This is a genomic window from Vibrio sp. 1249-1 (assembly GCF_033340495.1).
The window spans coordinates 1-57,671 of the sequence record NZ_JAWOWJ010000008.1 but is presented as its reverse complement, the minus strand read 5'-3'; the positions used below and the strand labels follow the sequence as shown (position 1 = coordinate 57,671).

The window sequence follows — 57,671 nt, the reverse complement described above, 5'->3', positions numbered from 1 at the left end:
TATCCACCAATTGGCTAGCCACCTCTGTTACTGTGCCATCGCCACCAGCTACGATGATTTGCTTAGCTCCACTTTCTTTTGCCTGTTGTGTTAGCTGCTCGGCGCTGAGGTTTGTGGTGGTTTGATGAATACTCAAGCGATATTTTTTGGTTAGCTCACGAATCAAGTGCTGTTCGTTTTCCTCCCATTTGCCGCCACCTGAAACAGGGTTAACCACCATCCAAGTGGATTGATCCAGCCCCAGTACGCCTTTTTCACTGATCGCTCGTAACGTCCTAATCTGTAATTTATTTAATCTCGCGGTACTACGTACGTCATTGATTTTTTTCATCACAGATTCAACCGTCAGTGACGGGTCTTTGCTCAGTAAATACGCCGCCACAACAAACACTGAACGACCACGCCCTAACGCACAATGCACAACCACAGCCCGCGAGCACGAGATTTGAGTATCAATCCAGTTAATCGCATGGCGAAGGCGCTCTAGCGTTGGGGCTTTGTGGTCGAGTACCGGAATCGAAAGGTAATGAAACTGCTTGTCGGTCATCGCACTTTCAAGGCCTGCAAATTCTGCGGTGACATCGACAATACAAGAGATCTCATTGGATTCGAGAAAATCTAAGTCACTCTGAAACAAACGGCGAGATAGGTATAAATTGTCGCTGACTTTTTGGATTGGAGGCACAGTATCACGCCGTCTTTCCCAGGCGTTATACGCTCTAGCCCCCAATAAAAATGGAATGAATGCCCAGCGAATCCACCTGACAATCTTGCCATCTTGGTTTTTTCTAAAAATAGAGGGAATGTCGAATACGTAGGCTACGCTGACCAACGCTAAAGAAAGAGATATCCACAAGAACAGCAGACTAACGATAATTTGAGGCGTATAGATAGCGGCCAATAAACTGATCAGAGCGCCAAGAATATAATATTTGATGATAAACATTCGCTCTCCTTGCCTTCAGCGAGTGCACTTTTTAGTGGAAGTTAGAATACGCGGGGGATTGAGCTTGGATACATGAACTTGAGTAAACGCCTTGATTGAGTGCCTTCCCGTGCCGAAATGGCACGAAAAGGTCCAACACTCTACCTAGCTTGCCATCTCTTCAACATAACCATCCGCTAGTTTCATTTTCTGCTTATCGGTCATTACCTTACCGGCTAACTGGAAGAAACGCTGCTCTTCTTCCTCAAGATGGTGCAACACTTTGTGACGCAAGGTTTTCATTAGGTTGAGCCACGCTGGCGAGCTCATATCGGTTGCATCAAGCTGTGCAATCACTTTATCAATTTCATGATGCTCTGCGATGCCATGGCGAGTGAGATCAATGGTCTTATCGCTATCTATTAAAGGCGCGTAGAAAAATCGCTCTTCTGCCGCTGCGTGCTGTTCGAGTTCCTCTTTAAGGTTGTGGTAAAACTCTTCACGAGCGGGGGAATCTCCAGACGTTTCCATCAGAGCATCGAGTAAAAGGCGCTGCTTTTCATGACTCTCTTTCAGTACATCAAATATGTTTTTCATCTTTGACTCCTTATCTGATTGTAAACAATTGGGACAAAAGGAAGGGCGGTGATTGACCGCCCCTCTCTTACATAGCTATGCGTAAAAAACCTAACCTAATTCGGCTAACAGTCTTGGTCTTCAGCGTTTAGGTTTTCTTTAATGTTTTCACATTCATCTTCAATCGCATTTTGGGTTTCTTCGGCGGCTTCATCTATCTTTTTGCCGGCCTGTTCCATTGGCCCTTCTTCACTACAAGCTGCCAACGCAAACACCAAACCGAATACTGCGGCGATACGGTAAATAAATGACGTAAGTCGCATGGAATCTCCTATCTATTTACGTTTTTTCTTCCCAGTAGAACAATCACTATTGATACAATTAATGACAGTAGGAATAGGTAAAATATCACTTGCGCGATAGAGGCAGCAGCTCCTGCAATACCGGTAAAGCCTAATAGTGCAGAAATTAGTGCCAGTGCCAGAAAAATAAACATCCAACGAACCATAGTGTTACCTCCTAATAAAAGTGGGTTAAATCACTCGGCTCGCTATTATTGAACCACTTCTAGCTTATCAATCACCTTATTTACGTCATTGGTGTTATTTGCAATTGAAATTGCAAGATCATGCTCCGCATCTGAATTAACTTTACCTGCCAACGTTACCGTTTTGCGTTCTGTCGTTACATCAATATCCGTACCACTCACATTGGTATCCATTAGTAGGCGCGTTTTAACTATAGTCGTGATTTTAGAATCGGTCAGTGTAGCTAAAGCTTCTGAATCAGTTTCTTTCTTGCCTTCATTCACTACTGACAATTCGTTGTTTACTTTTTTCACACCATCAAGACCAGTAACAAGCTCTTCGGCAAGTGATTTTTCAAGATCATTGTTTACCGAACCAGAAAGGGTAACGACCTGATTCTCTACATCGGTATTGATATCAAAAGAGTTGAGATTGCTGTTTAGCAGTAGTGTGGTTTCAGCTTTACCATCTAGCCAAGCGTCCATGGATTCTTTTTCCCATTTATCACTCGCTAAGACTGCTGTAGATGAAGTAGCAAGAACTGACGTAAGTACAATTTTAGCTGCGATGTTATTCATGGTAATTCTCCTTTATTGACGTTGCACTTCCCTAGGAGCAAACCATGTGCCAACTTTATAACTCATTGTTTTTAAGTGACTAATAAAGGAAAGAGGTAAAAATGAGATGAGCAATAAAGTATAAGCATGAATTATTTACACGTAAAAAATGTAATTTTTAATCGGTGATAAAGCCTCCGCCACTTGTGCAGAAATAACCTGATAAAACAGAAAGGCTATTTCTCCAGAATCAATTAATAGCAAAATTATTATTTTAAAAATAAAAATCTGAACAAAAGGAAATATCTACTGATGGCTCTCACCGATATATATCAAAAAGGGGCTAACAACATAAAAATACCGAACAAATCCTTAAATCTATGCTGACAATATTTTGTCTTGTGAAGTGAGAATAATCCACGTACATTGTTTCTGTCATAGTAAAGAGGACATTTCTATGTCGATGCCAAGCCTGTTTCTAAGAATACAAGATCCATCACTTAAAAATGCCATCGCTTCTTGCCAGGAACTGAACAAATTTCGTCTGCATGACATCGATGCCGCAGACCAATGGATTGAAGATTTCCTACAACTCAAACCGGAAGTTGCGATTGTTGAAGTCGCCCACTTTACTAGTGCAGATTATCAACGTCTTTCTAATATCGAAGACATCTACGATATGGACTTGATCATCATTAGCTCAGGCGCTCCAAACGAGAACTTGGATAAGCTGATGAACTTGGGTGCTATTTTTCACTACAGAAAGCCCGTTGATATTGCCATTCTGACGGACACCCTGAGCGAAGTCAGCCAGTACTATCAACACAAACAAGATCAAGGGCGTAAAGTGTCCACCAGCGATCTTGACCAATTTGGTCTTTTGGTCGGCTCTTCCTCTCCGATGCATCAGCTCTATCGTATGATCAGGCGCGTTGCTAAAACAGAAGCCAACGTCCTTATTGTCGGTGAAAGTGGATCAGGCAAAGAACTGGTGGCGCAGACCATCCACTTAGCGAGTGAGCGTAAACAACAGCCCTTTATAGCGATTAACTGTGGTGCCATTAGCCCTGAATTGGTTGATAGTGAACTGTTTGGCCATGAGAAAGGCGCTTTTACCGGAGCAAATAAAACTCACCAAGGTGTATTTAAGCAGGCAGAGGGCGGCACCCTATTTTTAGATGAAATCACCGAGATGCCTATCGAGCATCAAGTGAAGCTATTGCGGGTGCTAGAAACCGGAGAGTATCGCCCAGTTGGCAGTAATACGGTTCATATCGCTAATACTCGCATCATTGCTGCTACAAACCGTGATCCTAAAATCGCCATTGAGGAGCAGTTCCTGCGTGAAGATCTGTTTTTCCGCTTATCGCATTTCCCATTAACGATACCGCCACTGCGAGAACGAGGCGGTGATATCGTAGGTCTGGCCAAGCACTTTATTGCGCACCGCAACGCCAATGAGGCAAAAACCAAAACGATTCTTGACTCTGCGATCCAAAAAATCGCTGCACACGACTGGCCAGGTAATGTCCGTGAGCTCAAACACACGATCGAGCGTGCATTCATTTTGGCTGATGACACCATCCGAGATGAACACCTTATCTTCGACACACCACCATTGGAAACAGGCACCAGCATCGAAGACCTTGTTCCGGCGGGCGTTTCGCTAGAAGAGCTAGAAAAAGCCGCCATTCTCAATACCCTTGAAGAGAATCAAGGAAATAAAACGGAATCAGCGCAGGAGTTAGGCATTAGCGTGAAAACGCTCTATAACAAACTCGAAAAGTATCAAGACGAGTAACTCGCTATGGGAATACAAAAAGAGCACTGACTTTTATTCAGTGCTCTTTTTGTATCTTATCTTTTATGCAGTTAGGCTGCGTTTGGTGTTTGATTAAACCCACTGCCCCGCAACAAAGCCGCTCGACCAGCACCACTGAAAATTGTAGCCCCCTAGCCAACCAGTCACATCCATCACTTCACCAATAAAATAAAGCCCTTTAATGTCTTTGCATTCCATGGTTTTCGAGGATAAGTGATCAGTATCGACACCGCCGAGTGTCACTTCCGCGGTTCGGTAGCCTTCAGTGCCATTCGGGGCGATATCCCAATGCTCTAGACGCTCCACAATCGCCGCAAGCTCCTTTTGATTGAACTGTTTTAGCGGTTTATCGACTAGCTCTTTACGTTCAATTAAGACTTCAACCAGACGCTTAGGCAGCACTTTGGCAAGCGTATTCTTGAGTGACTGATTTGGATGCTTCTCACGACTGCGTTCTAATAACTCAGCAACATCATCGTTTGGCACAAGATTGATCAACACCTTTTGTCCGGCCCGCCAGAATGAAGAAATCTGTAACACTGCTGGACCAGATAACCCACGATGTGTGAACAACAGGGCTTCTTTGAACATGGTGCCATCTTCAGCCGTAATTTCCGCAGGTACCGCGATACCAGATAACTCAGCAAAGTCTTCTTTGTCTTCTTTATGCAGAGTAAATGGTACAAGACCTGCCGTGGTTGGGATAACTCGAAGACCAAATTGTTCCGCGACTTTATAACCAAATGGTGTCGCTCCCAGTTTTGGCATCGACAAGCCACCTGTTGCTATAACTAAAGACTCACATTCGACAATCTCAGTACCAGCATGCAAACGAAAGCCTCCATCAATTTTTTCAATCGAATGAACATCGCATTGGTAACGCTGCTCGATGTTCGGCATGTCACACTCAGCTAACAACATCTTCACGATATCTTTGGCCGTAAATGCATCGACACAAAACAACTGGCCGTGATCACGCTCTTCGAACTCAATGCCATGTTTACACACCATCGAGATGAAATCCCAGTTAGTGTATTGGGAGAGCGCCGACTTAACAAAGTGCGGGTTTTGACACAAATAGTGATTAGCTGAAACGTCGTAGTTAGTGAAGTTACAACGACCACCGCCCGAGATAAGGATTTTACGTCCTGGCTTTTTAGCATGATCGAGCACCAAAACACGGCGGCCTCGCTTGCCTGCTTCTGCAGCACACATTAAACCTGCTGCGCCTGCGCCAATTACAACAACATCAAATTTCTTACTCATCGGTAGCTCTTAGACTGATTGGTATCGAATCAAAATAAAAAAGGATGTGCACATTGCACATCCTTGCTTTCTAGGCGCGACATTCTACCGACAAATACCGAAAGGGAAAAGCGCTTAAACTCTAAGCGCTCTGTATGTCCGCAAAATCTCAGACAGAACAACTTCTGGATTATTGACTCTTAAAGAATGAAGGCCGCAAGTAGCGTCACGCCGAGCAACGCAGTCGATAGAACAAACAGTTCACGCACTCTTTCACACTTACCAGTAAAAATTTCATCGTGGTGATGATGATATTCTTTACTTTTAATGTAGTGATACAACCTCACCTGCTTGGTGACGTTTCCATGAGTGGTAAAAAAACCATTACCATCAACTTGCTGATATAACAGCGGATGAGCTTCACGCATGATATAAATTAGAGAACGAAGAGCGGTGAGATACCGGACCATATTAACTCCAGTTACCACCATTAGCGCAAATAAGATTGTGTCTCCACTGATCATCTTTTCCTCCCTACATCTTCAACAATGCTCAAGAGAAAAAGACGACCAACACTTCGTCTTTACCCGCTACTTACAACGTCCCAAAACGCGTTTACGCAGCTGGAGCATCCATGATTGAAGATGAACCTTCTTTCGCCATTTGTGCTAGATCTTTGTCGATGAAGAACAACGCTTTACCGTCTTCACCTACCAGTTCGATCTTATCTAAAATCCCTTTAAACAACTTCTCTTCTTCGTGCTGTTCTGACACGTACCACTGTAGGAAGTTAAACGTTGAGTAGTCTTGGCTAGTAAATGCAACGTGCGCCAGTTTGTTGATTTTTTCCGTTATCATTTGCTCATGTTCAAATGTCTCGCGGAAAACGTCACCTAGGCTCGCAAAGTCATGCTTTGGCGCATCAATAGCGCCTAAGATTGGCATTGAGCCAGTTTCACTCACGTAAGTGAATAGGCGTTGCATGTGCTCCATTTCTTCTACGGCGTGAGCGCGTAAAAATTCAGCCGCACCTTCAAAACCTTTGTCTTCACACCAAGCACTCATTTGTAAGTATAGATTGGATGAGAAAAATTCTAGGTTAATTTGCTCATTCAATTGTTCGACCATAGTTTGAGACAGCATGTTAACTCCTATTATTGTGCATGCAATATACCCAAGTAACCTCGAAATAAGTGACGCTGCGAGAATAGCTTGGTCCGGCAGACACGGCGAAGTTTCACTTCAACTCTAGTCAGTAACACTACGCTTATTTCAGCATATCAAAGTCACTTGGGTATAACGCCACTATAACATGATTACTGAGACAAGACTTTGTACCTACGGCACCGATATGAGATCACTTCAGCAAATTTTTTTTGGGGTTGGTGCTAATCTAAAACTATGACCTTACAAGGAGATAGCAATATGAGTTACAAACACATACTTGTGGCAGTCGACCTTTCAGACGACAGTAAAGTGTTGATTAAGAAAGCCGTATCACTGGCTAAACCTCTGGATGCGAAAGTCTCTTTTATTCACATCGACGTGAACTACGCAGAACTCTACACCGGGCTTATCGATATCAATATGGCAGAAGCGCAACATCAAGCAATGGAAGCATCGCGCACACAATTGGCAAACTTCGCAGAATATGCGCAATACCCAATTGCCCATACTTTAGTCGGTAGTGGCGATTTGAGTAATGAGCTGTGCGATACTATTCAAGACTACAGTATCGATTTGGTGGTTTGTGGTCATCACCAAGATTTCTGGAGCAAGATTCTATCTTCGACTCGACAGCTGATTAACTGCTCACCAGTCGATATGCTGGTCGTACCGCTAAAAGACTGATTGGCGCAGCGATAAAACTTGGTTAGACTGCGGGCACATTTGTTGTTGATAAAGATTCTCATCCATGGCTTATCTATCCGCAGTTACCCTACTTTGGGCATTCTCATTTAGCCTGATCGGCGTTTACCTCGCCGGTCAGGTTGATTCTTGGTTCTCGGTGTTCATGCGCGTGGCACTGGCGAGCCTGGTTTTCATTCCCTTTTTGAAATTCCGTGGCGTTAGCAAACCCCTGATCGCGAAACTGATGACCGTCGGTGGCTTCCAGCTCGGCTTGATGTATTGCTTCTACTACCAATCTTTTTTGCTCCTTTCCGTGCCAGAAGTATTGCTGTTCACCGTATTCACACCCATTTACGTCACGCTCATCTATGACTTCTTGAAAGGTCGCTTTTCACCTTGGTACTTAGTTACCGCAGCAATAGCCGTATTTGGTGCCGCCTGGATTAAATTTGCAGGCATTAATGAAGATTTCCTACTGGGCTTTTTGGTCGTACAAGGAGCAAACCTCTGCTTTGCCATCGGTCAGGTGGGCTACAAATATATCATGGAGAGTGAACCCGTCGATTTGCCACAACACACCGTGTTTGGCTACTTCTACTTAGGTGCACTTTGTGTAGCAACCGTGGCTTTCGCGCTCATGGGTAACCTAGACAAATTACCAACCACTACAACGCAATGGGGCATTCTGACATACCTTGGTTTGATTGCTTCTGGTTTTGGTTACTTTGCTTGGAACAAAGGCGCGACCATGGTGAACGCAGGGGCACTGGCAGTAATGAACAATGCATTGGTTCCGGCGGGCTTGATTGTAAACATTGTGATTTGGAACCGCGATGTTGATGTCATGCGACTCGCCATTGGCGGTGCGATCATCATGCTATCCCTATGGATTAACGAAACCTGGGTGAAAAAGCGCGTCGAAATGAGCTACGCCAAGAAGTAAAGCGACCGCTCCCAACACACATACCGACAATAAAAAACGCTCTCCAACTGGAGAGCGTTTTTTTGGATTAGATTAATGCACTTTGACTTGCGAGCTTGCGCTCATCAACGCCTTGGGCGACGTTGGCAGCAACACTTCTAGTTTCGCATTGCGCGCTTCAAGCTTGCGCTGACGCTTAAGTAACTTTTGTTGTTTTTTCGCCACTTTTAGTAACTTCTTTTGCTGCTTATAGTGCTTTTTCAGTGCTTTTTTCGCTTTCTTGAGCGATTTTTTATCCGCTAAATCAAACCATACTGGTGCGTCGGCTCTTACTGGCTCCAGAGATTTTTCGGCTTGTTTTTTCTCTTTCACACGCTCAACAACACGCTTCACAATCGCGGCTTTTTCGTTGCTTTGTTTAGTGGTCACTGGAATCGCTTGTGATGGCAGAGCTTCAACCAATAAGCCACATGCTTGTTGCTCACTCAATGGCTTGTCTTGGCATTTTTGTGGAGGAATTGCGGCTGGCTTACAAAGGGTATCTTTGGCCGATGAAGAGCGTGCGCAAGAACGACAAACGAATTTTGGTGCGACAACTAAACGATGGATATCACCAAGTTCTGCCGCGATCTGTTTGCGACTCATTTTACATAAACGTTTAGCCATTCTACTACTCCAGCTTCCCAGTTATCGACCGCATCACAACAAGTGAAATAATAATAATTCTTAGTTAGATATACAGTCAGGGAAGGGAATTAGCAAGAGAAAACTATCAATAGAGACGAGGAAAGAGAAGCTGAGTCACAGCACGATACACCATACTGTGACAAGAAAAGTTGAGCCGTCAGGAAGTTATGCCATCGATGCTTTAACGTAGACATCGAAGCGATTTTTTTTCGTTTCAATCGCCATGGTCGGTTTTTTCTCGTTCAGCCAGTTAGCATAGTCTGGGCGTTTAACTACTACACGCTTTGTGGCTAACGCCATGGCTGGTTCTAGTAGGCCATCGGCGTCCAAATCGGCGCCAACCAACGATTGGAAAACGCGCATTTCTTTTTTTACGAGCGCCGACTTCTTTTTATTTTCTGGGTGCGGATACATCGGGTCAAGATACACCACATCTGGCTGGACAAAGTCTTTATCTTGCGCCAATTGTTCCAGCGCATCATGGCTAGAAGCATGGATTAGCGACATGCGCTCAGATACCCAGGTGCCGATTTCTGGGTCTTGTTTCGCTCGATCCAAGCCATCATCTAACAAAGCCGCTACGACTGGATGACGCTCGACCATCTGCACTTTACAACCTAGCGAGGCGAGCACAAACGCATCACGACCAAGACCTGCCGTGCCATCTAACACGGTTGGCGTTGCCCCTTTGTTCAAACCCGCCGCTTTCGCAATTGCCTGGCCTTTACCACCACCGAACTTGCGACGATGACCGACCGCACCACCAATCAAATCCACAAAGATTGCACCCAGCTTTGGCTCATCCACTTTACGTAGCTCCAAACGCTCGGTGGTTAGCACCAAAGCAAAATCGCTATCGTCAGTGTGTGAAAGCTGCCAACGCGCAGCGAGTTCATCAAGATGAGATTGTTGAGACGGGTTTTCACAGATCAATTGCAGTTGCAAAAGGAGGCTCCAATAAAAATCGAGGTAACTGGCGCTGAGTGTATACCTAAGTTACCTATTAATGCTAGGTTGAGCTTGCTACGAAGAGGTTATACAACCGTCAGTTGCTCCACTAGCTCAGAAAGCGGCTTAGGATGACCAATACCGTAGCCTTGACCGTAGTCCACACCGAGGTCTATCAAATGCTGCATAACCTGGTCATTTTCGACAAACTCCGCCACCGTCACTTTACCTAGTTGCTTCGCCAAGTCATTGATTGAACGAACCATCACGCGGTCCATTTCATTTACGTTGATATCTTGCACGAAAAGACCATCAATTTTCACGATATCGACAGGAAGTTTCTTTAAGTAGCCAAATGAAGACAATCCAGATCCGAAATCATCCAATGCAATCATACAACCCAAAGCCTTTAGCTTGGTAAACAGCTCAATGGCTTGATCCAGATTGCTCATCGCCGCTATCTCGGTGATTTCTAAGCAGATTTTTTCACACGGCAGAGTCGAACTTTCCAATCGCTCCAATAAGAAGTCAATAAACTCTTGATTCCCCATAGATTGACCTGAAAGGTTTATCGAACAGCGACCAAGCTGTTCAACCACCTCAGGACGCTGTTCAAACCACTCTAGTGTTTGAGTAATAACCTGCTTATCAATCCAATGGGCAATGTTGTAACGCTCGGAAGCAGGGATAAACAGCGCAGGAGAAACATAATCACCGTACCCATTGCGAATACGCACCAAAATCTCAAAATACATTTGAGTCTCGTGCTTTTGTAAGCTTTTTATCGGTTGAGCAAACAGTTCTAAACGTTGATTCGACAATGCCTCATGCACCAAATTGACGCTCTGCATTTCCATCTGACGACGCTGCAACTCTTCGTTATCTAAGCTGAATAGATTATAGCGGTTACGGCCTTGCTCTTTAGCGGCGTGACAAGCAGAGTCTGCTTGAGCGTGCACCATTTGTGGCGTATCAGCGGTATGATCGATGATACGGATACCAATTGAGCAACTGATGAACAGGCGTGTGTCTTCCCAAATAAAGAGATGTTCGCTTAGTGTCGAGATGATCAGTTTGGCAATATTGATGGCGCCATATTCGTCACAGTCTTTGAGTAACACCGCAAACTCATCGCCTCCCATTCGAGCCAAGATGGAATTGTACGGCAGAACGCCTTCCAGCATACTGGCGCAGAATTGAATCGCCGCATCACCTGCATCATGCCCAACCGTATCATTGAGGACTTTTAGTTGATCTAAGTCGAGGTACAACATGGCGTGGACTCGACGATGGCTGTCCACTTCGCACAGTGCGGTCTTAAGCTCTAGTTCAAAATGGTTTCTGTTGTAAGTCCCCGTCAGTAAGTCATAGCGAGCTTGGTATTCCAATTTCTCGGAAAGCAGTTTGGTTTCGGTAATATCTTCGCCCACAATCAGTAGTTGCTCAGATTCACTCAGCGGACGAATATTCTCGCGCACCCAAACACGATGACCATTTGCATGACGATACTCGACTTCACGTCGCCAAACACCATGCACTTGCTGGTTGGGTTGCAATAACACTTGGCGAGGGAACAGCACTTTGTCATCAAAATAGAACTCCCTCAGGCGATGTCCGAGCATGTCCATCGGTTTGTAGCCAAGAAGTAGTTGAGCAAATCGATTCACTTCTTGAATTCGGTTATTACTATCAAGCGTCACCATCATCACGGGCTGCTGCTCATAATAGTTGCGTAGGGTTGACTCACGTTGGTAGAGCTTGTCCTCCATCAATTTACGACTGGTAATATCGCGCGCTTCAAACAAGTATTGCTTATGATTCCCTACTTGCTGAGAAAAAGGCTTGAGCGAAACTTCTAATACCAAGGCGCCGTGTTCTTTACTCCAAATTTCAGCTTCAAACGTCGACACTTGATGGTGAGGCGCATGGAAATACTCCTCTAGCAGCGCTTGGGCTTTCTCACTCCAGTTGGGATGAAACCAAAGTGGTCGGTCTAAACGCAGTCCTTGGTGATAAAGTAAGGATTGAAGGTGATCGTTGCCCGATTTAAGCACACCGTTGGCATCCAAAATACCCATATACTGCATGCTCTGATCGAAAATCGATTCTAGAATAGCCTGGCTTTCTCGCGCAGCGCTCTCACTTCGACGCATCCGCTGTAAATAATAACCCATCAGCAAAATGACCACCGACATCACCACAAACAGGCTACCAAACAGGCGAATTTCCTTGGCAAAACGTTCAGAAAGCTTCATTGGCTTATTAAAAAATACCGCAGAAACCTCTTGTTCAGCCCCCAATCCCCAACGCGCTACCGCTTGGTAATCGAGCTTTATTTCAGAATCACTTTTTTTCACCGCAGGCAGAGGCTGATCAGGGTTATCCAAAACGAATTCAAGCATCTCTGCGCTCTCAATACCATGCCGATAACCACTTTGAATAACCCCTCCAACTGCGCCATGACCCAAACCAATGTCATGCACCATAAACAGCGGCGCGTTTGAGACTTTGTTGACACCAACCCAGTCACGCTCGCTGCCAACCATACCTTGTTTATCTCGGTAATAGGTCCAGAACAAGACGACTTTATCGGAACTCAGTTTTGCGACTTGTTGTTTTAGATCGATAATACTGTCTGGAACAACTTGTACGATTTTGTCTCGATATTGCGGGAACTTGAGGACAAAATTGTCGATTTGATAACGCAACACCTCACCGGTCACCGAGTGGTCACTGACGATGAGAACTTGTGTGTAGTTCGGATGTAAGCGCTCAATAAGAGCGAGATTCGCTTCCAAATCGACATCTTCCATGACTCCGGTTGCATTCAGAGAACGATGTAAAGAAGGATGGTAGTTATTAATGCCGTTAAATATAACTGGGGTGTCTTTGATGATTGGGGCTAAACGCTGCATGAGTTCAAGCGCATTGTTATCGCTTACTAAAATGGCATCGAATCGCTCTTTGCGTAATTTCGTAAGATACAAGGATTTTAGTTGTGCAAAAAACTGCTCACTCTGGTTACGTTTCGAGTCTAGATAGAGCACACGCATGTCCAGCGCTCGATCGCCCAGCTGTTGCTCGATGCCTCGCTGTATGGAGTCCGTCCAGAAAAAACCCTGATGATAGGAGTGCACGACCAACACCTTCGGATCTGAGGCCGTAGCAAACGCGCTCCAACATAGCGCGGCAATAACCAGAAAACGCTGCACATTATCTCCATAGCTCGGAGTTAACCCGCAGTTACTCCTGCCAAACCTTGTGAATCCTATCCGCTATGAGTATAAAAGGGAGGTAAAACTCTATCCCTAACGGAAATCATAGTATGAATGCGAGCCTGCCGAAACTCGACGACCTTGACCGCGCAATATTAAAAACACTGATGGCTGACGCCAGAACGCCCTACGCAGAAATGGCAAAGCAGTTCGATGTCAGCCCTGCCACTATCCATGTGCGTATCGAGAAGATGAAGTCGGCTGACATCATCGAAGGAACGGAGGTGATCATCAATACCAAAAAGCTTGGCTACGATGTGTGCTGCTTTATTGGTATTAACCTCAATGCAGCTCGTGATTACCACTCCGCGTTAGAAAAACTCAACGCGCTCGACGAAGTCGTTGAAGCTTACTACACCACGGGCGCGTATAACATATTCGTCAAATTGATGTGCAAATCGATTGAAGAGCTGCAATTTGTACTGATCGACAAGCTGCAAGCCATTGATGAGGTTCAGTCCACAGAGACATTGATATCGTTGCAGAACCCGATCAACCGAAACGTAAATCCGTAAAATTTTTTATAAAAAATGTACAAAAAAGGCCAACCGTTCGGTTGGCCTTGATGTTTTTTGCTCAATTTACGCCGCAATACCCGAATGGCGCAACAGTGCATCGATTTGTGGCTCGCGGCCACGGAAGCGCTTAAACAGCTCCATTGGCTCTTCACTGCCCCCCATTTCTAGGATGTTGTTCAGGAAGCTTAGGCCCGTCTCTTTGTTGAAGATGCCTTCTTCTTCAAAGCGAGAATACGCGTCTGACGACAGCACTTCAGCCCATAGGTAGCTGTAGTAACCCGCACTGTAGCCACCGGCAAAAATATGGCCGAAGCTGTGTGAAAAACGCGCCCACTCAACCGCAGGAACTACCGCGACTTTCTCTTTCACTTTCGCCAGAGTTTCCAGTACACGCGCACCCACTTCTGGGTCATATTCGGTGTGAAGCGTGAAATCGAACAAGCCGAATTCTAGCTGACGCAAAATACCCATCGCAGATTGGAAGTTTTTCGCTGCGAGCATTTTGTCTAGCATCGCTTTCGGTAGCGGCTCACCTGTCTCATAGTGACCAGAAATGAACGCCAGCGCATCCTCTTCCCAACACCAGTTTTCTAGGAACTGACTTGGTAGCTCAACCGCATCCCAAGGCACGCCATTAATACCTGAAACAGCACCTGTATCAACTTGCGTCAACATGTGGTGGATTCCATGACCAAACTCATGGAATAGCGTCACGACTTCATCGTGCGTGAACAGTGCTGGTTTGTCGCCTACAGGACGGTTGAAGTTACACGTTAGATACGCAACCGGCGTTTGCAGCTCGCCAGATAGCGTAACGCGACGACCACGACAATCATCCATCCACGCGCCGCCACGTTTGTGTTCACGAGCGTAGAGATCTAGGTAGAAGCTGCCACGGAGTGTGCCTTCAGCATCAAAGATATCGAAAAAGCGCACGGACTCATGCCAAGTGTCTACGCCTTCGCGCTCAGTAACGGTCATGCCAAACACGCGGTTTAGCACTTCAAACAGACCGCTCACGACTTTTGACTCTGGGAAATATGGGCGCAGTTCTTCATCCGAAATTTGGAACAGGTGCTGCTTTTGTTTCTCGCTGTAGTAAGCGATATCCCAAACGTTCAGCTCTTCAACACCAAACTCACTTTTCGCAAACTGACGTAACTCTTCGACTTCACGTTCACCTTGCGGTTTCGCTCGTGTCGCTAGGTCATTCAGGAAGCCCAGCACTTGATCCGGCGTTTCAGCCATCTTTGTTGCTAACGACTTTTCACTATAAGTATTGAAACCTAGCATACGTGAAATTTCATGGCGCAGTTTTAGCTGCTCAGTAATGATTTCTGAGTTATCCCATTTGCCTGCGTTTGGACCTCGATCAGAAGCGCGCGTCACGTACGCTTCGTACACTTCTTTACGCAACTCTTGGTTATCGCAGTACGTCATGACAGGTAGGTAAGATGGGATATCTAGCGTAATGAGGTAACCATCTAACTCTTTTGCTTCTGCGGCAGCTTTCGCTGCTGCCAGCGCCGATTCTGGCATACCTGCTAGGTCTTTCTCGTCTGTGATGTGCTTGGTCCAACCCATGGTGGCATCCAGCACATTGTTAGAGAATTTAGAGCTCAGCTCAGACATACGTTTGCTGATCTCGCCGTAACGGTGCTGCTCATCGGATGGCAAACCAATGCCTGATAACTCGAAATCACGCAGTGCATCAGTGATGGTTTTCTGCTGGGCACGAGTTAACGTTGCAAATTCTTCGCTCGCTTTGATGGTTTTGTACGCTTCGTACAACCCTTTGTGCTGACCAACCCAAGTGCCGTACTCTGACAAAATTGGTAGGCAACTTTCGTAAGCTTCACGTAGCTCTTCGCTGTTCACTACCGAGTTCATGTGACCCACTGGCGACCAGATGCGGCTTAAGCGATCATCCGCTTCTTCAATTGGCGCAATCACACTGTCCCAAGTTGGGTGAGCGTTGTCTTGTAGAACTTCATCGATTTTTGCTCGGCAGTCAGCAATCGCTTGCTCAACGGCAGGCTTGATGTGTTCTGGTTTAATTTGAGAAAACGGAGGTAGGTCCGTAAACGTCAGAAGAGGATTAGACATGAATAATTCCTTTTGTGTTTTGACTCTGTGATTGCCTGTCTATTTTGTGTAGATAGGCCAACTCAATGTACAGACGAGCCAGCAACATGGATTGGGGGAGCTCCGTTCCCTTTCTCTATGCCGCGATGACCATCATATAGTCAACCAGCGCTACTCTGTCCTTGAGTCTTGTTATACCTAAATGAAATTTCACACCCTTTTGAGTGCGAGAAACTCACCTAGTTCAATTCGATTACCAATAGTAAGTGTGGGTGACTTAAAGAAATTTCAATAGCGTCCCCTTATCAGAGGAACAGATTTGATTGGAAGTTCTACATCTTTAAGTTACTTGAGTATAATACCGCCATAGAGTGAAAATCACAGACCACACTCAGCCAAAGAGTGTTTCGAGAGTTTAATTTGTTAAGTTACCGCCACAGCTTCCACGCTGGCAACCATGCCGACGTGGTCAAACACATCGTTCAAAGCCTCATTCTTGATGCGCTGAAACAAAAAGATAAGCCATTCGTTTATCACGATACCCACTCGGGTGTGGGCCGTTACGATCTGACTCACGAATGGTCTGAAAAAACGGGCGAATACAAACAAGGCATCGCACGTATTTGGGATAACCCAAGCATTCCTGAAGACATCAAAAGCTACATCGATGCCATTAAAGTGCTCAACAACGGCGAGAAGCTGCGTTACTACCCAGGCTCACCACGTGTAGCGCGCGCGCAAATCCGCCCACAAGATCGCATGGTGCTGACCGAGTTGCACCCGGCCGATCACCCATTGTTAGAGCAAGAATTCCATCGTGATCGCCAAGTGAGCATCTTCAAAGAGGACGGGTTCCAACGCCTCAAAGCAAGCTTACCGCCACAAGAACGTCGTGGTTTGGTGCTGATTGACCCACCATACGAACTCGCGAAAGAGTACCGCGATGTGGTGCGAGCGATTCATCAGAGCCATAAACGTTGGGCCACCGGTATCTACGCGATTTGGTACCCAGTGGTAAACCGTCACGACATCGAAGATATGATCGAAGGTTTGGAAGCACTCGGTATTCGTAAAATTCTGCAAATCGAGTTAGGTGTTGCACCAGATACCAACGAGCGCGGCATGACGGCATCCGGCATGATTGTGATTAACCCGCCATGGAAACTGGAAAGCCAGATGAAAGAGATTCTGCCATTCCTGCAAGACGCGATCGCACCAGCAACTGGCCACTGGAAAGTGGACTGGATTGTGCCAGAGTAAGCACTTCAGTACTGATATCTTCAAGCGCAACGACATTCTCGTTGCGCTTTTTTTATGCTCTCACCTTCTTCCTCCAATCGTGCTTATTCTTCTTTTTGTGCCTCTCATCGCTATTTGTCATAAGTATTGTCGCTTTTTCCCATTTAGGAATTAGTCGAATTCGATTTATGATAGTGGGATAACGGTGGCATTGAGTTCGGACAAGGTCATCCCAATCTATCTATGTACCAGATAAAATTTATAAGCTCTTGGAGAAAGTAATGGCGACTCATTTTGACTATATCTGTATCGGTGGCGGCAGTGGCGGCATCGCATCTGCAAACCGTGCGGCGATGTACGGCGCGAAAGTTGCGCTAATCGAAGCTCAAGACCTTGGCGGTACCTGTGTAAACGTAGGTTGTGTACCGAAAAAAGTGATGTGGCACGGCGCACAAATCGCAGAAGCAATGAACCTGTACGCAGAAGATTACGGTTTTGATGTCGACGTGAAAGGTTTCGACTGGAGCAAACTGGTTGAGAGCCGTCAGGCGTACATTGGTCGTATTCACCAATCTTACGATCGCGTTCTTGGCAACAACAAAGTAAACGTGATTAAAGGCTTTGCTAAGTTTGTTGACGAGAAAACCGTAGAAGTAAACGGTGAACATTATACTGCGGATCACATCCTGATCGCGGTTGGTGGTCGTCCTACTATTCCAAACATTCCAGGCGCTGAATACGGCATCGATTCAAACGGCTTCTTCGACCTAGCAGAGCAACCAAAACGCGTTGCGGTTGTTGGCGCAGGCTACATCGCAGTTGAAATTGCTGGCGTACTGCACGCGCTAGGTACAGAAACGCACCTGTTCGTACGTAAAGAGTCACCACTACGTAGCTTCGATCCAATGATCATCGATACGTTGGTTGAAGTGATGGACGCAGAAGGTCCAAAACTGCACACCCACTCTGTACCAAAAGAAGTGGTAAAAGAAGCCGATGGCAGCCTAACTCTGCACCTAGAAAACGGTGAAAGCCAAAACGTTGACCAACTGATTTGGGCAATCGGTCGTCACCCAGCGACAGACGCAATCAACCTAGCGTCAACCGGTGTGGCAACGAACGAAAAAGGCTACATCAAGGTAGACGAATACCAAGAAACTAACGTGAAAGGCATCTACTGTGTGGGTGACATCATGGAAGGCGGTATCGAACTAACACCAGTAGCAGTGAAAGCGGGTCGTCAACTTTCTGAGCGTCTTTTCAACAACAAACCAAACGCGAAGATGGACTACGATTTGGTACCAACTGTGGTATTTAGCCACCCACCAATCGGCACTATCGGTCTAACGACGCAAGAAGCGGAAGAGAAGTACGGCAAAGACAATATCAAAGTCTACACGTCTGGCTTTACGGCGATGTACACCGCCGTTACTAAGCACCGTCAACCATGTAAGATGAAGCTTGTATGTGCGGGCGAAGAAGAAACGGTGGTTGGTCTACACGGCATCGGTTTCACGGTAGATGAAATGATCCAAGGCTTCGGCGTAGCAATGAAGATGGGCGCAACCAAAGCAGACTTCGACTCTGTTGTGGCTATCCACCCAACGGGCTCTGAAGAGTTCGTAACGATGCGTTAATTACGCGCTAATCGCATTGCTGATTTCAGCGAATCATTTGAAAAGGTCATCTTAGGATGACCTTTTTTTGTTATCCCATGCTTAACTCGCATTTTCCAATAACGTGCGAATAAACTCGGCTTTAATAGCACTCTCCTGCTTACCATCATGAATCAGACACAAGTCTGCACGCAGTGACTCTTTCAGCTTGATAAAACGAATCCCATGCCAATGATGCTGAGAAAACGTCGACGGCACCAACGTCACGGTATTGCTGTTTGCCACATACGCCATCAAGGTGCTTGGCTCCACCACTTGTTTGCCAATATGGGGTGAAAAGCCTTCTTGCAGACAGGCATTGATGATGAAGTTTGCCGAGGCAGAATTCGCCAAACTCATAAACGCAAACTCACACGTCTTTAAATCTTGGAGTCGCAGCAAAGATTTGCTGGCTAACTCATGTTGCTCCGACACCGCCCCCACAAACACATCTTTGCCCAAAGACACCGACTGATACGGATAAATGTTGAGTGCATCGGCAAAACGTACAATGCCCACGTCGATTTTCTTCTCACTCAGATGCTTCTTTTGCGTCTCAGGGTTAAGGTCAAAAATGTCGGCGTGATAAGTGCTATGCTCAACATGGAAGCGCTGTAACAAACGATCAAATCCGCCCCAAAATGCACTACTTACCACACCAACTCGCAAGATATTTCTCTGGTTCAAACCCACTTGCTGCACTTGATTGAGCGAGACATCTAAGGTCTGAAAAATCAGTTGGCATTTGGACTCCAACAATCGTCCGGCCTCCGTTAGCATGACGTTTCTTGAATCACGCTCAAACAGTTTGACGTTAAGCACCTCTTCCAACTCTTTGATGCGATTGCTCAACGGCGAATTGGTGATATTGAGGTTCTCGGCTGCCTTAGTGAAATGCTTGGTTTGTGCGACCTCGTAAAAGTAACGCAGCATCTTCAGCGTCACGCGCTCAAATGGTTCTGACTTCATGCATTGAGTCCTAGCGAATTTCATCATCCTCTTTTTAAGGATGATAGTAGCGAATAAAGCAAAGATAACCAGCGCAGAAAGTCACACAATGGAATCAACACACAACCAGAAGGTGACTAACATGAATCACGATCCAGTAATCGGCGCGCTACAAACCATTCGCGAACGCAAACCAAACTTCCAACCTAAAGCGGCGTTTATTTTAGGCTCTGGCTTAGGCGTATTGGCAGACGAGCTACAAGACAAAGTGGTCATTCCATACGAAGAGCTCGAAGGCTTTCCGGTTAGCACCGTGCAAGGCCACTCTGGTGAGTTGGTACTTGGCACCATGGGCGGCGTAGACGTAGTGTGCATGAAAGGTCGCGGTCACTACTACGAACACGGCTCAATGAAGGTCATGACCACGCCCGTACGCACCTTTAAAAAGCTGGGCTGTGAGTTTCTGCTCGTCACCAACGCGGCAGGCTCACTTCGCCCTGAGCGTATTGATGTCGGCTCTCTGGTGGTATTTCATGATCACATCAATACCATGCCTGAATCGCCAATGATCGGTCCGAATGATGAAGAGTACGGCCCGAGGTTCTTCAGCCTCGCCAATGCGTACGACAAAGACCTGCGCGCAGAAGCGTTTGAAGTCGGAAAAGCCAATGGCATTCACCTGAATGAAGGTGTGTTTGTCTCTTACACAGGCCCCAACTTTGAGACCGCAGCCGAAATCCGCATGATGCAAATCATCGGTGGTGATGTGGTGGGTATGTCGGTCGTGCCAGAAGTGATTTCTGCGGCGCATTGCGGCTTACCCGTATTGGCAGTGTGTGCGATCACCAACATGGCAGAAGGCTTGGGAGATGTAGAATTGTCTCACGCCCAAACATTGAAGTGCGCGAAGCTAGCCGAAGCAGATTTCATTCGCTTTATTAAGCGCTTTATTAAGCATCACTTCTAAAGCTGTTTCATTCCAAAAAGCAAAAGGGTCATCAAGTAACTTGATGACCCTTTTTCGTATCACTTTTTCTAACGTTCGGGGGTATTTCGGAGCCGTTTGTGCGTTTTACTTAACTGCGCGAACCAATTCAGCAATGCCTTCCCAATCGCCGTTGTCCATCATTGCGGTTGGCACCATCCACGTACCGCCACAAGCTACAACCGATTTCAGCGCTAGGTAATCTTCCACGTTGGATGGGCTCACGCCACCTGTTGGCATGAATTCCACTGGGTAAACCGCCGTGAGTGCTTTCAGCATGTTTACGCCGCCTGATGGCTCAGCAGGGAAGAACTTCAACGTACGCAGACCCATTTCCATCGCTTGCTCAACCAAGCTTGGGTTGTTTACACCCGGTACGATAGTCACACCACGTTGCTGACAGTATTTCACTGTGGTTGGGTTGAAGCCTGGGCTAACGATAAAGTCCACGCCCGCTTCGATCGCGATATCCACTTGTTCTGTGGTCAGAACGGTGCCCGCGCCAATCAACAATTCTGGGTACGCTTCACGCATGATGCGAATCGACTCCGCCGCCGCTTCGGTGCGGAATGTCACTTCCGCACATGGTAAACCGTTTTCTACCAACACTTTTGCCAGTGGCAGAGCGTGTGCTACGTCGTTGATTGCGATAACTGGGACGATTTTTATTTCTCTTAATCGTTGTTCAAGTGTTGTCATGGGGAACCTCTAAAGAATAAAGCTTAATGTTGCGACGATAATAAACGCGATACCGCCAAGTAACGTTTCCATTACCGTCCAAGTTTTTAATGTGGTTTTCTCATCCATCTCAAGCAGACGAGATACCAACCAGAAACCAGAGTCATTGAAGTGAGACAGTACCGTTGCACCACCCGCAATCGCGATTACGATAAAGCAAAGGTCGAGCTCACTCAAACCTGTTGATGCTGCCACAACTGGCGCGATAAGAGCCGCCGTAGTGGTTAGCGCTACGGTTGCCGAGCCTTGAGCAACACGCAGACAAGTTGAAATCACAAACGCCGCCACAATCACAGGCATACCTGTGTCTGTAAGAACGTCAGCCAGTGCATCACCAATACCGCTTGAGCGCAGTACGCCGCCAAACATGCCACCTGCACCCGTTACTAGGATAACACCACAGATAGGAGCCAATGACTCACCACATAATTTTTCTAGTTTTGCCATGCCGTAGTCTTTGGCAAACACAGCCAGACAGACAATCAAAGTGATCAGCAACGCAACTGGGGTTTTACCTAGCATACGTAGGAACTCAACCAGTGCCGTTTTACCATCAATCACACCCGCAACCGCCAGTGTGTTCAATACCGTATCCAAACAGATTAGCAGGACTGGCAGCACAAGGATGGTCATAACCGTGCCAAATTTTGGTGCGTTGCGCTCATCCACCATCGCTTCGCCATTAAAGAAGGCTTTAGATAGTGGGATATCGAATTTTTTGCCCGCGTACAAACCAAATAGGTAAGCGCCAAGGTACCAAGTTGGAATAGCAACCAGAATACCCACCACCAATAGCAGACCGATGTTTGCGCCAAGGAATTCTGCCGCTGCAACCGGACCTGGGTGTGGTGGAACAAACGCGTGCATAACCGCAAAAGCACCGGCAGCAGGCAACGCGTATTTAATTGGTGAGCCACCAAAACGAGCCGCCACACTTAGGATGATTGGCATCATCACTACAAGGCCTGCATCGAAGAAGATTGGGAAGCCAAACAGTAATGAAGCGACGCCCAAAGCAAATGGTGCGCGCTCTTTACCAAAGCGACCAATCAAAGTGTCTGCCAGCACTTTCGCACCGCCAGTCACTTCAAGAATTTTACCGATCATCGCACCAAGACCAACCAGCAATGCCACGGAAGCCAGCGTGCCGCCGAAGCCGCCCATCATGGTCGATACGACTTTCTCTGAAGGAACGCCAGTGGCGATTGCCGTACCTAAACTCACCATAGTAAGAGAAGCAAAAGCATGGACTTTCAGTTTAATGATCAGAACGAGTAACGCTGCAATGGCAAGGCCTGCAATCGTCAGTAGGAACGTAGGATCTGGGGCTTGGGTTAATTGCTCCATAGGTTCACCTTTAAGAATTATTGTTTGTGTTATGGTTCACATTTATTTCAGTTACCGGTAACATGTTACCGATAACATTAATAAGATAAACCCATATTTTAAAGTGAATTCAAAAATTGAGATCACGCGCAAATTTGGTTATGAGGATAAGTTATGGCTGGTAGTAGTGTCATCGTTATGGGCGTTTGTGCTAGTGGTAAAAGCACAATTGGTGAGCATCTAGCGAAAAAGCTAGGGCGTAAATTCATTGATGGTGATGATCTTCATCCACGAGCGAACATTCAGAAAATGGCATCGGGCCAGCCTCTGAACGATGATGATCGCAAGCCATGGCTAGAACGCATTCGTGATGCGGCGTACAGCCTAGAAAGCAAAAACGAACACGGCATTATTGTCTGTTCAGCACTGAAAAAGATTTACCGCGATCAGATCCGCGAAGGCAACGACAACGTGACCTTCCTGTTCCTTGATGGCGATATGGAGTTGATCCTTAATCGCATGCGTATGCGCAAAGGCCACTTCATGAAAGAAAACATGGTGAAGAGCCAATTCGAGACGCTAGAGCGCCCAGACAACGAGCCTCAAACTCTGATCATCAGTATCGACGGAGACATCAGCGACGTGGTGGAACGCTCTGCCGCTGAGCTAATCAAAATGCAAGCGATCGAGGTGGCGTAATGACTCACTCTGTTGTTCTTGAGGTCACACAACGTTTGACCGAGCGCAGCCGTGAAGCGCGCGCTGCGTTTCTTGCTCGCACCGAAGTGCAAACCGAAGCTGGCAAAGGCCGTGTTGGTTTATCTTGTGGTAACTTAGCCCATGCAGTCGCCGCTTCTTGCTCTTCTGAAAAGAAAAATATTCTCGATTTTACTCATGCCAATGTCGCGCTGATCAGCGCCTACAACGACATGTTGAGCGCCCACCAGCCGTACCAAGACTACCCAACGCAAATCAAACAAGTGCTGGCGGACTACGGCCATACAGCGCAAGTCGCAGGTTGTGTGCCAGCGATGTGCGATGGGGTGACTCAAGGTCAAGCAGGCATGGATATGTCGCTGTTTTCGCGTGACTTAATTGCTCAATCAACGGCGTTGTCTTTGAGTCACAATGTCTTTGATGCCACATTACTGCTTGGCATCTGTGACAAAATCGCACCGGGGCAACTGATGGGCGCGCTGTCTTACGCTCACCTACCAACGGCGTTTGTGCCAGCGGGTCTGATGGCAACAGGCATCAGCAACGAAGAGAAAGTCGACGTGCGCCAAAAATACGCAGCGGGAGAAGTCGGCAAAGACGCTCTGCTGGATATGGAGTGTCGCGCTTACCACTCTGCGGGTACGTGTACGTTTTACGGCACCGCCAATACCAACCAGTTGGTGTTCGAAGCCATGGGCTTGATGCTGCCAGGTTCAGCATTCATTCATCCCCATACCCAACTGCGTAAAGCGTTAACCGATCACGCGGCTCTGAAAATCGCCTCAATGACGGCGGGTTCTGCACACTTCCGTCCGTTGGCAGAAGTGGTCACAGAAAAGAGCTTGGTCAACGGCATCATCGCTCTACTCGCATCTGGCGGCAGTACCAATCACACCATTCATATGATCGCCGTGGCGCGTGCTGCTGGCATCTTGCTCACGTGGCAAGACATCAGCGATCTGTCGGATGTGGTTCCTTTATTAGCGCGCGTTTACCCGAACGGCCCAGCCGATATGAACGCGTTCCAAGACGCGGGGGGCGTGCCAGCGTTATTGCACCGCTTGAACGAATCCGAGCTTTTGCATCGCGATGTGAAACCCGTGTTTGGTGAATTTGAAGACCAGATAACGCTACCGAGTCTTGTCGATGGACAACTGACTTGGACACCGTGCCAAGGCAGCCAAGACGGTGACGTGATCGCCAAACCGGATGCCACTTTCCAAAATACTGGCGGCACTCGCGTATTGACTGGCAACTTAGGCAAAGCCGTGGTGAAAGTGTCTGCGGTGAAAGAAGAGCAACGCGTGATTGTGGCACCAGCGATCGTATTCCAATGCCAACACGAAGTGGAAGCCGCATACAAACGTGGCGAGCTGAACAAAGACTGCATCGTTGTGGTCACACACAACGGCCCAGCGGCAAACGGCATGCCTGAACTGCATAAACTGATGCCAATCCTCGGCAACGTGCAGAAAGCGGGCTTTAAAGTCGCGCTAGTTACTGACGGTCGTTTATCTGGCGCATCAGGTAAAATTCCGTCTGCGATTCACGTTTCTCCAGAAGCCATTCGTGGTGGCGCGATTGGTTTGGTGCGCAACGGTGATTTGATTCGTCTGGATTGCCAAACGGGTGAACTGAACAACTTAAGCGACACCACTGGTCGCGAGTTGATTCATTTCGATACCGAATCGACCCAACAAACTTGGGGACGAGGTCTGTTTAGCGTGATCCGCCAAAACGTATCGAGTGCAGAAGAAGGCGCAAGCTTTATTGTTTAAGGCGAGAAGAAAGACCTCGTCGTTCCGACGAGCCCAAGCAAGATCAGGAATTTAATATCAACGTGCTGTGAAGCCAGAGAAAACTCCTCTGCCACAGCACTTTTTGTTGGTAGATTCTGAATCACGCTCGTCCCTCGCTGTTCAGAATGACGAGCGTTGGGATTGGCCTCGGTTCTTTTTAAAAATGAATGAGTCCGTCATTCCGACGAGCCTAAGCAAGATTAGGAATCTACTATCAACGTGCTGTGAAGCAAGAGAAAATCCCCCTCTGTTACAGCACTTTTTGTTGGTAGATTCTGAATCACACTCGTCCCTCACTATTCAGAATGACGAGCTTTGAGATTGGCCACCGCTATTTCTAAAAACGAATGAATCCGTCATTCCGACGAGCCTAGGCGAGATCAGGAATCTAATATCGACATGCTATGACGTCAGAGAAAACTCCTCTGCCACAGCACTTTTTTGTTAGTAGATTCTGAATCACGCTCGTCCCTCGCAGTTCAGAATGACGAGCTTTGGGATTGGCCACCGCTCTTTCTAAAAACGAATGAATCCGTCATTCCGACGAGCCTAAGCGAGATCGGGAATCTAATATCAACGAGCTGTGAAGCCAGAGAAAACACCTCTGCCACAGCACTTTTTGTTGGTAGATTCTAAATCACGCCCGTCCCTCGCTGTTCAGAATGGCAAGCTTTAGGATTGGCCTCGGTTCTTTTTAAACAAATGAATCCGTCATTCCGACGAGCCTAGGCGAGATCAGGAATCTACTATCAACGTGTTGTGAAGCTAGAGAAAACCCCTCTTCCACAGCACTTTTTGTTGGTAGATTCTGAATCACGCTCGTCCCTCGCTGTTCAGAATGACGAGCTTTGGGATTAGCCTCAGTTCTTTCCAAAAAACGAATGAATCCGTCATTCCGACGAGCCTAGGCGAGATCAGGAATCTAATAGCAAAATGCTGTGAAGCCAGAGAAAACCCCTCTTCCACAGCACTTTTTGTTGGTAGATTCTGAATCACGCTCGTCTCTTGCTGTTCAAAATGACGAACTTTAGGATTGGCCTCTGTTCTTTTTAAAAATGAATGAGTCCGTCATTCCGACGAGCCTAGGCGAGATCAGGAATCTAATATCAAGGTGCTGTGAAGCCAGAGAAAACCCCTCTTCCACAGCACTTTTTGTTGGTAGATTCTGAATCACACTCGTCTCTTGCTACTCAGAATGACGATATCTAGCATTCATTAAATTACATCAAGCGGTCTTCATCACCACGACGGCAGCAATCACCACAAAGATACCAAACCAGCCGATTGGCTTGAGTTTCTGCTTAAACAGCAAGGCTCCACCCACTGCGGTACCCAAGATACCGATCGCACCCCAAGAGGCATAAGCAATGGCTAAGTCGATCTCTTTCACCGCTTGTGCCAACAGCGTGAATGCTGTCAGTACCAACACAATCGCCGCAATGCCCCAGCCTTTATATTTAAAACCTTTTGAGCGTGTCAGCGCCATATTGGCCATGATATCGACCAAGGCAGCCATCACGACAAATCCAAATGACATCGTAAAAAATTGACTCATGATTCGCACCTTGTACTAGTAGAAAATGAACGTTCTTTTGCCGGTTTATCGGCATTTTTCTTGGCGTTAGGTTGACCATGTGATTCCCCTAAGGTCACACACACAATGCCAACAACGGCTAACATCAAACCAAACAACTCTTGATGGTTTAAGTTGGCATCAAAGGCGATGATCGACACCACGGTGATCAACGAGATACCTAACCCTTCCCAGACAGCGTATGCCACACCGATAGATATTTTCTTCGCGGCAAACGCGAGAAAGTAGTAAGAGATTGCGATCAGCACATACATTACGATGTAGCCCCACCACCCGTGCCCTTGTCCGATAAGAGACATAGTGCTGGTGCCAGCCACTTCGGCAACGATGGCGAGCAATAAAAATAGACGTGCAACTAGCATGATTAATCCTCCATCAGAAATTAAAAAAATGCATAACGGAGAATGGTGAATGCCACGTACCTGTATCGACATTCAAAAAGTTAAAAAGATAAAAATGAGCCACTTCTCCTGACTATTTGAGATAAGGTTAGCGCTGGGTAGGAAAAAGAGACAGGTAATTGAGATATTCATTTTTGAATATCTTAAGAAATAAGTTGTCTATGTAATCACACAACATTGATAAGGTTAAAGCATCTGCTCTCTCATTCAGCTGATGCCATCAGGTGACGTCACTGCGTAAAAATCAGCGGCGTATTGAGGGTTTGTCGCACCACTTTATGTAGGTGTCTGTGCAAAGGATGGTTGCGGTTGGTTTGAAGGAAACCGCCAGAGACCACAAACTGACTGAACTCACGATTAACGGGTGGCATTGCGTAAGAGGCGAGTTCTGGCATCAACAATGCCGAGCTTTGACTGGCATACATAATCGCGTCGGTTTCTTGCAACATTTGGCAAGCCAAACGCAAATTATAGGACTTCAGTAACACTACTGGCTCATAACCCATACGTCGATACTCGGACTCCACGGTACAAAGCGGTTTATATGATGCAGGCGCAGGCAAAGAGACGAGTGGTAGTTTGGACACCGTGTCCCAATCATTGCTGACTTTCGACAACGTTGGGTGGTTTTTGCGCGCCAAAATCACTCGTTTTTCAACGAATAACGGGCGCATGTAAATGTCTTTCGACAGCTCGGTCTCTTGGTCAAGAATGCAGTAATCGTGCTCGCCTTCTAACATTTCATCGTGCGAGTAAGTATTCCAGCTGGAAAAGGCAAAGTGCGCTTTGGGAAAGGCTCGATGACAGCCAGTGAGCAGTCGCTGCCCTTGTTCATCCATCAAATAAGGGTCAGTTACAATCGCAATCTGCCCTTGGTATTGCAGTGGGTCGAACACTTCAAATTCTTGCACCACTTTTTCCAGTGGTGCAACCATATTGTCGAACTCGGCGGCGAGACGAATCGCCATGGGTGATGGCTCTACCCCATGTGCTTTACGCACAAAAAGCGGGTCATCAAACACTTGCTTCAACTTCATCACGCCGCGGCTGGCGCTCGGTTGAGAAATGCCAAGCTGCATTGCGGCCAGCTTGATGCTGCGGTTTTCCACCACGGCTTTTAATAAACGCATTAAGTTGAGATCCAATGCATCCAGCTGATGTGCCATACCCTAACCTACCAATACCATTGATGAGCGAATACAAAGAGCAGTTAACAATTAGTTAAACACTCTCTCCCGACGTGATCTGATACCCCATATCGAAGACTTTTTCTTCTTGCGTTTCGCCTTTCAGGCGCGCAATTAATAGCTCTGCGCTCTTTACACCAATTTGGAAACGCGGCGTATCAACGCTGATCAGTTTCGGGCTGATGGTTTGACCGATATCCAGCGCGTTATAGCCCGCCACTGCCAATTGCTGTGGAACTTGAATGCCACGTTGCTGCGCACTCAGCATGGTGCCAATTGCGATGTCATCGTTGGTACAGAACACCCCATCGAGCGTTGGGTGCGTTTCCAGTGCGCGTTCGAGCAAATCATGCGCTAAAGAAAAACTAGAATGATCACCAGTTAATACATGTTTGGGTTCTAGCCCTGCTTCTGTCATCGCGCGATCGTAACCTTGCATCCGCAATTTGGTTCGCGTATCCAGACGCGCGCCAAAATAGACGATTGTACGCTTCCCCGTATCTAGCATCTGCTTAACCACGGTGTACGACGCATCTTCATGATCGAGTCCAACCGCCATATCAATCGGCTCCGATGGCAGTTCCATGGTTTCGACCACCGGAATGCCCGCATTTTTGATCATCTGTAATGTACGCGGCGTGTGATGGCTTTCAGTTAGAATAAGCCCATCGACTTGATAAGAGAGTAATGACGCGATCTTGCGCTCTTCTTCAAGCTCATCGTAGCTAAAATGCGCTAAAAGCGTCTCATAGCCATTGGCTTTGGTCACCATCTCTATGCCCTGAACAAAGGAAGCAAAAATTTGGTTGGACAAAGACGGCAGTAAAATACCAATGGCTTTACTGGAGGACTTTGACAACATCGCCGGTGCACGGTTTTCGATGTAACCCATCTCTTCAATCGCAGTCGCAATCTTGGCCCGAGTCTTTTCCGCCACCGATTCAGGGTTACGCATGTAGCGTGAAACGGTCATCTTCGTGACGCCAACCTGGTCTGCGACATCCTGCAATGTCGTACGAGTTTTCTTATTCTGTTGAGCCATAAATATGTGATTTATCAGTAATGTTACAAGTAACATTATGACGAATAGACTCTCTGCCGACAAGCTCAGTAAAAATAATTCGCAAAATCATGACGTTATTACTCCACTAGCCATCAAATTGCGTTTCATGGATTGTGAATCAAAACCGAATAAATAAATGACATTTATATCAAAGTTCTTATAAAATGCCGTACCTAAAAGAATAAGACATTAGTCACAGTGCAGTTAGGCTCTAGCGAAACCCAGATTTACTACCACCTGCTTGATCTGGACGACTCCCAAAAGCAGCAATACCTCCAAGCATTGCAACGAAGTCAACCTGAGCTGTATCGACAACTCGTTCCTCTTTTAGCCGACGAGACACCGGAAGAACAACTAACGCAGTTACTTTATTTTGGTGCTCATCAGGCTACGAACCAAGACGTCGATCTAAGCGGAGAAATCATCAGTAAGTACCGCCTAACTCATGAGTTGGGGCGTGGTGGCATGGGTGTCGTATACGCAGCTCTACGTGCAGATGAAACGTTCGAGCAAGATCTGGCTATCAAGTTTATTCAAAGCAATTTGAGCAATGTGTTAGGGCAACGCGCACTCTTCGATGAAGCTCAACTTCTCGCGCGTCTAAACCATCCTTACATCGCGAAAGTGTTTGACGGCGGTCTCCATCAAGATTCGGTTTACATCGTGATGGAGCGGGTGTTTGGTCAAACTTTGGATGAGTATCTATCTGAAAATAAGCTAGAAAAAACGGAGAAGCTGCTGTTGTTTAAGCAGATCTGCCAGGCGATGGAGCACGCCCACCAGCACCAGGTTTTGCATGCCGATCTAAAACCAGAAAATATACTGATTGATCGTAGCAAGCGTCCCAAGCTGCTTGACTTCAACTTGACTCAAAAAGCGCACTCCAACCGAGAAGATTCACCCTCAGCGCTGATTGCGTTTAGCCAAAATTTTGCCAGCCCAGAGCAGCAAGCAGGACTGGTTCTAACAGAGCAAAGCGACGTGTACTCCTTGGGCAAAATTCTCGCTTTGATGTTTCCATCACCAACAATTTGGTCTGATGTTTACTGGGTGATAAGACGCGCAACGCGTCCTGCCACTCAAATGCGATATACCGATGTTAGAGCATTGCGCATTGATATCGAACGAATTATCGAACGCCGTCCAATCGAGCAGAAAAAAAACTGGCCATTGTATAGCGCCTTTCGCTTGGTACAGCGACGTCCCCTTGCTTCGGTATTGTCAGGCATCATTGTGCTCTCTGGTGTGTTATTTGGCAGCGCCATGATGCAAAAGAATATCCAGCTGCAACAAGAGAAGAAGATTGCAGAAGATATGATGTACGAAATGACTCGCCTCATCTTCCACGCGAAGGGGCAAAATGTCGAACATCTCTCAGTGAACTCCATGATGGAGTTAACACGAAGGCGGATACTCTCTAACCCAGATATCCCCAAACATATAAAACAAAAAATGTTGTTGGCGATGATGACACCGGTGCCAGAGAAGCACCTAACTACACCAATGAGTTGTCAGCCAAATTGTGCGTCTAAGGACAGCACCAACCAATAAGGCTTAAAACAAGATGTATACACGTTCAGTGGTATTTTGGCTGTCTGCATTGGCGGCTACGTCCACGTTGGCAGCAGACGTTTCAGCTGCCACTTCACACCCACCAGCTTCAACCTTGAAGCAAGGCTACTTTATCGACGCCCCAGTGACTGGCCTGTATTACAAAACCAGTTCCAATATCACTGGCGTCACTCAGCAAGGAGCATTTCATTACCAACCCGGTGATGTAATTAGCTTCTTCCTTGGTAACGATGATAAAGGTTATCTGCTGACGACCTTATCAAGCCAAGAAGTGCTGACGCCGACGATGGCGACAACCAAACCTAGCCGCAGCATCAATATGACGCGTCTGCTGCTTTCTCTCGACAGCACGCCTGAGAATCGTGAGGAAATTGTCCTAGCAAACCGTGTGCTGTCTGATCCTCACTTTCAAAGCCAGCTCAAAGGCCTTGATCTCAATTACCTGGATGACGCTAAACGCTACCTCAATCTCGATTGGGTATCTGTCAATGAGGCGATTGAGCACCTAAACGAAAGCCAGCAGTACATTGAAAAAAATTTTTCCTCTGATGAGATCATTTTTGAACCTCGCGACATGACGTTCAAAAACATCGTCATCAAAAAGAAGGATTGGCAAGGCCGCGCTTGTGCTTACGATCTACGCTATCAGCATCATCCCAAATATCGTCCTCCTATTGGTGAAACTCGATTCACCATCACCAAAGACTCATTGATTGAACACCCAAGCATTGGCGATCATTTTCAAGGCTGCTTCCTCTCGATGAAACGCCCTATCACGGAAGATGTCGTCGAACCGATAAGCAAGTTTGCGGATTGGTTTAATATCGTTGGTTGTTCAATCACAGGGTGCACCCGCAACGACTTGAATGGCTTCTCTCTCGAAGACTTCGATGATGAAGGCGACTGGAAGTACCGCTCCGTTGCCCTCAATTTTGATCCGAGCACCGAGTTATTGATGGAAAAAGTACAAGGTCTCGGGCGTAAAAAAAACATCCAACACAATAACCGCACAGAAATGCTCTGGTTTACGTATCCCAATACTAGCGAACACGACATTGACTACCTCGGCGTGTGGCAGCAAACCGAATACCACCAACAGTCCATGACACAATCGTGCCTATTGATGCACCACCAACAAGTCATGCGACTGCCGCAAAATACGGACACCTGCCCAACCGATACAAGCCTGTACACCCAAGATGTTACCCGCGAATTTGCCGACATGTGGTGGGTCAACAATAGCGCTCCCAAAGCCGAACTCGCGCAAATGAACGTCATGGTACGTTGGTCAACAACCCCATCCGAAATCAATTACACCACCTGGGAATACTTGCCAGCTGGTGCAACTTGGGAGCAAGGCATTTTATATCGCTATCAACAAAATGTTCTGCGCAACCAAGACGGTTCCGATCGCATTGAAACCCACACCATTTCTGAATTTGTCAAAGTGAGCGAGGATGTATAACCATGGCAACAGCAGTAGCACTGACACAAATCATTCAACAATGGCAATCTGGTGATAAACGAGCTGAGAGCGAACTCTATCAGTTTGCTTATTTACAGTTGCGTAAGATCGCCCAACACGAGCGTGAACGAAATGCAGAAAAGTACGGCACCGACAACAAAGTATTGGCAGACAGCGTCAACAGCACCACGGCATTAATTCATGATGCTTACCTGAAAATGTCCAACTGCGACATGAGTGAAATTGAAACAAAACGTGATTTCTTTTTGATGGCCGCCAAAGTGATGCGTCAAATCTTGATCGATAACGCACGCTCGCACCAAGCACAAAAGCGTCAACACATTACATTGATGAGAGATGAAGAAGATCGTTTCGAGCAATTGATTATCATGGATAAAGCTCTGGATAGTTTCAGTAGCCGCTATCCACGCCAATCGAGCGCACTCAAACTCAAGTATTTAATGGGCATGAAAAACCAAGAAATCAGTGAGCTACTCGAGTGCAGCGCAAGCCTGATAGAGAAAGACCTCAAATTCTCTCGCAGTTGGCTACAATCACGAATGGCGCACACGTAATCATGAACAAAAAGCTTTGGATAATCGGCGCAGTATGCGTCGGTTTGTTCGGTATTTACTTCATTTCAAACAAACACAATTTGGCATCTGTGAAAGACTCGTCAGACAACGCCGACAAGTCAACCCAGCAAGCACATCGTCAATATGAGCGCACATCTTTAGTTGAAGTAAAGCAAGCGTTGACAGGTTCTGCGTTGGATCGCACTCCTAAAAAAACGGGAGATGACGCATTTAACTCCGCCCTTTTAGGACAACCAGGCCCTGTTACGAATCCATTTCATACCACAGAAGACAACACGTTTTACGAGTCAGCATTGGGTGATAAGAACAGCCGACCACAAGAGGACCCATCAGAGAATAATAAACCCATCATCAACCTCACTGTGGAACAGCAGCTACAAACCATTATTTATGCTTGGGAGCTGAAACAAAACTCTCCGGTGAGTTATTCGCTCAACCTTAACCAGCTTTTTGAAGACCCAGATGGCGATCTCCTCACCACTCAGATTTGGCTTGAAAACGCCAATGGGTTAAGAGTCCTCAACCAAGGACAAATGATGGTGCAAGGAGCGCCTGAGGAAATAAAAACCACCACATATTTGGCGGTAGCAGCGCGCGATGATTATCACGGTAATAGCGATCATGCATGGGTCACAACGCGCTTTGAGTTACCCGTTATCACACCCGATCAAAATGACACAGAACACCCGTTAGTTGGCGATGTAGTTTATCGCCTAGAGACGACACAAAATCTTGCCGGTATCGCGTACGCGTATGAAGTGGTGTATTGCGAGGCCTTTCAGTTTGAGGGGGGCGAAGTAAGTTATGCCGCCTCACACAACAAACGCCAGTGTCCTGAAAAGGGAGACTTGAAAAAAGTGGGCAAGTACAAAATCAGTGATGACTCGTTGATCGTTTATGTCCAAGGTGTACGCCAAATTTGGACCATCAAAAAAGAATACCCATCTCAGGTTCATGAAGATACTCGGAACTACTTCACCACCGTGTTTGATGGTAAACAATTCGAAAGCTATACCATGCAAAAGAACAAGCAGTCCATGGAAAAGCGCATCAATGTCCACACTGGCGAGTACGAATATCAAGGAACGTCGTTTGACTACCTCTTCCCAATTTCAGGAGGAGGTTACATAAACGGGACTGCTAGCAACTACATATTTGATAAAAGTGTTCAGGGTAACGAACCAGTGCACAAGCTGGACTCTGATCTCAATATGAAATCAAATCAATATGACCTATTTTGTCATGATTATTTATTTTACTGGTACAGCTCTATCGTAGCGGGGCGAGGCGAGTTTGCCGATATTATCTCTAGTTCAATGGATTTTGACGGCGTAACTCCAATACATTGTGCTGAATGGCCAGATGATTACTGGCAACGAACATTTATGTTTTACAACCTTGAATACACAGATTACGACATATTCATTCCAGGCGAAGTCTACAGTTATGTGCTTAAACCTCACCCTCAATTTGCAGATCGCGTTGAGGAGTTTAAGATCAACATGATTTATCACGCCCCAGCCCTTACCAAAACCCAATAAACCTTTATTTACATATGGTTATTTTGACAAAACAATCATCCCAAAAACAAAACTGGAACCGTGATCAAATTATCAATTTTCCACCATAGACAAAAAATAGAAATAAATTTTACGGGTTTTGTGCGGATTTTCGTGTCTTGAACCTAAGCTCAATAGTCATTAAAAAGACACCACTCTCTTATATCTCACTAGTGAGATATAAAGAAAAAAATAATAAAAAAAGCGACTTTCTCATTCGGAAACGAAACAAGGACAAATAAATAATGAATAAGGTGAGTTTACTAGCAGCGTCAGTGGCTATCGCTCTTACAGGCTGTGGCGGTTCAGATGGTGGTTCAAACAGTGCTAACGACGGCGTTGTGATCACAGGTTTTGACGGCTACTTCAAGCATGCCGTTGTTTTTGAAGATACGAACAACAACGGCCAATGGGACACTCAAGAAACATTCCTTGGTCTGACCGATGAGAAAGGTCAACTGAAATTGGATGCAAAACCAGAAAGCACTCTAGCGCTACAGACCATCACACCAAACGGTTCAAAGCAGAAACAGCTCATCGCCTTGGATGCGAAAGAGTACGCTGGCAAATACACGGTTGATATGGATCATCCAGGCCAAGCTATGGCGCACGAAATCGTATTCCGTGCACCAACATCGTCAAACGTGATTTCACCTATCACGGATCTTGTGGCGATTGAAATGGCAAAAGATCCAGCCATTAGTGAAGAAGATGCGAAAGCGAAAGTAAACCAAGCGCTAGGAGGCTCAGAAGAAGCACCAATTGATCTGTACAGTGATTTTGTTGAAGGTGCGACAAAAAACGCCGAACTACATAAAACCGCTCAGATTCTGACCGACTCGAAAGCACAAAACCCAACGAACTACGAGAAAAAAGCCACGGAGTTTGCTCAAGCGGCAAACCAAGAAGTGGAACGTCTTGTTGCATCTGGCGAAAACATCAATGACCCAAATCTACGTCCAATCATCACTGACGCGACCCCAGACAGCGACACCTTAGCACCTGAAACGGTAGTTAATAACAAGCTAACCATAAACAAAATCGTCGAAAAGGCAGCTAAAGATAAGCTAGAAAAACTACCAAAAATCGTACAAGGCGTGGACTTTGATGGCTTAGAGCTAGACATTGAAGGTCTATTTGCAGACAAAGACCAAAACCTTGTGACAACCAAACTGACGCACAGCTTTGCAGGCACAGGCATTGAAGTTGTGCAAACTGGCAACCTGATTGTTCTACATCCAACTGCAATCGTAGAGAAAGCTGGTGATTTTGAGATTGTTCTAACGGCGCAAGACATTGATTCGTCAGGTAAGGTTTTGGGTACGGTAAGCACCGTATTTCAGTTCGAAATCGAATCGGCAAACTTACCACCAATGGTTGTAGAAACAGAACAAGCGCGTCTGCAGTCCATCGTTGATGGTTGGTACCTACAACAAGGTGAAGTGTTTGAACAAACACTCGATATTTCTGGTTTGTTCCAAGATAAAGACGGTCAAATTACCGACTACTCAGCGGACTATGTAGACATTGAAGGTTTAACAGTATCTGAGGATGGTAATGCAATTATCACCATTAAAGGCACACCAACAAAAGCAGGTGAAGCTGGAGCAGTACTGGCGATTAGCGCAACAGATGGCCATACCGCGGTACAAATTGCGCTCAGCATGCCAACGGTTATCGAAGGCGTCACGCCACCACCAGTAGTACCGACTTTGGGCTTCACTCACGAGCACTTCAACGGTCAAGAATGGAAAATGGGTAGCTTCGCTCAAAAAGACGGTGAAATCGGCTACGCCATGCTGATGCAAGATTCTGAAGGCCTACTATTCTGCTGGGGTTCAAACCACGATGAGATGAATCAAGAGTACAAAGCGAACATCAGTGACTTCCTAAAAGACACATGGGAACACGATGCTTACGCCATTCTTGCCGATCTGGACCAACAAACTGGTTACACGGAATACAACAATAAAGACTGTAACGACGTTGAGCTGAAAGACGGTAAGCTATACAACAGCTACGGCGACGAGTATGAAATGTTGTACCAGCACAAAACCGAGCATAACGGCACTCAAATGATCGTTAAAATCTCAGATGATGAGCTGTTCTGGATGGACTCAAGCAATACCCCATTTGCAGAATCACTTTCGGTTGCAGAACACATCAAACACGGCACGTTAGAGCATGACTTGATGGTAGAAAGTAATGGCACAGGCGACGACACAGTCCTGAAATACTCGTCAGGTGCGTACGAATACGACACTGATACTTACAACTACACTTCGTTCATGCCAACAGGATTCCAAACTCCAGGTAATTGGGAAATCCAGAATGATGAAGACCGTGAACTGCTGATTCTAGAAGAAACAGGCTCAGAGTCAGATTACAAAACTCGTCATCGTTACATCAACCGCGATTTTGGTGACTTTTATATTGGTATTCGTTGGAGTAAAGAACAAAACGGTCATGAATCCGCACCGGAATATGGTCTGTACTCTAACAGCAAAGAAGCCATGACAAGCATCGCGAGTTCACTACCGATTTTGGAGCCTGGTGATGATGACTAAAGCAACCATCGTTAACCCTTGCTGTGATAGCGTGCATTTGCGTAGAAGACGCAGAACATTTTGGGAACGATTGGTCGGCATCAAAGAAGTGTATATCTGCTCTAACTGTCACAAAGAAACGCCACTCAAATAGCGATAATATTTGAGACCGCAAAAAAGCCCCGAACTCGGGGCTTTCTTCTATATTTTGACCGCAATATCTGAGTCGTTATTTCACGCACACCACGTTCAATAATGAGGTTCCGGTGAGCTGATTGGGCTCACGATCGGCGAACAAACCTTTCTTATCTTTGCCCCAATACGGCAGTTGCAGTGGCCATTGATTTTTTTCCATCACCCCAGACGCCCTCAGCGCTTTAAACTCTGCAGGGTTAGCTAAGTTCATACCCAGTTGCTGACATACTTTGTGCGAGTTTTCGTAGTTGAGGCGGTTCCACGGCTTACCATGTTCCATGTAAAACTGATTATGGTGATCGAGTAAATATGGGACCACGTACGTTTTGCCCTGTACTGAAGTTCTCAACCGAACTTCAATGTCATCATTTCCAGTGACAATTGGCTTCGCTTTGGTCTTAGCAACAGGCGTAGACGAAGAGCTATCACGTGAACTTTTTGCCTTGGTATCTGGCTTCTCTGCCCGCGCTTTAAAGGCGTCGGTATCAGCTCGCACAGCAGGAACTGGCGCGGGTTTCGGGGTCACCGTCGGTGTTGGCTTAACCGAAGATGCGGCTGATTTCGACGATACAGTAGATTTAGGTGTAGGTGGTGTTACTGGTTGTTTCGTCCCTTTCCCAACCACTCGGATGAACGCCTCTTTGTAATTCGACAAGGTTTTGACTCCTCGTAAGTCATCCCTCGCATCAGACAATGCCTTGTAAGGTCCAATCAAACAGCGATAGCCTTTGGATTCAGGCTTCATCCATACGTCAGTCGTGATTTTACTATAGAGAGGCTTAGCTTTCGCGAGAGACATAGGCTTGGGTAGCAATCCGCATTGAATCCAGTAAAGGTAGTTGCCCCCCTGCGGCACTTTCTTTCCCCATACTCCGTTACCAATTGGGCACGTTTTCTCAAGCATCGGTAATTCTTTCTCGCTGGCTTGAGTGGCTTGGCAAAGGAACTCCTCCGCCGATACTGGGCTAGAAAACTGGGCGCATACCAGCAACAAGCCGAAAGCTAGGCTTGCTTGGAAGATACGAGATGGGTGTTGTGCCTTCTTCATTTCCATACACTTCACTCTAAATTAGTGGGTAAGGTCATTATGGCGGCAAAGCGCCAAAAAAATGTGAACAAAGAATAACTAGCAAAAAAAGAGCCGGAATTTGCATCCGGCTCTCAGTTTAGGAAGGAATTAAGCGAATTTACAACGCTTGGTGGGAAAATTCTTAACCTTTGTACAGTTTCGGGTTGAATACATCTCGTAACCAGTCACCCAATAAGTTGATAACCAGAACCAGTGTAACCAACACGATGCCTGGGAAGGCAGTAATCCACCACGCACCTGAGAAGATGTAGTTAAAGCCGATGCTGATCAGCGCACCTAGTGACGGCTGATCAACAGGAAGACCCAAACCTAGGAATGACAGCGCCGCTTCCGACATGATCGCGTTCGCTACCTGTACCGTCGAGATAACCAAGATTGGCGATAGACAGTTCGGCAGAATGTGACGGAACATGATTCGCGGAGCTTTAAAGCCCATCACACGCGCCGCTTCGACGTATTCTTTCTTCTTCTCTGCCAATACCGAGGCACGAATAGTCCGTGCGTATTGCGGCCATTCTGCCACACCGATGATCACCACCAGCATGACCACCGCATATTGGCTGTAAAAATCACTGCCAAAACTGGCTTTAAAGATTGCAGAGACGATGATCGCCACCATCATGGTCGAGAACGATAGTTGAACATCCGCAAAGCGCATCAAGAAGCTATCGATACGACCACCGAAGTAACCCGCCGACAAACCAATGATGATACCCAGAATCAACTGAAGACCGACGGCTAAAAAGCCGATCGTCAAAGACAAACGAGAACCGTAAAGAATGGTCGATAAAATATCGCGACCTTGCTCGTCAGTACCCAACACAAAGCGTTCATCGCCATCTTCCATCCACGAAGGTGGCAACTCAGAATCCATGATGTCGATAGACGTCAGATCGTACGGGTCTGTTGGCGCAAGAATCGGTGCAGCCAATGCCAATACTAAGAACATCATAAAGACGGTAAAACTCGCCATCGCCACTTTGTCGCGTTTGAAATAATACAGAAAATCTGACTCTTTGAAACGCTGCCACGCTGATGGAGCAGGAGCTGGTGTTAAATTTGATTGGCTCATGATTAAGCTCCTTTTCCAGTTAGGTTCACAGTTGGGTTGATGATGCCGTACAGCAAGTCAACGATGGTATTGGTTACCACGAAGATCAGACCAACAAAGATAACGTAGGCAGTGATCAGCGGTGTATCTACACGGTTGATTGCCTCTAGGAAAAGGAAGCCAGTGCCCGGCCATTGGAAGACGGTTTCAGTAAGAATGGTGTAGGCCACCATGGTACCAATCTGCACGCCACCTACCGTCAATACTGGTAGCATGGTGTTCTTAAGTGCATGTTGGTAATAAATCTTTTGTAAGTTCAAACCTTTTGCTTTGGCGAACTTAATGTATTCCGAACTCAGAACTTCCAGCATTTCTGAACGTACCAAACGGATGAACAACGGCAGCATGATAGACGCTAGCGCAATACAAGGTAGGATGAGGTGCTTGATACCATCAATGGTAAAGAAGCCAGATTCCCAACCGAGTACGTTAGCGGTTTCACCTCGCCCATAGGAAGGCAACCAACCAAGTTCTATGGAGAAGACATACATCAGCATGATTGCGGTTAAGAACACCGGAATCGAGATGCCGACACTGCTCATCGCCATGACAAATTTGGTAAAAACACTCTTAGGATGAATCGCAGAGTACACCCCAAGCGGAATAGAGAAAACAATGATGATAAGCGTCGCGCCAAACACGAGCTCTAATGTAGCTACCAGCTTGTCGAGAATCACCTCAACCGCAGGTCGCTTGAAAAAATATGAGGTACCCAAATCACCTTGCAGTGCATTACCCACAAAGCGCGTGTACTTTGTGATAAAGGGATCGTTCAGGCCCAAGTCGTCGCGTAGCGCTTTACGCTCCGATTCCGAAACCGACTGACCTACAAGCTCACGCAGCGGATCACCCAGGTTGTCCTGAATGGCAAACGCCACCAAACTGATCACAAACATCACTATCAGTGCCTGAAACAGGCGCTTGACCAGAAACGAAAACATTCCTTGCCCCTTAACTATCCATAGATCTCTAAATTAGAGAGAAAATTCAGTCTAAATAACCAACTCAATCCGACTGAAACAAAACTGAGTCGAGTGCTTTAAGTTGAGGAGGGAAATCCATCCCTCCTCAAAGTCGACTAACCGTGATTATTCAACCACTAGGTCACCGAAGTAAGGCATTACCATTGGGTTAACGATATCTGCCGCTTTCACGTTAGACTTCGCGCCCCATGCTTCACTTTGCCAGTGTAGCGGTACGAATGCTGCGTCGTTGTATAGTGTCGCTTCTACGCCCTTCAGCATTTCTGCACGTTTCGCAGGATCCGTCTCTACGTTCGCAGCTTCAACCACTTTGTCCATTTCTGGGTTTGAGTAGTAACCACAGTTGTACTGACCACGACCGGTTTCTTCGTTACGAGTCATAGTTAGGAACTCGTTGAAGTTCGCTGAGTCTTCTGTATCTGAGTGCCAACCGATCATCAGCATGTCTGCCGCACACTTGTCAAACTCAGGCCAGTACTGCGCTTTTGGCATGGTCTTCAGATCAACCTTTATACCGATCTTAGACAACATTGCCGCCGCCGCTTGTGCTACTTTCGCATCGTTCACGTAACGGTTGTTTGGTGCGATCATCGTTAGCGTCAGGCCATTTTCGTAACCCGCTTCTTTCATCAGCTCTTTCGCTTTCTTCAGATCGTAGCGAGGAACCAGTTTGTCATCGTGACCTACGTAACCTGCCGGGCTTTGCTGACCAGCGGCCGTTGCGAAGCCTTTCATGATTTTCTTCACGATACCTTCGTTATTGATTGCGTGAACAATCGCTTGGCGAACGCGAACGTCTTTCAATGCTTCGTTGCTGTTTTGGTTTAGTTGGAACGTGATGATACGAGTACCAGGTAGCGTAACTAGGTCGATGCCGTCAGCATCTTCAACGCGTTTGTGGTCGTTTGGCGCTACAGGGTGAATCATGTCAACACCGCCAGAAAGCAGCGCTGCTACACGAGTTGCGTCTTCTTTGATTGGCACAAGCGTTAGCTTATCAACGTTACCTTTCGACTCTTTGTCCCAGTAATCTTTAAAGCGTTCAAATTCCACTTTTACGCCCTGTTCACGTGAAGTCACAATGAATGGACCCGTGCCAGATACGTTAGTCGATGCAAATGAGTTACCGTGCTTCACTAGCTCAGACTTGTCTTTGCCGTCTGCGGTTTTACCCGTGTAGAACTTGCTGTCCATAGGGAAGATGTACGTCGCCGTTTGCAGAATAAGTGGGTATGGACCTTTAGTAACCAAATCGAACGTGTTGTCGTCAATTTTGACGATTTTTTCGTACGGGTCGAAGATGTTTTTAAAGTCAGGAGAGCTTTGTAAACGCTGGAACGTCCACACGACGTCGTCAGCCGTTAGAGTATTGCCAGAATGGAATTTCACACCTTCACGCAGTTTGAAACGAACAGTCGTATCGTTAATACGTTCCCAGCTTTCTGCTAGGCGAGGCTCGAAATCCATTTTTTGAGTAAAGCGAACCAACGGATCAAATACCATGTGTGACATTTGCAGTGTGCCACCTGATAGCTGCTCATGTGGGTCAAGCGATACTGGGTCAGCTGCATAGCCAACTTTGATATCTGCTGCCATTGCGTTAAAGCTTAGGCCCGCAGCCATTAGCGCCACTGCTAATTTGCTTTTCATGGTTTTCATTTGCATAACTCCTTCATGCGGGGATACGGATCCCTTGTTGTTGTGTTTGCGTCTTTGTTATGACTAAAGGTTAGCCAAGCGAATTGCTTGGTTTATGCCGTTTCGATCTCTTCTCGCAAGCCAGTAAACTCCGGCATCAGAGAAATCAATTTTTTGCTGTATTCGTGTTGAGGTGCCGTGAATAACTGTTCTGTTGGTGCCACTTCTAAAAGTGTACCCATTTGCATCACACCTACTCGGTCACACATCTGACGAATAACAGGTAAATCGTGGCTGATAAACAACATAGTCAAGTTCAGCTCACTTTGCAGATCTTTCAGCAAGTTTAGAATTTGTGCCTGTACCGATACGTCCAGTGCTGAGGTCGGTTCATCACAAATCAAAAGTCGAGGACGAGTCGCCAACGCACGCGCAATAGAAATACGCTGACGCTGACCACCGGAGAATTCATGAGGGTACTTAAGCCCAGCCATTCGACCCAAACCAACATGATCCAATAGGTCATTCACGATTTGGCGAGTTTCCGACTCGTTTTTCGTCAATTTATGGAAACGGATTGGCTCAGCAATAATATCGAATACCTTCATACGAGGGTTCATTGAAGTATACGGGTTTTGGAACACCATCTGCATTTGACGACGCATCGGGCGGCGCTCTTTCTCAGAGGTTAAAGCGGTCAGGTCAATGCCCTCGAATTTCACCTGACCAGAGTTAGGTTGGTATAAACCAGCAATCACACGTGCAATGGTCGATTTACCTGAACCAGACTCGCCCACCAAACCAAAGGTTTCGCCTTCGTGCACTTCAAAGCTCACATTATTAGATGCTTGCACGTATTCTCGGCGGCTCTCGAACAAAGAGTCTTTGGTCACAAAGCGAAGATTGACGTTCTTCACGTCCAAAAGCGGGCCAGTGTACTCACGCTCATCTTGGCTTTGTCCTAACCAGTGGTTCTTGATATCGAGTGGCTCCATTTCCGCCGCTTCTTCGATATAGCTTACTAACGGGAAACGATCTAGCTTTCTGTCTGAACGTGGTACCGCTGAAATTAGACTGCGAGTGTAAGAGTGATCAGGATCACCCAATACTTTGGCTGTTGGTCCAAACTCCACCAAGTCACCACGATACATTACCGCCACGCGATCGGTGACGTTGGAGACGACACCCATATCGTGAGTAACCAACATACAGCCGACATTGTTCTTGATACACAGCTCGCGGATCAAGTTGAGGATTTGGTCTTGGATAGAAACGTCTAACGCCGTAGTTGGTTCGTCCGCGATGATGAGATCAGGCTCACCAGCCAAAGCAATAGCAATGACAACACGCTGACGCATACCACCAGAGAATTGGTGCGGGTACTGTTTTAAGCGGTTTTCTGGTTGCGGAATACCAACCTGCTGCATAAGAGAAAGCGCGCGCTGATACGCCTCTTCATCAGAGACCTTCATGTTAGCGTGGATCGTCTCTTTCAGCTGTTGCTCAACAGTAAAAAGTGGATTGAGCGAGGTCATCGGATCTTGGAAAATAAAACCTATTTTCGAGCCGCGAACCTTACGCATCGCTTCTGGTGATAGGCCAGAAATTTTTTCTCCATCCAAGAATACATCACCGCTAGCAACGCGACCTGGGGGACTAAGCAAATCGATAACAGCGTTACCAACGGTGGATTTACCCGCACCTGATTCGCCAACAACACCCACGATTTCACCACGTTCAATATGAAAAGAAAGTGACTTCACGGCAGCGTGAACGCCGTGTCGGGATGGGTATTCAATACGAAGGTTTTTCACTTCTAATAGTGACATTTCAGACCTCTACTGCCTTGTCTGTGGTATCGAATCATGCCAAAGGCACCATTCATAACCTGAATGAATCCGTTCAAATTCAGAATAATACTCTGAAATCTTAATGCGGAAATAATTTGGCAAAAATCACACAAAAAAGCAACAATTAAAGTATATTCCGCCGAAAAAACATTAAATAAACGCACAATTAGCGAATAAAAATGCATTAACAAGTATTTAACCATTTTCATATCACACTATTTTTGTGCGTCATGCACCAATAAAACTAGAAAAATGCTCTAAAAGTAAACATGAACTAAACAAAATCATTAACCGCATTATTCATGTGTATTTATTAACATTTAACAAACAATATCATATGCAAAAAGTGTTTTTTCAACATAAAAAACTATTAATAAAATAGTCGGCAAATACAAAAAGCCAAACTTAGGAAGAGAAAGGATAGGTCAAAACGTGAACAAAACAGCAAAACCACACAAATCCTGCTCCAACGCAGAATATGCGTCACTTAAGCGGTTTATTGACTAAGCAAAAGGAAAGTACCGCTATCCTCATTCGTACGTCATAAGAAAACTCGCCGGTTTTAACCCTTTACGACACAATTGAGAGTGGGATAATAGATGAACAGTGTCAAAGCCAAGCCGTAAATAAAAGGAGCCCCTGTGCTTAAAGCGATTTTTTTTGATATGGACGAGACTTTATGTGCAACGTCACAAGCCGATAAAGTTGCAGGACAAGCGTTTACAACTTGGATTCATAAGACCTACCCACAAGTTACCGAGCCAAAAGCGTTTTTGCAGCGCTACTTACAGGGTGTATACAAAAAGCTGAATGCTGAGTTCCCTCACCTTGTGGCTCTGCTACCCGATGAAAATGCCTTCCGTTGTGGCCTGATCCAAAACATCTTGGCGGAGCAAGGCGTCAGCATCACTGCAAAAGAGGCTCAACAAGCTCAAGACTACTTTGACTCTGCACGTATGGGCGCGTTCACCTTCTTCCCTGGTGTAAAAGAAATGCTCAGCGACCTTCGTCAACATTACAAACTCGTCGTGATCACTAACGGCCCGATTTTTTCTCAACACCCTAAATTAAACGCGACACAAATGAGCAACTGGGTGGACCATATTATTGTGGGAGGAGAAGAGCCAGAAGAGAAACCTGCTACAAGTATTTTCCAAAAAGCGCTCGACTTGGTCGAAGTAAAACCAGAAGAGGCTCTACACGTGGGCGACTCTTTACCTGCTGACATTGCTGGCGCTAACAATATGGGCATTTTGAGTGTGTGGGTGAATGCGACAGGCGCAAGTAACTCAACGGATATAACGCCAAGTTTTGAAATCCAAGAAACGGTAGAACTGAAAGAAATCCTTAAAACACTCGCCCAATAAAAGCAGCGGATTAGAAAACTACAAAACCCCAGACACTGCTCTGGGGTTTATTTTGTCAGCTCGAAAAGCATTTGGATCATAGGTGGTCAAAAGCCCCTAGAGCTGTACACTTTGGGGAAAAATTGAAATGGAATGCCGATTCTTTTCAGGAGAGATGCAAAAAAGCCCCAGTCTTTCGACTGAGGCTCTAAATAGCGGTCGGTGAAGAGCCGAATTCTAACTTCAGGCGAACCCCACTTGGGTTCAAATCCATTGATACATTACCGACTAATACAGTCCAAGCGAGATCATAAACTCTAAAACGACGAAAGCCTGCTAAAAAGCAGGCTTTCTAATAGTGGTCGGTGAAGAGGGATTCGAACCCCCGACCCTCTGGTCCCAAACCAGATGCGCTACCAAGCTGCGCTATTCACCGAACTGTATTTGCTGATTTTCTCAAATCAGACAGGACACTTCAACTAAGAAATCACCTTAATTAATGGGGTGGCTAACGAGATTCGAACTCGCGACCACCGGAATCACAATCCAGGGCTCTACCAACTGAGCTATAGCCACCATCAATTTTTTCTGTTTACCGCTCTATATAGCCATAAACTAAATAGTGGTCGGTGAAGAGGGATTCGAACCCCCGACCCTCTGGTCCCAAACCAGATGCGCTACCAAGCTGCGCTATTCACCGACGATGTTTTATCTTGATTAAATCAAGATTGGGAGCAATGCTACCGCATTCAATCTAAAAAAGAAAGAATGGGGTGGCTAACGAGACTTGAACTCGCGACAACCGGAATCACAATCCGGGGCTCTACCAACTGAGCTATAGCCACCACTGATTTTTACCGATGTATCCTCCGAGGCAATGGTACGCCCGAAAGGATTCGAACCTTCGACCTTTGGCTCCGGAGGCCAACGCTCTATCCAACTGAGCTACGGGCGCATGCCCTATCGGCGGAGTGGAATAATACGGATATCACACTATGCCGTCTAGTACTTTTTTTACTTTTTTTATCGTTTGGTCTCTTTTTCGACAGTTATCTTCCGTTAAAGTGGATTTTTGATGTGATTCACGCCCTGTCATGGATAACTTGTTGTTTATTGCAACAAGTTATCGGGATATAATCACCCATTATTTACATTGATTTAACAGCTGCAACCAAGTTGTCTAATCATTCTATGCCATTCAGTGGAATTTAATGATTTCTCTGCTCGGCATTAATACTCTAACTATATAAATAGGTAAGTCACTTACCTCGGGAATGTGAAGTGGGTTTAATGGATATGTCTCGACAAATGATTAGCGTTTTGTTCGCTGCCTTAACGTTTTCTACGGCAGCTTTAGCTTCTGACATCAGCCAAACTGAATACGATGCGATCGCAGAACGCATCCAACCTGTCGGTGATGTTTATCTAGCAGGTTCTGAGCCAGTGAAAGAAGAACCAACCGGTCCACGTGATGGCGCCACAGTTTATGGTACTTTTTGTATTGCTTGTCACGCATCTGGTGTAAACGGCGCACCTAAAACAGGTAATGCCGATGATTGGGCACCACGTATTGCACAAGGCAAAGATACGTTAGTGAAGCACGCATTAGAAGGCTTCAATGCGATGCCAGCCAAAGGAACCTGTATGGACTGTTCTGACGATGAAATCATCGCAGCAATTGACCACATGATTGAAGGTCTATAAGTAAAGACATCAACGAAAAAGGCTTGCCAGTTGGCAAGTCTTTTTGTTTTTAGTCAGTGAGAACAAGGTTACTTTACTTCTTAAACATTGCTCGAATATTGGCAATGTGTGCTTGACCTTTCGCCATACGCTCTTCTGCTGATACTGGCTTTTTGTTTACTTCCCATTCAACGTCATCAAATGGCAACTCATCCAAAAAGCGGCTTTGAGTAGGTTTGATCAACTCGCCAAACTGCCGACGCTCTTTGCACATAGTGAAAGTCAGTTCACGTTGCGCTCGAGTAATACCAACGTACATCAGGCGACGCTCTTCTTCCACGTTATCTTCATCAATACTGGTTTGGTGCGGTAAAATACCTTCTTCGGACCCAATTAAGTATACATATGGGAACTCAAGGCCTTTTGATGCGTGCAAGGTCATCAGTTGTACTGCATCACTGTCTTCATCTTCTTCACCGCGCTCCATCATGTCACGCAAGGTCAAACGTTGAACGACTTCTTTTAACGTTTTCTCTTCTTGATCGTAGTTGTCACCCTCTAGGTCCGCCACTATCCAGGAATAAAGGTCAGAAACGTTCTTCATTCTCATTTCAGCGGCTTTCGGACTTGCTGAAGTTTCGTATAGCCAATCTTCATAATGGATATCACGAACTAGCGAACGAACCGCTTCGACGGTATCACCACGCTCAGCTTGATCAGCAATCGCCACTAGCCATTGGGTGAAACGACGCAGGTTTTCTAGGCCACGTCCCGTTAGGTGCTGTTCGAGCCCCATTTCAAAGCTCGACTCAAACAGGCTCTTGCCTCGCATATTGGCATAACTGCCTAACTTCTCTAACGTCACTGGGCCAATTTCACGTCGTGGAGTATTCACAATGCGCAAAAATGCATTGTCGTCATCCGGATTAACCAAAACGCGCAAATACGCCATGATGTCTTTAATCTCTGCGCGCGCAAAAAACGAGGTGCCGCCAGAAATTTTATACGGTACACGGTTTTGCATCAGAGACTTTTCAATCAAACGTGATTGGTGGTTACCACGATATAGAATCGCATAATCTTTATATTCGGTACGGTTTAGGAACTTATGCGCAATTAGTTCACCCGTTACGCGCTCTGCTTCGTGCTCTTCATTTTTAGCCAACAACACTTTGAGTTTTTCACCGTCAGGAATTTCAGAGAACAAGGACTTCTCATAGACGTGAGGGTTGTTAGCTATCAAAATGTTGGCCGCGCGCAGGATTCGACTCGTTGAACGGTAGTTTTGCTCTAGCTTAATCAAACGCAAATTCGGATAATCTTCACCCAGCAACACGAGGTTCTGAGGTTTCGCACCACGCCATGAATAAATAGACTGATCGTCATCCCCTACAACCGTCAATCGTCCACGTTCTCCGACAATTAATTTGACCAGCTCATACTGACTCGTGTTGGTATCTTGATACTCGTCAACCAGTAGGTAACGGATACGATTCTGCCAACGCTGACGAACGTCTTCATGATTACGTAAGAGTAAAACGGGCATCAAAATTAGGTCATCAAAATCAAGCGCGTTATAGGCTTTCATTTGCTTTTGGTACATATCAAAACAGAACGCAAACAATTGTTGCTGTTCACCTTGCGCACGCGCTTTGGCTTGCTCTGGCGTCAACATGTCGTTTTTCCAGTTGGAAATACAACTCAGAAGCTGACGTAGCAGATCTTTATCACCATCAAGCTGCTTTTCAGTAAGCTCTTTGAGCAGAGCTAGCTGGTCTTGGTCATCAAACAGTGAGAAGCCCGCTTTCAACCCTAAATGCTTGTACTCACGCTTGATGATGTTCAATCCTAAAGTGTGGAATGTTGATACCATCAAACCTTTAGACTCACCTTTCCCTAGCGTTTGACCTACACGCTCCTTCATTTCACGTGCTGCTTTGTTGGTAAACGTCACCGCCGCAATGTTACGCGCTTTGTAACCACATTGCTGAACCAGATAAGCGATTTTATTGGTAATAACACGAGTTTTGCCCGAGCCAGCACCAGCTAGCACTAGGCATGGACCAGACACGTATTTCACGGCTTCATCTTGACTAGGGTTCAGCTTCATAGAAATTCTCTGCGGGTGATGAATGTGGCGCCTATGATAAAGGGGTGGCCTCGTGAAAGCTATGCTGATTTCTTGTAATTTTTACACCAATTAAGTGCAATATTCTGTTGCATAAATGGCGGGTATTTAAGCTATAATGAATGAACGTTCATTCACTAAAGGGTGACATTATGAAGGATAACCCTGCTGTAGATAAACGAGAACAAATCTTAGTCGCTGCTGAACAACTCATTGCTGAATCTGGTTTTCAAGGGCTTTCCATGCAAAAGCTCGCCAATGAGGCAGGTGTCGCAGCAGGGACGATTTACCGTTATTTCTCAGATAAAGAACATCTTTTAGAGGAACTACGCCTTAACGTTGCTAAGCGTGTTGCTACTGCGGTGCAACTAGGTGTTAGTGAAGAGATGCCTTTAAAACAGCGTTATCGAACCATGTGGCTCAATATTTGGAATTTAGCGAGCTCGAACTTAAGTGCGATCAGCAACCGAGTCCAATATGAGTCTTTACCCTGTTCAAATAGTAGCAAAGCTCGGGAACTTGAGAGACAAATGTTTGCCCAAGTAGATCTTCTTTTTAATCAGGGTAAAGACGAGGGAGTATTCAAGCTTCTCGATAACGAAGTACTTTCTGGATTAAGTTTTGAGGCAAGTGTTGCACTTGCTCGGAAACACGCTTTGGGATTTTATCAACTGGATAAGACGGCATTAGAGGCCGCTATTGAAGCCAGTTGGGATGCAATTATTAAACACTAACTTGGAGTTCTTAATAGAATGAAAAAGTGGACTTTCTTTATGTTACTTATCGCCGTTCTCTTGTTCGGCAGCGTGATAGGTTTCAATTTATTTAAGCAACAAAAGATCGCTGAATACATGGCAAACCGTCCTGAACCTGAGTTCCCAGTAACCGTGACAGAAGTGCAAGCGGTGGATTGGGTACCAGTCATCGAGGCAATTGGTTTTATCGAGCCAAACCAAGGCGTGACGGTAGCGAACGAAACGAGCGGTGTTATCGATAAAATCGCGTTTGATTCCGGTACTCAAGTTAAATCGGGTCAGCCATTAGTGTTGCTTGATTCTGAAGTCGAAAAAGCAAATTTGAAGAGCTCGCAAGCTAAGTTGCCAGCGGCAGAAGCGAAATACAAACGCTACCAAGGCCTATTCAAAAAAGGCTCTATTTCTAAAGAAGCGTATGACGAAGCAGAAGCAAACTACTTCTCCTTAAAAGCGGATATTGAAAGCCTGAAAGCAACCATCGACCGACGTGAAATCAAAGCGCCATTTGATGGTGTGGTAGGTATTCGTAACGTGTACCTCGGTCAGTACCTACAGGCGGGCACCGATATTGTTCGCCTTGAAGATACCAGCGTGATGCGCTTGCGCTTCACCGTGCCACAAACCGATATTTCACGTATCAATATCGATCAAGAAGTGGATATCTTTGTTGACGCTTATCCAGACCAACCTTTCAAAGGGTCTATTTCTGCGATTGAACCAGCTGTAAACGTACAAAGTGGTTTGATTCAAGTTCAAGCGGATATCCCTAACAGTGACGGCAAACTACGTAGTGGTATGTTCGCGCGTGCAAACATCATTCTGCCTAAATTAGAAAATCAGGTCACGCTACCTCAAACCGCGATCACATTTACGCTGTATGGCGACAATGTTTATATCGTAACAGAAGAAGATGGCGAAAAACGCGTTAAGCAGCATGTGGTAAAAGTTGGCGAACGCTCTAAAGATATCGCACACATTCTAGAAGGCGTGAAGCCAGGTGATGTAGTGGTGACATCGGGTCAAGTCCGTTTGAGTAACCATGCGAAAGTAAGCATTGTCGAAAGCGATGCAACTACCCCACCTGCTGAAACACCAATGCTTTAAGTTGGAGGCATCATGCGCTTTACAGATGTTTTTATAAAACGTCCAGTTTTAGCGGTATCGATCAGCTTTTTGATTGCATTGCTTGGTTTGCAAGCGGTGTTCAAAATGCAGGTTCGTGAATACCCTGAAATGACGAATACGGTGGTCACCGTGACCACCAGTTACTACGGTGCAAGTGCCAACTTGATCCAAGGCTTTATTACTCAGCCATTGGAGCAAGCGGTAGCGCAAGCCGATAATATTGATTACATGACTTCGCAATCGGTACTGGGTAAATCGACCATTACTGTCAACATGAAGTTGAATACTGATCCAAATGCGGCGTTGTCTGACATTCTGGCGAAAACCAACTCGGTACGTTCACAGCTACCAAAAGAAGCCGAAGACCCAACCGTAACCATGTCGACAGGTTCGACAACGGCGGTACTGTACATCGGCTTTACGAGTGACGAGTTATCTTCAAGCCAGATCACTGACTACCTTGAGCGTGTAATCAACCCGCAGTTGTTCACCGTAAACGGTGTGTCCAAAGTTGACCTGTATGGTGGTATGAAGTACGCACTGCGCGTATGGTTAGATCCTGCCAAAATGGGCGCTTTGAAGCTTACCGCAACCGATGTGATGAGCGTTCTTAACGCCAACAACTACCAATCTGCAACCGGTCAAGCGACGGGTGAGTTCGTGCTTTATAACGGTAGCGCAGATACTCAGGTATCAAACGTTGCTGAACTTGAAGCATTGGTCGTGAAAACTGGTGAAGGGGATGTCATCCGCCTAGGTGATATCGCTAAAGTAACGCTAGAGAAGAGTCACGACGTTTATCGCGCAAGTGCAAACGGTCAAGAAGCTGTGGTTGCGGCGATCAACGCAGCGCCAAGTGCTAACCCAATCAACATTGCAGCAGACGTACTTGAACTGTTGCCTCAGCTTGAGCGCAACCTACCAAGTAACATCAAAATGAACGTAATGTACGACTCAACTATCGCCATCAACGAATCGATTCACGAAGTAGTGAAAACGATTCTTGAAGCAGCAGTAATCGTACTTGTGGTTATCACACTGTTCCTAGGTTCATTCCGCGCGGTAATCATTCCTATCGTGACCATTCCACTTTCATTGATTGGTGTGGCAATGGTGATGCAGGCAATGGGTTTCTCTTGGAACTTGATGACGCTACTGGCGATGGTGCTTGCCATCGGTCTGGTGGTGGATGACGCGATCGTTGTACTAGAAAACGTTGACCGTCACATCAAAGAAGGGGAATCACCATTCCGAGCTGCAATCATTGGTACACGTGAAATTGCGGTTCCAGTTATCGCGATGACATTGACGCTAGGTGCAGTGTACGCACCGATCGCATTGATGGGTGGTATCACCGGTTCATTGTTCAAAGAGTTCGCTTTGACACTGGCAGGTTCAGTATTCGTATCCGGCATCATCGCTTTGACACTATCACCAATGATGTGTTCGAAGATGCTGAAGGCGAACGAGAAGCCAAGCAAGTTTGAGCAAAAAGTTCACCATATCCTTGATGGCATGACCACTCGTTACGAAGGCATGTTGAAAGCGGTAATGGCTCATCGTCCGGTTGTTATTGCGTTTGCAATCATTGTATTTGCAAGCTTACCGGTCTTGTTCAAGTTTATTCCTAGCGAACTAGCACCATCTGAAGATAAAGGTGTGGTCATGCTGATGGGTACCGCCCCATCAAACGCGAACTTGGACTATATCCAAAATACCATGGATGACGTAAACCAAATACTCTCAGATCAACCGGAGGTGGAATACGCGCAGGTCTTTAATGGTGTACCAAACTCAAACCAAGCGTTTGGCCTAGCAACATTGAAGCCTTGGAGTGAACGAGAGGCAAGCCAATCTGAAATCACGAAACGTGTGGGTGGCCTAGTATCAAGTGTGCCTGGTATGTCTGTCACTGCATTCCAAATGCCAGAGCTTCCAGGTGCAGGCTCAGGTCTACCTGTTCAGTTTGTAATTACAACACCAAATAGCTTCGAGAGCTTGTTTACTATCGCTAGCGATATTCTAACCGATGTTGCAAGTAGCCCAATGTTTGTCTATTCCGACCTTGATTTGAACTACGATTCAGCAACGATGAAGATCAAGATCGATAAAGACAAAGCGGGTGCCTACGGTGTGACGATGCAAGACATTGGCATCACTCTCAGCACCATGATGGCAGATGGTTATGTAAACCGAATCGACCTGAATGGTCGCTCGTATGAGGTGATTCCTCAAGTTGAGCGTAAATGGCGTCTAAACCCAGAATCGATGAAGAACTACTATGTACGCTCTGTAGATGGTAAAGCGGTTCCATTAGGCAGTCTGATTACTATCGATGTGGTGGCTGAGCCTCGCTCTTTGCCACACTTCAACCAGCTAAACTCAGCGACTGTGGGTGCAGTACCATCGCCTAGTGTTGCTATGGGTGACGCAATCGACTGGTTTGAGAATATTGCACAAACCAAGCTGCCTGCAGGCTATAACCACGATTACATGGGCGAATCTCGTCAGTTTGTAACGGAAGGTAGTGCCTTGTATGCAACCTTCGGTCTTGCACTTGCGATCATCTTCCTCGTTCTGGCGATTCAATTTGAATCACTCCGCGACCCTATTGTCATCATGGTATCTGTACCTCTGGCAATCTGTGGTGCCTTGATCGCATTGGCCTGGGGTACAGCCTCGATGAACATCTACTCGCAGGTTGGTTTGATCACGCTGGTCGGCCTAATAACCAAGCACGGTATCTTGATCTGTGAAGTAGCCAAAGAAGAGCAGTTACATAATAAACTGTCTCGTATTGATGCGGTGATGGAAGCTGCGAAAGTGCGTCTTCGCCCTATCCTAATGACCACTGCAGCGATGATCGCAGGTCTGATCCCGCTGATGTACGCAACAGGTGCAGGTGCCGCGCAACGTTTCAGTATCGGTATCGTCATCGTTGCAGGCCTTGCAATCGGTACACTGTTCACACTATTCGTACTACCTGTGATTTACAGCTACCTAGCTGAAAAACACAAACCTCTGCCAGTATTTGTTGAAGACAAAGACTTGGAGAAGTTAGCGCGAGTTGACGAAGCGAAAGCAGCTCATCGTGAATTAGCGGATAACAGATAAGCTATTAAGGCATTCAAAAAGGTCACTTCGGTGGCCTTTTTTATTGCCGCTCTCTTTTTTGCCATCTAAGTGGCGACTTTCACGTATCATTTACTTAAAATGAGGACAAATCAAAAGGAGTTTTAGCCACTATGTTTGACCCAAAGAAATTAGAGCAAATTGCTAAACAGATTCACGACTCAATGCCTCAACCTGTAAAAGAATTGGGCTCTGATGTCGATCAGAAAGTTCGTCAAGTAATCCAAGGCCAGCTAAACAAGCTAGATGTTGTAAGTCGCGAAGAGTTTGATGTTCAAACTCAAGTTTTACTACGTACACGTCAAAAGCTAACAGAAATGGAACAGAAGTTGGCGCAACTTGAAGAAAAGCTTGCTGAAAAATAAGTATCAAAGCGCTCCTCACAAAGGAGCGTTTTTCTTATCGGCGCGCAGATAAATCGGCTAAAAACAAAAAGGCTTGGTCAACGGCGACCAAGCCTTTTGATTAGATGTTGTGTTTTATTTTGTATTTATCACTCCAGTCTGCCTGGAGTTTATCTACTGCGTTACTTGAGACTAAGTAAATTACGCTGTATTAAGGTTTCATTTCTAGGAGAAGGCGCGGACTTTACGATAGTAAACGAGCACCTTCGACACCGAAATGGAGTCATTTAGCCGCCCACCGCGATACGCTTCATATCAGTCATGTAACCACGTAGCTCTTCACCGATGTACTCTACAGGGTGGTTACGGATTGTTTCATTCACAGCGATAAGAGTCGCGTTATCCACTTGGTTAGACGTTTCACCTAAACCTTTACCAATTACGTCAGTATTTACGGCTGGCATAAACTTCTCACGTAGAAGCGGCGTTGCTACGTTAGCGAACAGGTAGTTACCGTATTCCGCAGTGTCTGAGATAACCACGTTCATCTCGTATAAACGCTTACGTGCGATAGTGTTTGCGATAAGTGGCAGCTCGTGTAGAGACTCGTAGTAAGCAGACTCATCGATGATGCCAGATGCCGTCATCGCTTCGAATGCTAGCTCAACACCCGCACGAACCATAGCAACCATCAAGATACCGTTATCGAAGTACTCTTGCTCAGAGATTTCTACGTCAGTTTCTGGGTAGTTTTCGAAAGCAGTTTCACCTGTTTCTGCACGCCAGCCTAGTAGATTTGCATCGTCGTTTGCCCAGTCAGCCATCATAGTGCTAGAGAAGTGACCGGTGATGATGTCATCCATGTGCTTGTTGTATAGCGGACGCATCAGTTCTTTTAGCTCTTCAGAAAGCTCAAATGCTTTCACTTTTGCAGGGTTAGTTAGGCGATCCATCATGTGAGTGATACCACCAAACTTCAGTGCTTCAGTGATGGTTTCCCAACCGTATTGAAGAAGCTTACCAGCGTAGCCAGGATCGATACCATCAGCAATCATCTTCTCGTAACATACGATAGAGCCAGCCTGTAGCATGCCACAAAGGATAGTTTGCTCACCCATTAGGTCAGATTTCACCTCAGCAACAAAAGAAGACTCTAGACAGCCTGCACGGTGACCACCTGTTGCTGCAGCCCAAGCTTTCGCGATATCCCAACCTTCACCTTTTGGGTCGTTCTCTGGGTGAACAGCGATAAGAGTCGGTACACCGAAACCGCGCTTGTATTCTTCACGAACTTCCGTACCTGGACATTTAGGTGCAACCATTACTACCGTTAGGTCTTTACGGATTTGCATGCCTTCTTCAACAACGTTGAAACCGTGAGAGTAACCTAGTGCTGCGCCTTCTTTCATTAACGGCATTACCGTCTCAACAACGTTTGTGTGCTGCTTATCTGGAGTAAGGTTTACTACTAGATCAGCTTGTGGAATTAGCGTTTCGTAGCTACCTACCTCAAAACCGTTGTCTTTTGCGTTTTTGAATGACTGGCGTTGCTCATCAATCGCGGCTTGGCGAAGCGCATAAGCAACGTCTAGACCAGAGTCGCGCATGTTCAGACCTTGGTTAAGACCTTGAGCACCACAACCTACAATGACTACTTTCTTACCTTTCAGATAATCCGCTTCTGAAGCGAACTCACTGCGGTCCATAAAACGACAACGACCTAATTGGTCCAACTGCTCGCGCAAGTTTAGGGTATTGAAATAATTAGCCATCAGGGTGCTCCTTTGAGATTCTTCCATTGAGGTCAGTAATTGCCTTACCGAATAACTTCATACTAAAACAGACATGAGATTGCTTAAAGTGATATATTCACAATTAGTTATTGCAATTTATGCAACATGGAAATGAAAATTTAATGAATATCAAAAGCCTGCAACTTTTCATTCATCTCTGTGAGAGTAAAAGTTTCGCCAAGACCGCAGCGGCAATGCATATTAGCCCTTCAGCCTTAAGCCGACAGATACAAAAATTAGAGGAGGAAACCAGCCAACAATTGTTTTTACGCGACAACCGTAGCGTTGATTTAACTATCCAAGGTAAAAAGCTAGTCCCAGTCGCCTTAAAGATTCTTGGCGAATGGCAGCAGTATCAGAGTCATCTGAAGGGAACCGAGGATGAATTGAAAGGAGAAATCCGTCTCTTTTGTTCTGTTACTGCAAGCTACAGCCATCTTCCGGAGCTAATCTCTGACTTTCGTATTCAGAACCCTTTCATTGAGTTCAAACTATCAACCGGCGATCCAGCTCAAGCGATCGACAAAATACTAGCAGATGAAGCCGATATTGCCATATCAGCCAAGTCAGAACAGATGCCAAATAAAATCGTATTTGAAACGATCAGTGAAATCCCACTTTCTGTCATCGCACCTGTTGGGGTTAGTGCGTTTGCTGAAGAGCTACAAAAAGAAAAACCAGACTGGTCGGTCATTCCATTCATACTCCCAGAAGCAGGGACGGCAAGGGACAGGGCCAATACTTGGCTCAAACAAATGAAAATAAAGCCAAAGATTTACGCACAAACTTCCGGACATGAAGCCATCGTAAGTATGGTTGCATTGGGGTGTGGAGTAGGTATCGCACCTGATGTTGTAATCAACAACAGTCCGGTAAGAGAAAAGATAAATCGTTTAAAAGTCTTACCAATTAAACCTTTTAAACTTGGTGTTTGCTGCAACAAAACTCAGCTGGAGAATCCGCTTGTTAAAGCCTTTTGGAAGGTTGCAGAGAGCAAGTATATCGCACCTTAGATGAACATAGGTATAAAGTGAGCTAATTTTAAAACTCTATAGATGCAAAAAAGCCCGCTCTTTCGAGCGGGCTTCTTAAATTTAAAGCCTGGCGATGTCCTACTCTCACATGGGGAAGCCCCACACTACCATCGGCGCTATTTCGTTTCACTTCTGA

Annotated in this window: 48 protein-coding genes and 5 tRNA genes (1 of these 53 running past the window's edge); 22 read left to right on the top strand and 31 right to left on the bottom strand. The window is 46.1% G+C overall.

Going from position 1 to position 57,671, the window contains the following annotated elements:
* The 5 genes from R7Z50_RS15590 to R7Z50_RS15570 all read right to left on the bottom strand — a co-directional run.
* On the bottom strand, positions 1–946 hold the 5' portion of the coding sequence (locus R7Z50_RS15590) for a diacylglycerol kinase family protein (protein WP_053303419.1). Its footprint begins 719 nt before the window's first position; only the first 946 of its 1,665 coding nucleotides appear in the window; it begins with the start codon at positions 944–946; the stop codon falls past the left edge of the window.
* 144 nt (positions 947–1,090) lie between these two features.
* Complete coding sequence (locus R7Z50_RS15585; protein ID WP_005379185.1) at positions 1,091–1,522, bottom strand: hemerythrin domain-containing protein; 432 nt, start codon at positions 1,520–1,522, stop codon at positions 1,091–1,093.
* A 104-nt stretch (positions 1,523–1,626) separates the two neighbouring features.
* Complete coding sequence (locus R7Z50_RS15580) at positions 1,627–1,824, bottom strand: hypothetical protein (protein ID WP_005379178.1); 198 nt, start codon at positions 1,822–1,824, stop codon at positions 1,627–1,629.
* Between the two features lie 8 nt (positions 1,825–1,832).
* Positions 1,833–2,009: a DUF1328 family protein gene (locus R7Z50_RS15575; protein ID WP_005379177.1), complete on the bottom strand. Its 177-nt coding sequence runs from the start codon at positions 2,007–2,009 to the stop codon at positions 1,833–1,835.
* Positions 2,010–2,054: 45 nt separating this feature from the next.
* Positions 2,055–2,606 (bottom strand): BON domain-containing protein, encoded by a 552-nt coding sequence (locus R7Z50_RS15570; RefSeq protein ID WP_005379174.1) that lies wholly within the window; start codon positions 2,604–2,606, stop codon positions 2,055–2,057.
* Positions 2,607–3,042: 436 nt separating this feature from the next.
* Here R7Z50_RS15570 and R7Z50_RS15565 point away from each other — a divergent pair, with 436 nt between their 5' ends.
* Positions 3,043–4,386, top strand: coding sequence for a sigma-54 interaction domain-containing protein (locus tag R7Z50_RS15565; protein ID WP_005382945.1), 1,344 nt, complete (start codon positions 3,043–3,045; stop codon positions 4,384–4,386).
* Positions 4,387–4,479: 93 nt separating this feature from the next.
* Here the strand turns inward: R7Z50_RS15565 and R7Z50_RS15560 are convergent, their stop codons facing one another.
* From R7Z50_RS15560 to ftnA, 3 genes are all read right to left on the bottom strand, one after another.
* Complete coding sequence (locus tag R7Z50_RS15560) at positions 4,480–5,673, bottom strand: NAD(P)/FAD-dependent oxidoreductase (RefSeq protein WP_065274997.1); 1,194 nt, start codon at positions 5,671–5,673, stop codon at positions 4,480–4,482.
* 179 nt (positions 5,674–5,852) lie between these two features.
* The gene (gene uspB / locus R7Z50_RS15555) at positions 5,853–6,176 is read right to left on the bottom strand and encodes a universal stress protein UspB (protein WP_005379169.1); all 324 of its coding nucleotides are present in this window, start codon (positions 6,174–6,176) and stop codon (positions 5,853–5,855) included.
* Positions 6,177–6,267: 91 nt separating this feature from the next.
* Complete coding sequence (gene ftnA, locus R7Z50_RS15550; RefSeq protein ID WP_005379167.1) at positions 6,268–6,795, bottom strand: non-heme ferritin; 528 nt, start codon at positions 6,793–6,795, stop codon at positions 6,268–6,270.
* A gap of 282 nt (positions 6,796–7,077) precedes the next feature.
* Between ftnA and uspA the strand changes: the two genes are divergently transcribed.
* Both uspA and R7Z50_RS15540 read left to right on the top strand, forming a co-directional pair.
* On the top strand, positions 7,078–7,503 hold the full coding sequence (gene uspA, locus R7Z50_RS15545) for a universal stress protein UspA (RefSeq protein WP_005379165.1): 426 nt from the start codon (positions 7,078–7,080) through the stop codon (positions 7,501–7,503).
* A gap of 64 nt (positions 7,504–7,567) precedes the next feature.
* Positions 7,568–8,446: a carboxylate/amino acid/amine transporter gene (locus R7Z50_RS15540; RefSeq protein ID WP_158159532.1), complete on the top strand. Its 879-nt coding sequence runs from the start codon at positions 7,568–7,570 to the stop codon at positions 8,444–8,446.
* 72 nt (positions 8,447–8,518) lie between these two features.
* On the opposite strand, the gene R7Z50_RS15535 is transcribed toward R7Z50_RS15540, so the two are convergent.
* The 3 genes from R7Z50_RS15535 to R7Z50_RS15525 all read right to left on the bottom strand — a co-directional run bounded on the left by R7Z50_RS15535 (position 8,519) and on the right by R7Z50_RS15525 (position 13,272).
* A complete protein-coding gene (locus R7Z50_RS15535) occupies positions 8,519–9,091 on the bottom strand; it encodes a hypothetical protein (RefSeq protein WP_005379163.1) in 573 nt (190 codons plus the stop codon).
* Between the two features lie 186 nt (positions 9,092–9,277).
* Positions 9,278–10,057: a class I SAM-dependent methyltransferase gene (locus R7Z50_RS15530; protein ID WP_005379162.1), complete on the bottom strand. Its 780-nt coding sequence runs from the start codon at positions 10,055–10,057 to the stop codon at positions 9,278–9,280.
* Positions 10,058–10,146: 89 nt separating this feature from the next.
* Complete coding sequence (locus R7Z50_RS15525; protein WP_318149142.1) at positions 10,147–13,272, bottom strand: EAL domain-containing protein; 3,126 nt, start codon at positions 13,270–13,272, stop codon at positions 10,147–10,149.
* Between the two features lie 113 nt (positions 13,273–13,385).
* On the opposite strand from R7Z50_RS15525, the gene asnC reads away from it, so the two are divergent.
* Positions 13,386–13,850 carry a transcriptional regulator AsnC gene (gene asnC, locus R7Z50_RS15520; protein WP_005389595.1) on the top strand — a complete coding sequence of 155 codons (465 nt, stop codon included), beginning with the start codon at positions 13,386–13,388 and terminating at the stop codon, positions 13,848–13,850.
* A 66-nt stretch (positions 13,851–13,916) separates the two neighbouring features.
* On the opposite strand, the gene prlC is transcribed toward asnC, so the two are convergent.
* Positions 13,917–15,959, bottom strand: coding sequence for an oligopeptidase A (gene prlC / locus R7Z50_RS15515; protein WP_017635033.1), 2,043 nt, complete (start codon positions 15,957–15,959; stop codon positions 13,917–13,919).
* Positions 15,960–16,358: 399 nt separating this feature from the next.
* Between prlC and R7Z50_RS15510 the strand changes: the two genes are divergently transcribed.
* Together R7Z50_RS15510 and gorA are read left to right on the top strand one after the other, a co-directional pair.
* Complete coding sequence (locus tag R7Z50_RS15510; RefSeq protein ID WP_005379158.1) at positions 16,359–17,198, top strand: 23S rRNA (adenine(2030)-N(6))-methyltransferase RlmJ; 840 nt, start codon at positions 16,359–16,361, stop codon at positions 17,196–17,198.
* Positions 17,199–17,458: 260 nt separating this feature from the next.
* A complete protein-coding gene (gene gorA / locus R7Z50_RS15505; RefSeq protein ID WP_005379157.1) occupies positions 17,459–18,814 on the top strand; it encodes a glutathione-disulfide reductase in 1,356 nt (451 codons plus the stop codon).
* Positions 18,815–18,895: 81 nt separating this feature from the next.
* Here the strand turns inward: gorA and R7Z50_RS15500 are convergent, their stop codons facing one another.
* Positions 18,896–19,801, bottom strand: a complete 906-nt coding sequence (locus R7Z50_RS15500) for a LysR family transcriptional regulator (RefSeq protein ID WP_213970625.1) — start codon at positions 19,799–19,801, stop codon at positions 18,896–18,898.
* Positions 19,802–19,922: 121 nt separating this feature from the next.
* Between R7Z50_RS15500 and xapA the strand changes: the two genes are divergently transcribed.
* Positions 19,923–20,747, top strand: coding sequence for a xanthosine phosphorylase (xapA, locus tag R7Z50_RS15495; RefSeq protein WP_025793785.1), 825 nt, complete (start codon positions 19,923–19,925; stop codon positions 20,745–20,747).
* A gap of 105 nt (positions 20,748–20,852) precedes the next feature.
* On the opposite strand, the gene R7Z50_RS15490 is transcribed toward xapA, so the two are convergent.
* Both R7Z50_RS15490 and R7Z50_RS15485 read right to left on the bottom strand, forming a co-directional pair.
* Positions 20,853–21,464, bottom strand: a complete 612-nt coding sequence (locus R7Z50_RS15490) for a bifunctional 4-hydroxy-2-oxoglutarate aldolase/2-dehydro-3-deoxy-phosphogluconate aldolase (RefSeq protein WP_005394384.1) — start codon at positions 21,462–21,464, stop codon at positions 20,853–20,855.
* Between the two features lie 9 nt (positions 21,465–21,473).
* Positions 21,474–22,850, bottom strand: coding sequence for a GntP family permease (locus tag R7Z50_RS15485; protein ID WP_012841240.1), 1,377 nt, complete (start codon positions 22,848–22,850; stop codon positions 21,474–21,476).
* A 153-nt stretch (positions 22,851–23,003) separates the two neighbouring features.
* Between R7Z50_RS15485 and R7Z50_RS15480 the strand changes: the two genes are divergently transcribed.
* A complete protein-coding gene (locus tag R7Z50_RS15480) occupies positions 23,004–23,528 on the top strand; it encodes a gluconokinase (protein ID WP_005478642.1) in 525 nt (174 codons plus the stop codon).
* On the top strand, positions 23,528–25,324 hold the full coding sequence (gene edd, locus R7Z50_RS15475; RefSeq protein WP_065274992.1) for a phosphogluconate dehydratase: 1,797 nt from the start codon (positions 23,528–23,530) through the stop codon (positions 25,322–25,324). The genes R7Z50_RS15480 and edd overlap by 1 nt, the downstream gene beginning before the upstream one ends.
* Before the next feature lie 1,246 nt (positions 25,325–26,570).
* Here edd and R7Z50_RS15470 read toward each other — a convergent pair.
* The 4 genes from R7Z50_RS15470 to R7Z50_RS15455 form a co-directional block, all read right to left on the bottom strand.
* Positions 26,571–26,900, bottom strand: coding sequence for an SMR family transporter (locus R7Z50_RS15470; protein WP_005478614.1), 330 nt, complete (start codon positions 26,898–26,900; stop codon positions 26,571–26,573).
* A complete protein-coding gene (locus tag R7Z50_RS15465; protein ID WP_005379135.1) occupies positions 26,897–27,301 on the bottom strand; it encodes an SMR family transporter in 405 nt (134 codons plus the stop codon). The genes R7Z50_RS15470 and R7Z50_RS15465 overlap by 4 nt, the downstream gene beginning before the upstream one ends.
* A 269-nt stretch (positions 27,302–27,570) precedes the next feature.
* Positions 27,571–28,506, bottom strand: a complete 936-nt coding sequence (locus tag R7Z50_RS15460) for a LysR family transcriptional regulator (RefSeq protein ID WP_005379132.1) — start codon at positions 28,504–28,506, stop codon at positions 27,571–27,573.
* Positions 28,507–28,561: 55 nt separating this feature from the next.
* Positions 28,562–29,569, bottom strand: coding sequence for a substrate-binding domain-containing protein (locus tag R7Z50_RS15455; protein ID WP_047103689.1), 1,008 nt, complete (start codon positions 29,567–29,569; stop codon positions 28,562–28,564).
* Between the two features lie 219 nt (positions 29,570–29,788).
* Here R7Z50_RS15455 and R7Z50_RS15450 point away from each other — a divergent pair, with 219 nt between their 5' ends.
* The 6 genes from R7Z50_RS15450 (at position 29,789) to R7Z50_RS15425 (ending at position 37,482) form a co-directional block, all read left to right on the top strand.
* Positions 29,789–31,141: a serine/threonine-protein kinase gene (locus tag R7Z50_RS15450; RefSeq protein WP_054579532.1), complete on the top strand. Its 1,353-nt coding sequence runs from the start codon at positions 29,789–29,791 to the stop codon at positions 31,139–31,141.
* Between the two features lie 13 nt (positions 31,142–31,154).
* Entirely contained in the window at positions 31,155–32,627 is a 1,473-nt protein-coding gene (locus R7Z50_RS15445) for a chromosome partitioning protein ParA (protein ID WP_318149141.1), read from the top strand.
* Between the two features lie 2 nt (positions 32,628–32,629).
* On the top strand, positions 32,630–33,202 hold the full coding sequence (locus tag R7Z50_RS15440) for a sigma-70 family RNA polymerase sigma factor (protein ID WP_005379118.1): 573 nt from the start codon (positions 32,630–32,632) through the stop codon (positions 33,200–33,202).
* Positions 33,203–33,204: 2 nt separating this feature from the next.
* Positions 33,205–34,764: a hypothetical protein gene (locus R7Z50_RS15435; RefSeq protein ID WP_318149140.1), complete on the top strand. Its 1,560-nt coding sequence runs from the start codon at positions 33,205–33,207 to the stop codon at positions 34,762–34,764.
* Positions 34,765–35,027: 263 nt separating this feature from the next.
* Positions 35,028–37,349 (top strand): acid phosphatase, encoded by a 2,322-nt coding sequence (locus tag R7Z50_RS15430; protein ID WP_065274988.1) that lies wholly within the window; start codon positions 35,028–35,030, stop codon positions 37,347–37,349.
* Positions 37,339–37,482 carry a hypothetical protein gene (locus R7Z50_RS15425; RefSeq protein ID WP_155486777.1) on the top strand — a complete coding sequence of 48 codons (144 nt, stop codon included), beginning with the start codon at positions 37,339–37,341 and terminating at the stop codon, positions 37,480–37,482. Before R7Z50_RS15430 ends, R7Z50_RS15425 begins: the two co-directional genes overlap by 11 nt.
* Before the next feature lie 75 nt (positions 37,483–37,557).
* Here R7Z50_RS15425 and R7Z50_RS15420 read toward each other — a convergent pair whose 3' ends face one another.
* The 5 genes from R7Z50_RS15420 to R7Z50_RS15400 form a co-directional block, all read right to left on the bottom strand.
* Entirely contained in the window at positions 37,558–38,577 is a 1,020-nt protein-coding gene (locus R7Z50_RS15420; protein WP_213908236.1) for an SPOR domain-containing protein, read from the bottom strand.
* A gap of 157 nt (positions 38,578–38,734) precedes the next feature.
* The gene (locus tag R7Z50_RS15415) at positions 38,735–39,685 is read right to left on the bottom strand and encodes an ABC transporter permease (protein WP_005384239.1); all 951 of its coding nucleotides are present in this window, start codon (positions 39,683–39,685) and stop codon (positions 38,735–38,737) included.
* Between the two features lie 2 nt (positions 39,686–39,687).
* On the bottom strand, positions 39,688–40,665 hold the full coding sequence (locus R7Z50_RS15410; protein WP_262591978.1) for an ABC transporter permease: 978 nt from the start codon (positions 40,663–40,665) through the stop codon (positions 39,688–39,690).
* Between the two features lie 147 nt (positions 40,666–40,812).
* Positions 40,813–42,366 carry an ABC transporter substrate-binding protein gene (locus R7Z50_RS15405; RefSeq protein ID WP_065274986.1) on the bottom strand — a complete coding sequence of 518 codons (1,554 nt, stop codon included), beginning with the start codon at positions 42,364–42,366 and terminating at the stop codon, positions 40,813–40,815.
* Positions 42,367–42,458: 92 nt separating this feature from the next.
* Positions 42,459–44,174 (bottom strand): dipeptide ABC transporter ATP-binding protein, encoded by a 1,716-nt coding sequence (locus R7Z50_RS15400; RefSeq protein ID WP_005379108.1) that lies wholly within the window; start codon positions 44,172–44,174, stop codon positions 42,459–42,461.
* Between the two features lie 662 nt (positions 44,175–44,836).
* Here R7Z50_RS15400 and R7Z50_RS15395 point away from each other — a divergent pair.
* The gene (locus tag R7Z50_RS15395; RefSeq protein WP_005379107.1) at positions 44,837–45,562 is read left to right on the top strand and encodes an HAD family hydrolase; all 726 of its coding nucleotides are present in this window, start codon (positions 44,837–44,839) and stop codon (positions 45,560–45,562) included.
* 338 nt (positions 45,563–45,900) lie between these two features.
* On the opposite strand, the gene R7Z50_RS15390 is transcribed toward R7Z50_RS15395, so the two are convergent.
* The 5 genes from R7Z50_RS15390 to R7Z50_RS15370 form a co-directional block, all read right to left on the bottom strand.
* Positions 45,901–45,977 (bottom strand) — tRNA-Pro (locus R7Z50_RS15390).
* Between the two features lie 64 nt (positions 45,978–46,041).
* Positions 46,042–46,117: transfer RNA gene (locus tag R7Z50_RS15385), tRNA-His, on the bottom strand.
* Positions 46,118–46,164: 47 nt separating this feature from the next.
* A tRNA-Pro gene (locus R7Z50_RS15380) sits at positions 46,165–46,241 on the bottom strand.
* Positions 46,242–46,310: 69 nt separating this feature from the next.
* Positions 46,311–46,386: transfer RNA gene (locus R7Z50_RS15375), tRNA-His, on the bottom strand.
* A 33-nt stretch (positions 46,387–46,419) separates the two neighbouring features.
* Positions 46,420–46,496: transfer RNA gene (locus tag R7Z50_RS15370), tRNA-Arg, on the bottom strand.
* Between the two features lie 335 nt (positions 46,497–46,831).
* Here R7Z50_RS15370 and R7Z50_RS15365 point away from each other — a divergent pair.
* Positions 46,832–47,245 carry a c-type cytochrome gene (locus tag R7Z50_RS15365; RefSeq protein WP_005384252.1) on the top strand — a complete coding sequence of 138 codons (414 nt, stop codon included), beginning with the start codon at positions 46,832–46,834 and terminating at the stop codon, positions 47,243–47,245.
* Between the two features lie 73 nt (positions 47,246–47,318).
* Here R7Z50_RS15365 and rep read toward each other — a convergent pair whose 3' ends face one another.
* Entirely contained in the window at positions 47,319–49,334 is a 2,016-nt protein-coding gene (gene rep / locus R7Z50_RS15360; RefSeq protein WP_005379104.1) for a DNA helicase Rep, read from the bottom strand.
* 170 nt (positions 49,335–49,504) lie between these two features.
* Here rep and R7Z50_RS15355 point away from each other — a divergent pair, with 170 nt between their 5' ends.
* The 4 genes from R7Z50_RS15355 to ubiK all read left to right on the top strand — a co-directional run bounded on the left by R7Z50_RS15355 (position 49,505) and on the right by ubiK (position 54,729).
* Entirely contained in the window at positions 49,505–50,086 is a 582-nt protein-coding gene (locus R7Z50_RS15355) for a TetR/AcrR family transcriptional regulator (RefSeq protein ID WP_005384254.1), read from the top strand.
* Between the two features lie 18 nt (positions 50,087–50,104).
* Positions 50,105–51,211, top strand: a complete 1,107-nt coding sequence (vmeC, locus tag R7Z50_RS15350; RefSeq protein ID WP_005379101.1) for a multidrug efflux RND transporter periplasmic adaptor subunit VmeC — start codon at positions 50,105–50,107, stop codon at positions 51,209–51,211.
* A 12-nt stretch (positions 51,212–51,223) separates the two neighbouring features.
* Positions 51,224–54,346 carry a multidrug efflux RND transporter permease subunit VmeD gene (gene vmeD, locus R7Z50_RS15345; RefSeq protein WP_005379100.1) on the top strand — a complete coding sequence of 1,041 codons (3,123 nt, stop codon included), beginning with the start codon at positions 51,224–51,226 and terminating at the stop codon, positions 54,344–54,346.
* Between the two features lie 131 nt (positions 54,347–54,477).
* Complete coding sequence (gene ubiK / locus R7Z50_RS15340) at positions 54,478–54,729, top strand: ubiquinone biosynthesis accessory factor UbiK (protein WP_005379099.1); 252 nt, start codon at positions 54,478–54,480, stop codon at positions 54,727–54,729.
* Between the two features lie 266 nt (positions 54,730–54,995).
* Here ubiK and ilvC read toward each other — a convergent pair whose 3' ends face one another.
* Positions 54,996–56,480, bottom strand: coding sequence for a ketol-acid reductoisomerase (gene ilvC, locus R7Z50_RS15335; RefSeq protein WP_005379098.1), 1,485 nt, complete (start codon positions 56,478–56,480; stop codon positions 54,996–54,998).
* A gap of 143 nt (positions 56,481–56,623) precedes the next feature.
* On the opposite strand from ilvC, the gene ilvY reads away from it, so the two are divergent.
* Positions 56,624–57,514, top strand: a complete 891-nt coding sequence (gene ilvY, locus R7Z50_RS15330) for an HTH-type transcriptional activator IlvY (RefSeq protein WP_065274984.1) — start codon at positions 56,624–56,626, stop codon at positions 57,512–57,514.
* Positions 57,515–57,671 lie beyond the last annotated feature (157 nt).

Bases quoted from the DNA above. Each gene is read 5' to 3' on its own strand.
- R7Z50_RS15400 (WP_005379108.1), bottom strand. From the start codon at position 44,174: ATGTCACTATTAGAAGTGAAAAACCTTCGTATTGAATACCCATCCCGA.
- xapA (WP_025793785.1), top strand. From the start codon at position 19,923: ATGAATCACGATCCAGTAATCGGCGCGCTACAAACCATTCGCGAACGC.
- R7Z50_RS15485 (WP_012841240.1), bottom strand. From the start codon at position 22,850: ATGGAGCAATTAACCCAAGCCCCAGATCCTACGTTCCTACTGACGATT.
- edd (WP_065274992.1), top strand. From the start codon at position 23,528: ATGACTCACTCTGTTGTTCTTGAGGTCACACAACGTTTGACCGAGCGC.
- R7Z50_RS15455 (WP_047103689.1), bottom strand. From the start codon at position 29,569: ATGGCTCAACAGAATAAGAAAACTCGTACGACATTGCAGGATGTCGCA.
- R7Z50_RS15445 (WP_318149141.1), top strand. From the start codon at position 31,155: ATGTATACACGTTCAGTGGTATTTTGGCTGTCTGCATTGGCGGCTACG.
- R7Z50_RS15535 (WP_005379163.1), bottom strand. From the start codon at position 9,091: ATGGCTAAACGTTTATGTAAAATGAGTCGCAAACAGATCGCGGCAGAA.
- R7Z50_RS15480 (WP_005478642.1), top strand. From the start codon at position 23,004: ATGGCTGGTAGTAGTGTCATCGTTATGGGCGTTTGTGCTAGTGGTAAA.
- R7Z50_RS15415 (WP_005384239.1), bottom strand. From the start codon at position 39,685: ATGAGCCAATCAAATTTAACACCAGCTCCTGCTCCATCAGCGTGGCAG.
- R7Z50_RS15425 (WP_155486777.1), top strand. From the start codon at position 37,339: ATGATGACTAAAGCAACCATCGTTAACCCTTGCTGTGATAGCGTGCAT.
- R7Z50_RS15575 (WP_005379177.1), bottom strand. From the start codon at position 2,009: ATGGTTCGTTGGATGTTTATTTTTCTGGCACTGGCACTAATTTCTGCA.
- ilvY (WP_065274984.1), top strand. From the start codon at position 56,624: ATGAATATCAAAAGCCTGCAACTTTTCATTCATCTCTGTGAGAGTAAA.
- R7Z50_RS15410 (WP_262591978.1), bottom strand. From the start codon at position 40,665: ATGTTTTCGTTTCTGGTCAAGCGCCTGTTTCAGGCACTGATAGTGATG.
- ftnA (WP_005379167.1), bottom strand. From the start codon at position 6,795: ATGCTGTCTCAAACTATGGTCGAACAATTGAATGAGCAAATTAACCTA.
- R7Z50_RS15465 (WP_005379135.1), bottom strand. From the start codon at position 27,301: ATGCTAGTTGCACGTCTATTTTTATTGCTCGCCATCGTTGCCGAAGTG.
- R7Z50_RS15490 (WP_005394384.1), bottom strand. From the start codon at position 21,464: ATGACAACACTTGAACAACGATTAAGAGAAATAAAAATCGTCCCAGTT.
- gorA (WP_005379157.1), top strand. From the start codon at position 17,459: ATGGCGACTCATTTTGACTATATCTGTATCGGTGGCGGCAGTGGCGGC.
- R7Z50_RS15585 (WP_005379185.1), bottom strand. From the start codon at position 1,522: ATGAAAAACATATTTGATGTACTGAAAGAGAGTCATGAAAAGCAGCGC.
- rep (WP_005379104.1), bottom strand. From the start codon at position 49,334: ATGAAGCTGAACCCTAGTCAAGATGAAGCCGTGAAATACGTGTCTGGT.
- ubiK (WP_005379099.1), top strand. From the start codon at position 54,478: ATGTTTGACCCAAAGAAATTAGAGCAAATTGCTAAACAGATTCACGAC.
- R7Z50_RS15540 (WP_158159532.1), top strand. From the start codon at position 7,568: ATGGCTTATCTATCCGCAGTTACCCTACTTTGGGCATTCTCATTTAGC.
- R7Z50_RS15580 (WP_005379178.1), bottom strand. From the start codon at position 1,824: ATGCGACTTACGTCATTTATTTACCGTATCGCCGCAGTATTCGGTTTG.
- R7Z50_RS15420 (WP_213908236.1), bottom strand. From the start codon at position 38,577: ATGGAAATGAAGAAGGCACAACACCCATCTCGTATCTTCCAAGCAAGC.
- R7Z50_RS15430 (WP_065274988.1), top strand. From the start codon at position 35,028: ATGAATAAGGTGAGTTTACTAGCAGCGTCAGTGGCTATCGCTCTTACA.
- uspB (WP_005379169.1), bottom strand. From the start codon at position 6,176: ATGATCAGTGGAGACACAATCTTATTTGCGCTAATGGTGGTAACTGGA.
- R7Z50_RS15500 (WP_213970625.1), bottom strand. From the start codon at position 19,801: ATGAAGTCAGAACCATTTGAGCGCGTGACGCTGAAGATGCTGCGTTAC.
- R7Z50_RS15565 (WP_005382945.1), top strand. From the start codon at position 3,043: ATGTCGATGCCAAGCCTGTTTCTAAGAATACAAGATCCATCACTTAAA.
- R7Z50_RS15470 (WP_005478614.1), bottom strand. From the start codon at position 26,900: ATGAGTCAATTTTTTACGATGTCATTTGGATTTGTCGTGATGGCTGCC.
- ilvC (WP_005379098.1), bottom strand. From the start codon at position 56,480: ATGGCTAATTATTTCAATACCCTAAACTTGCGCGAGCAGTTGGACCAA.
- R7Z50_RS15365 (WP_005384252.1), top strand. From the start codon at position 46,832: ATGGATATGTCTCGACAAATGATTAGCGTTTTGTTCGCTGCCTTAACG.
- vmeC (WP_005379101.1), top strand. From the start codon at position 50,105: ATGAAAAAGTGGACTTTCTTTATGTTACTTATCGCCGTTCTCTTGTTC.
- prlC (WP_017635033.1), bottom strand. From the start codon at position 15,959: ATGTCTAATCCTCTTCTGACGTTTACGGACCTACCTCCGTTTTCTCAA.
- R7Z50_RS15570 (WP_005379174.1), bottom strand. From the start codon at position 2,606: ATGAATAACATCGCAGCTAAAATTGTACTTACGTCAGTTCTTGCTACT.
- vmeD (WP_005379100.1), top strand. From the start codon at position 51,224: ATGCGCTTTACAGATGTTTTTATAAAACGTCCAGTTTTAGCGGTATCG.
- R7Z50_RS15435 (WP_318149140.1), top strand. From the start codon at position 33,205: ATGAACAAAAAGCTTTGGATAATCGGCGCAGTATGCGTCGGTTTGTTC.
- R7Z50_RS15405 (WP_065274986.1), bottom strand. From the start codon at position 42,366: ATGAAAACCATGAAAAGCAAATTAGCAGTGGCGCTAATGGCTGCGGGC.
- asnC (WP_005389595.1), top strand. From the start codon at position 13,386: ATGAATGCGAGCCTGCCGAAACTCGACGACCTTGACCGCGCAATATTA.
- R7Z50_RS15440 (WP_005379118.1), top strand. From the start codon at position 32,630: ATGGCAACAGCAGTAGCACTGACACAAATCATTCAACAATGGCAATCT.
- uspA (WP_005379165.1), top strand. From the start codon at position 7,078: ATGAGTTACAAACACATACTTGTGGCAGTCGACCTTTCAGACGACAGT.
- R7Z50_RS15460 (WP_005379132.1), bottom strand. From the start codon at position 28,506: ATGGCACATCAGCTGGATGCATTGGATCTCAACTTAATGCGTTTATTA.
- R7Z50_RS15560 (WP_065274997.1), bottom strand. From the start codon at position 5,673: ATGAGTAAGAAATTTGATGTTGTTGTAATTGGCGCAGGCGCAGCAGGT.
- R7Z50_RS15355 (WP_005384254.1), top strand. From the start codon at position 49,505: ATGAAGGATAACCCTGCTGTAGATAAACGAGAACAAATCTTAGTCGCT.